Annotated in this window: 47 protein-coding genes and 2 riboswitches (2 of these 49 running past the window's edge); of the genes, 44 read left to right on the top strand and 3 right to left on the bottom strand. The window is 48.8% G+C overall.

Annotated elements, in window-relative coordinates; translation table 11 throughout:
- Positions 1-545 carry the 5' portion of an FIMAH domain-containing protein gene (locus tag BBD41_RS00980; protein ID WP_077566066.1) on the bottom strand. The gene continues 2,536 nt to the left of window position 1, outside the view, so 545 of the gene's 3,081 nt are visible here — the first part of the coding sequence; its start codon is at positions 543-545; its stop codon lies beyond the left edge, outside the window.
- 511 nt (positions 546-1,056) lie between these two features.
- Here BBD41_RS00980 and BBD41_RS00970 point away from each other — a divergent pair.
- Positions 1,057-2,460, top strand: coding sequence for an outer membrane protein assembly factor BamB family protein (locus BBD41_RS00970; RefSeq protein ID WP_099476415.1), 1,404 nt, complete (start codon positions 1,057-1,059; stop codon positions 2,458-2,460).
- Positions 2,461-2,549: 89 nt separating this feature from the next.
- Here BBD41_RS00970 and BBD41_RS29925 read toward each other — a convergent pair whose 3' ends face one another.
- Positions 2,550-2,720, bottom strand: coding sequence for a hypothetical protein (locus BBD41_RS29925; RefSeq protein ID WP_167392952.1), 171 nt, complete (start codon positions 2,718-2,720; stop codon positions 2,550-2,552).
- A 306-nt stretch (positions 2,721-3,026) separates the two neighbouring features.
- On the opposite strand from BBD41_RS29925, the gene BBD41_RS00965 reads away from it, so the two are divergent.
- The 43 genes from BBD41_RS00965 (at position 3,027) to BBD41_RS00755 (ending at position 56,937) form a co-directional block, all read left to right on the top strand.
- Positions 3,027-3,722, top strand: a complete 696-nt coding sequence (locus BBD41_RS00965) for a response regulator transcription factor (protein WP_077566070.1) — start codon at positions 3,027-3,029, stop codon at positions 3,720-3,722.
- 2 nt (positions 3,723-3,724) lie between these two features.
- Positions 3,725-4,660, top strand: coding sequence for a sensor histidine kinase (locus BBD41_RS00960; RefSeq protein WP_099476414.1), 936 nt, complete (start codon positions 3,725-3,727; stop codon positions 4,658-4,660).
- Between the two features lie 149 nt (positions 4,661-4,809).
- Positions 4,810-5,733: an ABC transporter ATP-binding protein gene (locus BBD41_RS00955; RefSeq protein WP_099476413.1), complete on the top strand. Its 924-nt coding sequence runs from the start codon at positions 4,810-4,812 to the stop codon at positions 5,731-5,733.
- Positions 5,726-6,424 (top strand): ABC transporter permease, encoded by a 699-nt coding sequence (locus tag BBD41_RS00950; RefSeq protein ID WP_077566076.1) that lies wholly within the window; start codon positions 5,726-5,728, stop codon positions 6,422-6,424. Before BBD41_RS00955 ends, BBD41_RS00950 begins: the two co-directional genes overlap by 8 nt.
- Positions 6,425-6,687: 263 nt before the next feature.
- Positions 6,688-7,260, top strand: a complete 573-nt coding sequence (locus BBD41_RS00945; protein ID WP_077566078.1) for an RNA polymerase sigma factor — start codon at positions 6,688-6,690, stop codon at positions 7,258-7,260.
- Positions 7,214-8,536 (top strand): DUF4179 domain-containing protein, encoded by a 1,323-nt coding sequence (locus BBD41_RS00940; RefSeq protein WP_077566080.1) that lies wholly within the window; start codon positions 7,214-7,216, stop codon positions 8,534-8,536. Before BBD41_RS00945 ends, BBD41_RS00940 begins: the two co-directional genes overlap by 47 nt.
- 350 nt (positions 8,537-8,886) lie before the next feature.
- Positions 8,887-9,975, top strand: a complete 1,089-nt coding sequence (locus BBD41_RS00935; RefSeq protein WP_099476412.1) for a peptidyl-prolyl cis-trans isomerase — start codon at positions 8,887-8,889, stop codon at positions 9,973-9,975.
- A 62-nt stretch (positions 9,976-10,037) separates the two neighbouring features.
- Entirely contained in the window at positions 10,038-13,232 is a 3,195-nt protein-coding gene (locus BBD41_RS00930) for a discoidin domain-containing protein (protein ID WP_099476411.1), read from the top strand.
- A 399-nt stretch (positions 13,233-13,631) separates the two neighbouring features.
- A complete protein-coding gene (locus tag BBD41_RS00925) occupies positions 13,632-16,838 on the top strand; it encodes a DUF4838 domain-containing protein (protein WP_099476410.1) in 3,207 nt (1,068 codons plus the stop codon).
- A gap of 123 nt (positions 16,839-16,961) precedes the next feature.
- Positions 16,962-17,726 (top strand): SDR family NAD(P)-dependent oxidoreductase, encoded by a 765-nt coding sequence (locus BBD41_RS00920; protein WP_099476409.1) that lies wholly within the window; start codon positions 16,962-16,964, stop codon positions 17,724-17,726.
- Positions 17,717-18,826 carry a hypothetical protein gene (locus BBD41_RS00915; RefSeq protein WP_206098280.1) on the top strand — a complete coding sequence of 370 codons (1,110 nt, stop codon included), beginning with the start codon at positions 17,717-17,719 and terminating at the stop codon, positions 18,824-18,826. Before BBD41_RS00920 ends, BBD41_RS00915 begins: the two co-directional genes overlap by 10 nt.
- Complete coding sequence (locus tag BBD41_RS00910) at positions 18,826-19,248, top strand: RidA family protein (RefSeq protein WP_099476408.1); 423 nt, start codon at positions 18,826-18,828, stop codon at positions 19,246-19,248. Before BBD41_RS00915 ends, BBD41_RS00910 begins: the two co-directional genes overlap by 1 nt.
- On the top strand, positions 19,224-20,039 hold the full coding sequence (locus BBD41_RS00905) for a creatininase family protein (RefSeq protein WP_099476407.1): 816 nt from the start codon (positions 19,224-19,226) through the stop codon (positions 20,037-20,039). Before BBD41_RS00910 ends, BBD41_RS00905 begins: the two co-directional genes overlap by 25 nt.
- 208 nt (positions 20,040-20,247) lie before the next feature.
- Positions 20,248-21,078 carry an SMP-30/gluconolactonase/LRE family protein gene (locus BBD41_RS00900; RefSeq protein WP_099476406.1) on the top strand — a complete coding sequence of 277 codons (831 nt, stop codon included), beginning with the start codon at positions 20,248-20,250 and terminating at the stop codon, positions 21,076-21,078.
- Positions 21,079-21,099: 21 nt separating this feature from the next.
- Positions 21,100-22,647 carry a response regulator gene (locus tag BBD41_RS00895; protein ID WP_077566091.1) on the top strand — a complete coding sequence of 516 codons (1,548 nt, stop codon included), beginning with the start codon at positions 21,100-21,102 and terminating at the stop codon, positions 22,645-22,647.
- 39 nt (positions 22,648-22,686) lie between these two features.
- Positions 22,687-24,483, top strand: coding sequence for a cache domain-containing sensor histidine kinase (locus tag BBD41_RS00890; RefSeq protein WP_237086986.1), 1,797 nt, complete (start codon positions 22,687-22,689; stop codon positions 24,481-24,483).
- Positions 24,484-24,518: 35 nt separating this feature from the next.
- The gene (locus tag BBD41_RS00885) at positions 24,519-25,529 is read left to right on the top strand and encodes a LacI family DNA-binding transcriptional regulator (RefSeq protein WP_077566093.1); all 1,011 of its coding nucleotides are present in this window, start codon (positions 24,519-24,521) and stop codon (positions 25,527-25,529) included.
- 347 nt (positions 25,530-25,876) lie between these two features.
- Positions 25,877-26,803: an ABC transporter permease gene (locus BBD41_RS00880; protein ID WP_099480392.1), complete on the top strand. Its 927-nt coding sequence runs from the start codon at positions 25,877-25,879 to the stop codon at positions 26,801-26,803.
- Positions 26,797-27,657, top strand: a complete 861-nt coding sequence (locus BBD41_RS00875; protein WP_099476405.1) for a carbohydrate ABC transporter permease — start codon at positions 26,797-26,799, stop codon at positions 27,655-27,657. The genes BBD41_RS00880 and BBD41_RS00875 overlap by 7 nt, the downstream gene beginning before the upstream one ends.
- 42 nt (positions 27,658-27,699) lie before the next feature.
- Positions 27,700-29,220 (top strand): extracellular solute-binding protein, encoded by a 1,521-nt coding sequence (locus BBD41_RS00870; protein ID WP_099476404.1) that lies wholly within the window; start codon positions 27,700-27,702, stop codon positions 29,218-29,220.
- A 90-nt stretch (positions 29,221-29,310) separates the two neighbouring features.
- Positions 29,311-30,141, top strand: coding sequence for a phytanoyl-CoA dioxygenase family protein (locus BBD41_RS00865; protein ID WP_099476403.1), 831 nt, complete (start codon positions 29,311-29,313; stop codon positions 30,139-30,141).
- Positions 30,142-30,313: 172 nt separating this feature from the next.
- Positions 30,314-31,678 carry an aspartate aminotransferase family protein gene (locus tag BBD41_RS00860; RefSeq protein WP_099476402.1) on the top strand — a complete coding sequence of 455 codons (1,365 nt, stop codon included), beginning with the start codon at positions 30,314-30,316 and terminating at the stop codon, positions 31,676-31,678.
- Positions 31,675-33,219, top strand: a complete 1,545-nt coding sequence (locus BBD41_RS00855) for a M81 family metallopeptidase (RefSeq protein ID WP_237086985.1) — start codon at positions 31,675-31,677, stop codon at positions 33,217-33,219. The genes BBD41_RS00860 and BBD41_RS00855 overlap by 4 nt, the downstream gene beginning before the upstream one ends.
- Before the next feature lie 91 nt (positions 33,220-33,310).
- Positions 33,311-34,195: a fumarylacetoacetate hydrolase family protein gene (locus BBD41_RS00850; RefSeq protein ID WP_099476401.1), complete on the top strand. Its 885-nt coding sequence runs from the start codon at positions 33,311-33,313 to the stop codon at positions 34,193-34,195.
- Between the two features lie 136 nt (positions 34,196-34,331).
- Entirely contained in the window at positions 34,332-34,568 is a 237-nt protein-coding gene (locus tag BBD41_RS00845; RefSeq protein WP_007131928.1) for a DUF896 domain-containing protein, read from the top strand.
- Positions 34,569-34,696: 128 nt separating this feature from the next.
- The gene (locus BBD41_RS00840) at positions 34,697-35,629 is read left to right on the top strand and encodes a helix-turn-helix transcriptional regulator (protein WP_099476400.1); all 933 of its coding nucleotides are present in this window, start codon (positions 34,697-34,699) and stop codon (positions 35,627-35,629) included.
- 64 nt (positions 35,630-35,693) lie between these two features.
- On the top strand, positions 35,694-36,230 hold the full coding sequence (locus tag BBD41_RS00835; protein WP_099476399.1) for a DinB family protein: 537 nt from the start codon (positions 35,694-35,696) through the stop codon (positions 36,228-36,230).
- Between the two features lie 150 nt (positions 36,231-36,380).
- A riboswitch (cyclic di-GMP riboswitch) is annotated at positions 36,381-36,467 on the top strand.
- A gap of 63 nt (positions 36,468-36,530) precedes the next feature.
- Positions 36,531-36,618: riboswitch (cyclic di-GMP riboswitch) on the top strand.
- Between the two features lie 13 nt (positions 36,619-36,631).
- On the top strand, positions 36,632-37,432 hold the full coding sequence (locus BBD41_RS00830) for a transglutaminase-like domain-containing protein (protein ID WP_077566106.1): 801 nt from the start codon (positions 36,632-36,634) through the stop codon (positions 37,430-37,432).
- A gap of 289 nt (positions 37,433-37,721) precedes the next feature.
- Positions 37,722-41,315 carry an LPXTG cell wall anchor domain-containing protein gene (locus tag BBD41_RS00825; RefSeq protein ID WP_162292783.1) on the top strand — a complete coding sequence of 1,198 codons (3,594 nt, stop codon included), beginning with the start codon at positions 37,722-37,724 and terminating at the stop codon, positions 41,313-41,315.
- Positions 41,316-41,634: 319 nt separating this feature from the next.
- Complete coding sequence (locus BBD41_RS00820) at positions 41,635-42,222, top strand: TetR/AcrR family transcriptional regulator (RefSeq protein WP_099476397.1); 588 nt, start codon at positions 41,635-41,637, stop codon at positions 42,220-42,222.
- Between the two features lie 202 nt (positions 42,223-42,424).
- On the top strand, positions 42,425-43,855 hold the full coding sequence (locus BBD41_RS00815; protein ID WP_077566109.1) for an MFS transporter: 1,431 nt from the start codon (positions 42,425-42,427) through the stop codon (positions 43,853-43,855).
- Between the two features lie 200 nt (positions 43,856-44,055).
- Positions 44,056-44,643 (top strand): helix-turn-helix domain-containing protein, encoded by a 588-nt coding sequence (locus tag BBD41_RS00810; RefSeq protein ID WP_167392951.1) that lies wholly within the window; start codon positions 44,056-44,058, stop codon positions 44,641-44,643.
- On the top strand, positions 44,640-45,377 hold the full coding sequence (locus tag BBD41_RS00805; protein WP_099476395.1) for an ABC transporter permease: 738 nt from the start codon (positions 44,640-44,642) through the stop codon (positions 45,375-45,377). Before BBD41_RS00810 ends, BBD41_RS00805 begins: the two co-directional genes overlap by 4 nt.
- Before the next feature lie 250 nt (positions 45,378-45,627).
- Entirely contained in the window at positions 45,628-45,849 is a 222-nt protein-coding gene (locus tag BBD41_RS00800) for a EutP/PduV family microcompartment system protein (RefSeq protein WP_099476394.1), read from the top strand.
- A gap of 314 nt (positions 45,850-46,163) precedes the next feature.
- Positions 46,164-47,180 carry a response regulator gene (locus BBD41_RS00795; RefSeq protein WP_162292782.1) on the top strand — a complete coding sequence of 339 codons (1,017 nt, stop codon included), beginning with the start codon at positions 46,164-46,166 and terminating at the stop codon, positions 47,178-47,180.
- Positions 47,177-49,012 carry a sensor histidine kinase gene (locus BBD41_RS00790; protein ID WP_099476392.1) on the top strand — a complete coding sequence of 612 codons (1,836 nt, stop codon included), beginning with the start codon at positions 47,177-47,179 and terminating at the stop codon, positions 49,010-49,012. The genes BBD41_RS00795 and BBD41_RS00790 overlap by 4 nt, the downstream gene beginning before the upstream one ends.
- A 121-nt stretch (positions 49,013-49,133) precedes the next feature.
- Complete coding sequence (locus BBD41_RS00785) at positions 49,134-50,657, top strand: extracellular solute-binding protein (protein WP_237087139.1); 1,524 nt, start codon at positions 49,134-49,136, stop codon at positions 50,655-50,657.
- Positions 50,658-50,737: 80 nt separating this feature from the next.
- The gene (locus BBD41_RS00780) at positions 50,738-51,634 is read left to right on the top strand and encodes an ABC transporter permease (RefSeq protein WP_099476390.1); all 897 of its coding nucleotides are present in this window, start codon (positions 50,738-50,740) and stop codon (positions 51,632-51,634) included.
- 1 nt (position 51,635) lies between these two features.
- Positions 51,636-52,502 carry a carbohydrate ABC transporter permease gene (locus BBD41_RS00775; RefSeq protein WP_099476389.1) on the top strand — a complete coding sequence of 289 codons (867 nt, stop codon included), beginning with the start codon at positions 51,636-51,638 and terminating at the stop codon, positions 52,500-52,502.
- A gap of 41 nt (positions 52,503-52,543) precedes the next feature.
- On the top strand, positions 52,544-53,278 hold the full coding sequence (locus BBD41_RS00770) for a glycerophosphodiester phosphodiesterase (RefSeq protein ID WP_099476388.1): 735 nt from the start codon (positions 52,544-52,546) through the stop codon (positions 53,276-53,278).
- A gap of 221 nt (positions 53,279-53,499) precedes the next feature.
- Positions 53,500-54,753 (top strand): MFS transporter, encoded by a 1,254-nt coding sequence (locus BBD41_RS00765; RefSeq protein WP_099476387.1) that lies wholly within the window; start codon positions 53,500-53,502, stop codon positions 54,751-54,753.
- A gap of 197 nt (positions 54,754-54,950) precedes the next feature.
- The gene (locus tag BBD41_RS00760) at positions 54,951-55,478 is read left to right on the top strand and encodes a sigma-70 family RNA polymerase sigma factor (RefSeq protein WP_099476386.1); all 528 of its coding nucleotides are present in this window, start codon (positions 54,951-54,953) and stop codon (positions 55,476-55,478) included.
- Complete coding sequence (locus tag BBD41_RS00755) at positions 55,465-56,937, top strand: DUF4179 domain-containing protein (protein ID WP_099476385.1); 1,473 nt, start codon at positions 55,465-55,467, stop codon at positions 56,935-56,937. Before BBD41_RS00760 ends, BBD41_RS00755 begins: the two co-directional genes overlap by 14 nt.
- An 86-nt stretch (positions 56,938-57,023) precedes the next feature.
- Here the strand turns inward: BBD41_RS00755 and BBD41_RS00750 are convergent, their stop codons facing one another.
- Positions 57,024-57,671: the 3' portion of a phytanoyl-CoA dioxygenase family protein gene (locus BBD41_RS00750; RefSeq protein ID WP_077566135.1), read on the bottom strand. 156 nt of this gene lie beyond the right edge of the window; only the last 648 of its 804 coding nucleotides appear in the window; its start codon lies beyond the right edge, outside the window; the stop codon is at positions 57,024-57,026.

The raw sequence follows: 57,671 nt of genomic DNA, 5'->3' as shown, positions 1-57,671 counted from the left end.
GTACTATGGCCGGCAGTTCCGGAATACAGCATAATCTTGGCCGTAACGGCTCCGGCCGGAGCGGTGCCTTCATGCGTAAGTTCCAACCAATCGCTGCTTACGGAGGATATGGAGGCGCGGCTATTGCTGATTTCCTTATGATTAGCATCATAGTAGTATACAATCATCGCCACCGAGCCCTGTTCCAGCCAGGTTTTCACGGAGGAGACATAGCTGGTGCCTTCGGTGACCGGAAAGGAAGAACTGATTAATCCCAGCGATTTTGGTCCGCCGTCGACCATCTTTAAAGCATAGCTGCCTTCATAGCTTTTGGAATCCGTGACCGAGATGGAATATTCGTCCGTCAGCGGGGACCAATAATAGGTCCAGCCCGGTATTTCGCTACCGCTTCCCAAGGTTTCAAAGCCCGCGTTGTTAATGACGGGTGAGGAATTGGATATCATCCAGGCGGAGCTCTGGGCGAATCCAGATGCGAGTGGCGCAAGCGAGCTTACACTCAAGGAATAAACGAACAGGACAGCCGTCTTTCTTATCCAGGAATTCATGAATTTCCTCCTTTTAGATGGACAATTTCAGAAGCTATTCGATATATTTGTTGATTGCTCTCTCCTTTCAAGTGCCATAGTGGGAAAAAATTTAAGTAGATTATAGGTGGGGGCATATATAAAGTCAACGTCTTTAAGTTTTCTATAAATATGTGGAGACAACACTGCCTCAAGGACTTGTTCATCCTTTTATAGACGGAGATATCATCAACTCCAAACCCCAGAACCATTGCCTTTTAAACCTGCCTGAACTAGACAGCAGGAGATATCGTCCCGTTATCGAAACAAGTGGTCAACGAGATAATGGAGGTAACCAAATGTCGGCTCAAAATATCTGTGGTAGATTGCCTCTCTTCTTTGAAGAAGGAACCTTCGAGATATCAGTTGTATGGGATGAAGATCGTAAGTGTTCGATAGAAGATAAAATCAAGGTACTCGGATGTAACTTTTCCCTTTGATGAAGCGTTTTATTGTCTAGTGACAAGAAAATGATACCTATGGGAGGACACGTATGCGTAAAATGAAGAACAACCGATTAACGAACAAAAAAAGCCATCAACGGCTCCGGCGACTAATCGCGGTTATTGCCGCTGGAGCCCTTACAATCCAAGGCGCAATGTCCATACTACCTTCGCAGGCGAACGCAGAAAGTGCAGATATTTCGATCCGTAATTGGCATCCTTCTTCCGTGCTCACTGTTCCCGAGCTGAAGCCTTCCTGGACGGCTCAGGTGGACAACTATCTCAAGATGGATGAGACCTACTCAGGACACCATGCCATTGCCGAAGAGGGCAAGGTGTTTACATTTGCCGGGAACAAGCTAATTGCAATCGATGCGAGGACAGGGAAACGGCTTTGGAGCTACGGTAAAGACGTGAAGCCTTATATTATGTATGATCAAGGCGTTATTTATGGTCTATCCGCAGATCAAAGACCCTTTGCCGTGAATGCCAAAACGGGAAAATTGAAATGGCAGTCGAAAACATCTATCTTGATTGATACAGATTACCGAACGCAGGCATTGGTTCCGACTTCTGACACGCTCTATGCGATCAATGGGAGCATGACCTTTGCCTTGGATAAGGAGACAGGAAAGCTGCGCTGGAAAATGAACGAGCCGGCGGGAGAAGGTAACGGAACAAAGTACTTGCACGAGGCGGATGGGGTGGTCCTGCGATCGTTCTTTGTACAAGGAGCACTTACGTCCATTCAACTGAATGCTTATGACAAGAAGACGGGCAAGAAGCTATGGGAGGATTTCGGTCAAGGAGAAGCGCTGCAAATCAAAGACGGTCTTGTCTATTCGGTTGATTATTACTCTCCGCTGTTGTTTGATTACCAGTCATTGCCGGACCGCAAATTGATCGTCAATGTGTTTAACCTGAAAACCGGTGAAAAGAAGGGTACTCGGGAATATAACTGGAAACTGTCGGGAGAACCGCCATATCAGTATGGTGGAGGCAGCTCGTTTATGGCCGGAGGGAAGTTATATATCGATCAGGGCGATAAAGTGGCCGAATACCATTTTGATACCTATAAATCAGGATTAGCTCCTCTACGGACATTTCAACGTCCCTATGGGGAAGAATGGGAATTGATCGGGCTCGTGCAGGAACGGCTGATTTTTCAGAACAGAAATACCGGCGGATTGGCCGGTTCCAAACTTGTGAATGGCAAAGTGATTGGATGGAACAGCGATGCACCAGCTGCCCAGATTGACGTGTATGGGAAAGGAATATATCGGGCTCAACGTAATGGTACTTTACTTGGCATCAATTTGTTGACGGCTAAGCCGGTTTTTAGAGTAAAGACGGGTGCGGATTTACACGAATCCACGCTAATGACAAACGGTATGATCATCATTCAAGCGGAGGGCAAGCTCCTCGGTGTAAAAGTACCAGCATCGCTAAAATAAACCATGTTTAGGAACAACAAAATCCCATCAGGAGATTTCCAGATGGGATTTTTTATTTCAATGAATAGGGTGGGAGATGCAGACTCTGTTTATTTCGAAACGTCTTCCAATGGATCCGAATCACGGCGAGCTACCTTATCGATTTCTCGGTCCAGCTTCGATTGTCCTTGGATTTCTTCAGCAGCTTCCATTTGATCATTTAACTGTTCTTCGATTTGTCCGATTCCATGTGCTTCTTGATGCTGTCTGCTTGTAGCCATTAGGATCCCTCCATGTTGTATCTTTAAAATCTCCGCATGACTACATTGCGCCAAATCGTGAGAACTTATACAGTCTGGAATAACAAAAAAGTATGGATTAAACCCAGCAATTATAGACTTACATTTTCCATTTTGATATCATTTGGAAAGACTTAGCTATTTATATTGATAATCGATTTATTATTTCATTCCAAGGCCATCCCTTCAGGATGGCTTTTGCCAAATCATGAGGCAGCAGCGAATCCTGGCTTAACAGCCGGGTTCGAAAACAGGAATTGATGTAAAGAGGTGCCGGGGGGATATAGCATGCCAAAGCGAATTTTACTTATCGAAGACGACAGGGAGATCAGCCAGCTGATTGAAAGTCATTTGAAGCAGGAAGGCTATGAGGTGTTTATCGCGCTGGACGGAGAGGAAGCGGAAGCTTACATTAACAAGGAAGAATTTGATCTAATACTGCTGGATTTGATGCTCCCTAAAGTTAATGGCATGGATGTTCTAAAGCGGATCCGGGAGAGAAGCGTCGTTCCCGTCGTGATTATTTCCGCAAAGGGCAGCGACCTCGACAAGGCGCTTGGACTTGGCTTTGGCGCGGATGATTATCTAAGCAAGCCGTTCTCGATGATCGAGCTTACCGCCAGAGTGCAGGCTGCCATCCGCAGGGCTACCCAATATATCCGGACCGAAAATCAGCCGGTTGAGGATCGGATACATTTTAAGGACCTCATCCTTGATTTAAATACTTTTTCTGCACAGGTCCGAGGGGAAAACATAACGCTCACCTCCAAGGAATTCCATATATTGAAGCTGTTCTTAACGAATCAGAGCAGGGTATTCACCAAGGAGCAAATCTATCAATTCGTCTGGCAAGATGATTATTATGGGAATGAAAACGTAATTAACGTTCATATCCGGAGACTTCGAGAAAAAATCGAGGACGATCCTTCAAATCCTCAATTTATTCGCACCATTTGGGGAATCGGATATAAATTGGGAGGATAGCCATGATTTTTTTTCTATGCGCAGCAATTGCTGTTCTGCTCCTGATGAATGTTTGGCAGTATGTTTCCCGCAGAACATGGAATCGGCATGTCGAGGAAATATCGAATTCAATGAAGGAGATCATCGAACATCAAACCGCCGAGAAGGTGCTTCTCCAAACCGACCAGCCAGCCGTTCAACATTTGCTGATCCAAATTAACCGTCTTCTGGATTACAACCAAAAAGTGATTGCGGATTACGCCAGGACCAAGGACAGCCTGAAGAAAATGATATCTAACATGTCCCACGATTTGAAAACGCCCCTGACGGTTATTCTGGGGTATGCCGAGAAGCTGAACCACGATGAATCGGTCACCGAAGAAGAGAGGAAGCAGATAATCCTGCGGCTTAACGGTAAAGTGAACAGTCTGGTCGAATTGCTAAATCAATTTTTTGATCTTGTTAAAATCGAGTCGGAAGACTACGAAATCCCGCTCAGCAAAATTTCCCTTAATGAGATATGCCGTCAAAGCGTGCTTGAATTTTATGAGCTTCTGACATCCCATGGCCTTCGGGTAGAGCTTGATATTCCGGAGCGTCCCCTCTACATCCTTGGTAATGAGCAGGCACTTCATCGGATATTAAGCAATTTAATATCCAATTCGATCCGGTATGGAAGCGACGGAGGCGTGTTTGGTTTAACCCTTCGGGAAGAAGGGGAATCGGTTGCAGTTGACGTATGGGATCGAGGAAAAGGAATTACGGAAATCCACCAGGACAGGGTGTTTGAAAGACTCTACACATTAGACGATGCCCGAAACCCGCAATTTCAGGGAAGCGGGCTGGGACTTAGCATCTCGAAGCGCTTAACCGAGGCCATGAAGGGCTCGATTCAGTTATCAAGCACACCGTTTGAGAAAACGACGTTTACGTGCATGTTTAAACAAGTGTCATATTAGGTCTTCCCAAAAGAGGTGTTCGGTCTGAACGCCTCTTTTTTTCACGAACTTAAGAAACATGTAAGGATTGAGTAAGAAAAATGATCCATTCCATCCTTTACGATAGAAGTAATTCAAAGAACGATTATAGACGGGAGGATCAAGCTCACATGAACGAAGTCATTCGAACCCATGAGCTCACCAAAACGGTCAAAGGCAAAACGATTACCTCGAAAGTTAATCTCACGGTAAAAAAGGGAGAAACCTACGGTTTACTCGGACCGAACGGCGCCGGTAAAACAACGATTATGAAAATGCTCACCGGGCTCATCATCCCCACTTCCGGAGAGATCATGCTATTTGGCAAGAAGCTTACGGAATCTGCAAAGGACGGGTTAAAGCGAGTAGGAAGCATTATCGAGTATCCGATTTTTTTCGAGCATTTAACGGCGATGGAGAACCTGCAGATCCACTGCGAATATCTGGGCTTTTATGATCGGAAGGCAATCTCTCAAGCGCTGGATATGGTCCAGTTACACGGGATAGATGACAAGAAAGTGAAGGATTTCTCGCTGGGCATGAAGCAGCGGCTCGGGATCGTCCGCGCCATGATTACGAAGCCAGAGCTGATTGTCCTGGATGAACCCACCAATGGGCTGGATCCCATCGGGATCAAAGATATGCGGGAATTGATCCGGATGTTAAACAAGGAATACGGCATCACGTTTCTACTGTCCAGTCACATCCTGGGCGAGATTGAGCAGATGGCTGACCGAATCGGGATGATCCAGCAAGGCAAACTGGTAAATGAAGTGGCACTGGCGGACATACAGAAGCTGCGGACCGATTATATCGAGCTGGTAACCTCGAATGTCCAGAAAACGGTCTATTTGCTTGAGCATGATCTTCAAATTTCCAATATCAAAATTGTAAAGGACACAAGGATCCGTATATATGATATGGCCCGATCCACAAGCGACATTTCAAAGACGTTGATCTCGAACGATATTGAAATCGAGGAGATCCAAAAGCATACGAGTACGCTGGAGGACTATTTTTACAATCAAATCCAGGGGGGCGGTAAGGTTGGCTAAACTGATTGAACTTGAGTGGAGAAAATTAGATCAAAAAAAAGTAATTGGTGAAGTGATTGTCTACTGGGTAATTATTATGTTTTTACCAACCTTCTTTTTAAAAGTTGTCTTTGCTGATATGGCTTTTGTGGATTTCTCAGAAAGCTACGCAAGTGCGTTAGAGCTGATGCTGCCGATTCAAATGGGACTTCTTCTGTTCGGCGCTTCCATGATTAATCATGTATTTATCGAAGAATATAAGAATAAAACGATGTCTTTATCTTTTGGATATCCGATCAGCCGCAAGAAGCTGGTTATGGCAAAAGTGTGCTTTATCTTCCTGGCGGTTTTCCTCTGCACGCTTGTATCCTTTGTCCTGTCCGGCATCACCACCTATGTGATTGATCAGATTTTTGACGTGATTCATGGACAGCCAACGATGGAAGACTTCATGGCGTTTACGGTCAGGTCGATCGTTCATTCCGCCGTTGTCGCCCTGATCAGCTTTGTTCCGCTGTTTTTGTTCGGAATATGGAAGCGGGCAGTGATTCCGACCGTGATTTGCGCTGTGTTTCTTGCGCAGTTCCCTAACTTCACCGGACTGCTCCATATTACGCTAAATACGGATATGCTATATGGCGTGCTGAGTCTTATCGGCGTGGCCAGTGTGTACTTGTCGGTTGCCAAGGTGAATCAAGTGGGGGATATCTAGACCTGAACGTTCTTGTATAGTGTGATTATAACATTTGAGTAACAAGCAAGTTTGAGCTCAAACGTTGACTGTTCATCATATTCTCACTTCAGGAGAGATGAAATAGGTAATTAAATAGAACTCCTCGTTGACGGATCTCATTCACCTCCGCAACCTTCTAGGGATGCGAGATCTTCCCTGTGACCTGGTTGTGGAGTTTTTTTTATACAAAAATGAACTTTTATTGCCTCTGCCATCTCTTATCTATGAAAAGGAGGGAGAACATGAAGGTAAGCCGTCTTGTCAAACAAGCCCAAAAAGGCAGCAAGGAAGCATTATTGCAACTCATCATGGCCGATCAGGACGCTTATTATCGTCTTGCTTATTCATATATGGGAAACGAGCATGATGCGATGGATGCCATGGAAGACATGATTGTATCCATTTATGAGAAGATCGATCAGCTGCAAAATGGCGAAGCCTTCTACAGCTGGAGCAAAACCATTCTCGTCAATCGTTGCAAATCATTACTTCGTAAAAAGAAGCGATATTTACCTATGGAAGAGGATCAAGAGCTATCACTTGCCGGATCAGACGATAATCCATTTCGTTATACAGAGTCTGCAATGGACATCCAGGAGCTGTTATCTCATCTTAATGCGAAGCAGCGGGAAGTAATCGAGCTTCGATATGTGCATGATTTGCCGTATCAGACGATTGCGGACATAACCGGCGTACCACTTGGCACAATCAAATCAAGATTGTCACAGGGAATCCAAAAGCTCAAAGTCTTGATTGGAGGTGATCGTTATGAGAACGATCGAGGAGAAATTACAAGAGCACAAGCAGAGCTATAATAGGGTGCAAGCCCCGCTGGAACTTGAGAGCAGGCTTCGAAATGCACTACAGAATGTTCCCGCCAAACCAAGATACAGAAAAAAGGCTCTGCCATGGGTTGCATCCGCTGCCGCAGCGCTTATTCTGATTGCCGGATTGTATCAGTATCCTGCATTCGCCTATTACGGAGCGAAGCTGCTGGATCGAAGCGAGTTGTCCTCGCTCAGCTTTTCGGAAGTGGCAGAGCAAGGCTACGGACAAACGGTAAACAAAAGCAAAACGTTTGATGACGGAACCGTTATTACAGTGAATGGTGTCATTGCGGACGATAATGCATTTTTATTGTATTACACCATTGATTTTCCTGCAGGATCTCGATATGATGCCGATGATCGTTTATCTCATTACATAAATAAATTGCAAGGATTCTTGACGGATTCAGATCCGAAAGAAGGAAATGGAAATTATAGTAATGACGGCTTGCAATACAAGGGAGTGTATAAGTTTGAGCCTGTTAGTCCATTCTCAAGAACATTAACTGCAACATTCATTATATGGCAAGATAATGGAGAACGGGCATCCTATCCGATCTCCTTCCAATTTGAAGCAAATAAAGCAATGAAGAGTATTGTAAAACAGAATATCTCACAATTTGTTGCTGTCGATCAGGGGACTGTTCACTATGACTCGATTACAGCTTCGCCATCTTCAACCATCGTAAGGGGCCATTATGAACTAGAGAAAGAGCGACACCCTAGGTTTTCGGGCAAAACAAAGCTATTGGTTAATGGAACCGAGGTAAAGAAGTGGGGAATGAGAGGATCAAACATTTACGCTGAAAAGGGTTTTCCGGGCTTTGAGCTTGAATTCGAAGTGCTTCCAACTGACAAGATTGAAACCATCGAGCTTGTCCTCGAAAATTTCGGCGCATATCAGCAAGTAGAGGAACCTATTTCGCTAGTCTCTCCATCTGATCAATCCATCCGAATAGGCCGCGAAAAGTTATGGATTCGGAGCGTAACAAAAACCGACAGTGGTTATGACATCGTGATTGCCAGAAAGCAATTTATCATTTTGGATACCGACAGTTTATCCGTACAAGCGGGGGGGAACCTTGTGCCCGTAGCATCCATATCCGCTTCGCGGCCATGGGATCTGAACAACGGTAACGTTCTGTGGGAGCAGACGTACTCATTTAATACAGCAGATAAGCCGGAACAACTGCTGTTAGATGGATTCCACTATATAAAAACCTATGATAAAAAGATAACTATTCCTGTTGATAGTAAAAAATAAGATAATACGTTAGTTATAACATCTTTGGTTTGAGGATAACGTTTGTAACCCTAGAGGGTAGTCACTTCCTAAAGAGAATGACTGCCCTTTAGGGTTATTCTATTTTTAATACAAAACCATCAAGAGGCATATTGGGCTCGAAAAGCTTCCGAAACACCAAATAAGTAAAGAAAGTGAAACAATTGTAAAAAAGGTGAAATTGATAGCGCTTTCTTTGAATGCCTATAATGAAACCACATCACGCATAATTAACAAATTTCGAGCTAAATCAATCGACTTGGAGGTACTTGGATGCTGCAATGGGTATGTTCGAGGAGGAAGTTCAAGATTGTGAATAGAGAGGGTTGCTTATGAACATTCAGACACCTAATAAAAGCAGTCTAATATGGCTGTTCACCGCCGTGATATTCATCTTGGTCTTCATGTCTATAACGATCAACGCGAAACCGAAACCTTCGAAGGCAAATCAAGAAGACGATTTTTTCGCAACAGTCGATGGTTTTCCGATTCATGCAAATGAATTTCAAAGAGCGATTCATGCCAATAAATCCGTGATCATTCGTTATTTCTACGAGAAATATGGTGCCGAGCAGTCGGCTGCGTTTTGGAACACTTCCTACGGAGGAGAATTTCCGCTCGAGCTGTTAAAAAAGAAGGCACTGGAAGATACCGTGAACCTAAAAATTCAACAAATCATTGCAATGGAGCAGGGAGTACTCACAGACATCAGTTACGGCAGCTTCGAGCAAAATTTCAATCAGGAAAACGAGAGAAGACAAAAAGCAATCAATAATAACCAAGTGGTTTTCGGCCCCGCTCAATATACCGAGGAGGCTTATTTGGAATATGTGATGGGAAATTCCATTTTATCCGTTAAGAACCGATTAATGGAGCGTGATTGGAAGCCCAATGATGAGCAGCTGAAAACATTTTATGAGACAAAAAAAGATCAGTTGTACAAAGCACCAGCGACTGTGAAGGTGCAGCAGTTATCCGCATCTTTTATTGATGGCAGCCGAAATGTCGATGAGAAGCTCAAAGATCAGATAATGAGAAAAATGGAAACGGCTCTGGCTAAAAGCGCATCGGGATTGTCATTTGAACAAGCTGCAAAAGAACTCGATCAAACAGGGAAAGTTACGGAGCAGTTATACAACCTGGACAGCTACAGGCATAACGCGAGAAGTCCGGTTGCTCAGGCAGCGGCAAAGCTTCGAATAGGCGAAATTAGCGGAATTATTGAAGAGAATGGCCATTTCCATTTGATTCAACGGATTGAGAATGAACGGGCTGGCTCGAAATATCTGTCACTTGAGGATATCAAGGAACAGGCATTAAGAGATTATATTGATCACAGTTATAAGGAGTATGTTCGCAAACGAATGGCAGATGCGCAGATTATTGTGAACGAGGAGTCATACCAGAACTTCAGGATGTAACGTCCTAGTTGACTTTACATAAATAAAAATTGAAGGGATGATATGCTTTGAGGCCAAGGTATATGAAAAAAGTGGTTTGCATGGTTTCGATTTTCTCCTTGTTCTGTACGTTCTTCACAGCTCTGCCTGAACCAGCGAATGCTGCCGGAACAACTTATTACGTGGACAGCACCGGAGGAGACGACAGCAATAGCGGCACAAGCCAAGACGCCGCATGGAAATCGCTGGACAAGGTCAATGGGACTACTTTTTCACCAGGGGACAGGATTCTGTTTAAAGCCGGGGAGAGCTGGAACGGCAGACTGTGGCCAAAAGGCTCTGGCGAAAATGGAAAGCCAATTACTATCGATATGTATGGAACCGGCAGTAAGCCGTTAATCGCCGGTGTGACGACCGAACTCGAAGCCATCTTTTTGAAGAATCAGCAGTATTGGGAAATCAATAACTTGGAAGTGACAAACAGCTCGCCGCTGCCTTTTGATCGGGATTGGGAGAATCCGCGGGGTCAGAGGCGAGGCGTCTATATCTTAAATGAGGAAGCAGGTATCCTGAATCACATTCATATTAAAAATATGAATATCCATGATGTCGATGGTTCATATACCACACGTTCCGGCGGAATTATTTTCGATTCAGTCGGGTCGAATACTCCAAGTGCGTTTAACGATATTCTTATCGACGGAAATACATTAACGGATGTGGATGCCTATGGGATTATCATAGGTTCTAACTGTATTTTGCGCTATGGGATGGGCGATTTATGGCCTTGGGTACCGAAGCCTTACGGGCCGTGGACGCCGTCTACCCAAGTGAAAATTTCCAACAACAGCGTCATAAGAGCTGCAACTGGCGGCATTGCCTGGAACGTGACCGATGGAGCGATTGTTGAGCATAACACGGTGCAGGAAGCCACTTATCTGGCCACGAATGCATCGATTTGGTGGGCATACGCAGACAATAATCTCGTTCAATTCAACGAATCTTTTGCAAGCGTTAACGGTGCAGAAGACGGTCATGGCTTCGACGTGGATGCAGGGAACATCAATTCGCTCGTCCAATATAATTACAGCCATGATAACGCCGGCGGATTTATGCTTTTTGTTAACGATACCTACTACACAATCAATACGATCGTCAGGTATAACATTAGCCAAAATGATCGGAAAAGTATCTTCAGGTACAGCGGTTCAATTGATCATGTCTACAACTACAACAATACCGTTTACGTAGGAGAATCATCAGGCAATCCGGTCATGAGCGATTATTTCACCAAGGCTTCAGGTGCTCCACGCAACATTCATAATTATAACAATGTGTATTACAGTGTCGGTGATAAAGGATGGGATTTAACGGGCCAAACGTTTGACTATAACGCTTATGACGGTGGGAACACGCTGGTTCAGGCCGATGCGCATGCGGTAACTGGCGATCCACGGTTCGTGGATCCTGGAAGCGGCGGCAATGGCATGGATACCGTAGATGGATATCAATTGCAACCGAATTCGCCTCTAATCGGCGCAGGCATTCGCATTCACGATAACGGGGGGCGGGATTATTACGGCAATCCATTATATAACGGAGCTCCCGATATCGGTGCTCACGAATACGGCGGTACCGTTCCTCCAGCCGGAGGTATGCCTGATCCGATCGTCATTGTTTCGAAACGTCCCGACAGCACGCCGGTTGACAATTTGGCTCCACTGTCTGCTGCAAGTACGACATTTGCAAGTTCACAACCCATCGAAGGGATCAACGACAATGATTACGACATTGCCTGGTCTACCGATCCTTCGCCTTCATTCCCGAACTATATTACACTGGATTTTGGAGATCAAACGATATCTGCCAACCAATTAAAGTTAAACACGAGATTTGGCACAGATTTGGGGATCACGAATTTTGACATTGAATACAGTAACGGTTCTACTTGGGTTTCAATTCGGAGAAATATTCCTTTGACTTGGGAGTTGAATGATGGCTCTGATGAAGTCGAAGCCGTGGTTTTCCCGCTCAGCAGATTTTCTAAAATAAGATTAAAAGTAAATGAGGGGAACAGCCAATCGGGACGTATTGCCTTGAATGAACTGGAACTGTATAACAATCCTGAATTATCCAAGGACATGGTGAGCACGACCTTCCCTACAGGAGCAGGCAACATTGCCAATATCATTGACAATAATTTGAACTCGGCATGGGGGAGCACGGGGAATGTGAGCTTTCCAGGTTATATCACGCTTGATTATGGCGAAAATGCTGTGTCCGTCAACGAAGTCACTTTGGTAACCTTCTTCGGCATCGGCCAAGGGATTACTCGTTTCGATGTTGAGTATTACGACGGCAGCAGCTGGAATACGGCTTTATCCAATGCAAGGATTGAATGGAGGCTGAACGACAGCACCAAAGAACGCCATACGGTTACTTTTCCAACGGTTAACGCCTATAAACTTCGATTGAAGGTTAACGATGCGAATCGGATATGGGGAAACATTGCGCTTAATGAGCTTATTGTTAACCATTCCTTTGAATCCGTTCCCGTCACAGGAATTTCGCTCGATAGACCAGCGTTGACCTTTAATTCTTTGTCTGAACGTACTACAAAATTACTCGCCACCATTGTGCCTGACAACGCGAGCAATAAAAAGATTTCATGGAGTACGGATCACTCTCAGGTCGCTACGGTTGACGATAACGGATTGATGACAGCAGTAGGGGAAGGGAAAGCAGTCATTACGGCAGCGACGGAGGATGGGAACTATAAGGCTGCCAGCACCGTCACCGTAGATTGGACGGCTCCTGAAATTACGATCCATCGCGTTGTCACATCTCAATACAACACAGGTATATTTCAACCGAAATTTGAGCTCTCAGACAGCCTGACCGGAATCGACAATATGAAAACAGAAGTAATGCTGGACGGAAATATACTAAACACTTTAAGTGATATTCCAATGTACGAGCTTGATCTTGGAACACATACCTTTACAGTAACGGCCTTTGATTTGGCAGGGAATATCGCAACAAAGTCTATTGAGTTTCAGGTAAAAACAAGCTATGAGACGCTTGAGGAACTGGTTCAACTTTACACAGATCGTGGTTGGATTGACAACAAAGGCACCGCCAACAGCTTGCTGAAGAAATTGCAAAAGCAACAGCTGAGCAGTTTCATTCAAGAAGTTCATGCACAGAAAGGAAAACATATAGCTGCCAAGGCTGCGGGTTATTTACTTCGCGATGCAAAGGCTCTTCACAATCAATAAAAGACAATCAATAGAAGACCACGTTCCATGGGAAATTGAAATAGGTAATCCACTTTGACGCAGGCAGGTTTTCCCTTCGAGCTCAATTAAAAAACACATCGAGTACACGAATTCGATGTGTTATTTTCTTCTTCCCGATGACGTGGTTGGTTACGAATGAATATTTTCCGCTGCTTGAGCTTGGAAACTGAACAACGACTGTTTTCGGAATAAACCCAATAATTAATCTATACACTGGAACAAAATTCATTATAATAAAAATAACCTTCAAATTTTTACTTCTTAGAATCTACACGTGTAAAATTTTACACGTGTAAATTATTGAAAGGAGGAGTAAAGGGCTGTATCAACAAGGAATCGCACTTCATTTCCACACTAAAGGAATAAAGGAGGAAACTAATGAAGGCTTTAAACGGAACAAGCGGGATTAAGCTGATCGTTACGATGTTTACGGCAGTGTTCATGATGCTCCTCGCCGCCTCAGCTACTGCAGCGGAGACAGGTGAGGAGGAGATAGGTCGACCGCCCCATCCTCATTCGATACTGATTAAGAATGGCGTCGCTCAGGCGGATATCCTAATCTCACCTGCAGCCGACGATATGGAAATGCACGCAGCCCAGGAGCTTCAGCAAACATTGAAGATGGTCAGCGGGGCAACGCTTCCTATCTACCGTGCGGATACGGAGCCCAATTCGGTGAGCGCTTATCTTCAGCAGGATCAACTCAACCTCCAAAGGAGCGGGGCTTATCCCGTTTCCTTCGACTTTTTGAACAATCATGGCAGGTCAACCGTGGTTGAAGTCGTCTATAGCGCAGGCAATGCATTTCCGATCAGTCTTAACGACCCCATCGAGCTGCAGAAGGATCAGGCGGGCAGTATCACAGGGACTCTATATGTTCCGCCGTCAACCGCCGACGGCACTTACCAGCTGAGCTTTGAAGCCCGAAGTGACGGCCAATCCATCGGCAGCATGGAGCTGGAGGTAACGCTAAATCGCAATACCCTGCTGAATGGTGGATTTGAGGAGTCGGTTAAGGAAGGCTGGTATTCCACAACCGCAGCTCAAGACAGTGAGGTCAGCTATACCGGCAGCAGTTCCTTGCGCCTCGCCTCCAACAATGTCCGGTCCAATCAGCCGCTTCGTCTCGAGCGGGGAAAGCAATACAAGCTGAAGGCATGGGTGAAGGGAGCCAAAAACGGGACGGCCAGAATGCAGGTCAATGAAATAGCCAACCCATACAATGTGAAGCATTCTGTCGTCAGCAGCTTTTCCGTTACAACCGATTGGACGGAAGTGGAGCTAATCTACCATGCGGATGAACACAGGCCCTACGATTATCACTGGCTTGTGTTCTCCTTCCTGCAGGGCAATGGCCCAGGCACCTTGTGGATTGACGATGTGACGCTTGCAGAGGTGGAGGAGGAAGGGCCTTCAGAGCCCCCGGGTCCCCCTTCGGTCGTGGATTACGGACCTGCTCATAACCGAATACAGCTTGTGCTGTCCACAACGGATCGCATCCCTTCCAATCAGGATACTGCTTATTTGGCGAACTCCGACGGTTTTGCCGTACGCCAAAAGGGCAGCAGAATTTATATTCTCGGGTCGGAGGCAAGAGGGATTTTGAACGGAGTGTATGATTTTTTGGAAGAGAATGCAGGCGTGCTATGGACCCGCTCGAAGGAGCTCGGCACTCTGTATGACCCCCTGCCTACGGTTACGGCAACCCGAACGAATTATGCCGAAAAATCCCCAATCCCTCTTCGCGGCTGGCTAACCCTGGGGATGGGGGAGAATGGGGACGGCGGATCGGACCAAGCCACCGATGTGATGCTGGCCCGGAACAAAAACAATATCAAAATGAGCGACAGCAGCAACCGGCTCTTATGGGACCGCTTCGCACGCACGGGCCTCACGCCCGTCATGCTGGGTCATAATCTGGCCTTTTGGCTGCCGAATGACGAGTATTTTGCGGAGCACCCGGATTATTACAACATGAAGGACGGCAAGTACATTCCGCTATCGGATTCAACCCAAATCAATTTTTATCATCCGGAGGTTCCCGGTGTCATTGCAGCCAAAGCCAAAAAGCTGATTGCTTCAAGGAATATCGACTATATCGGGATCGGGATTAACGATAACTCAAGCTTTGATCAAGGCGAACTCAGCCGACAGCCGTTTACGACGGAAGACGGCGTAGTAGTCCAGCCCGAGGACCCCGCTTACCGATCAACCGTCTTCTTCAGCTTCTTGAATAAAGTTGCCAGGGAGATCCGTGCGGATTATCCGGACGTAAAGATCGTCTCTTATGCATACACGTTCACGGATACCCCGCCGAAGGTCGATCTCGAGGACAACATTGTCCTCATATACGCCCCGTTGTACGAGGATGCCAGGGAACCGCTCAACACCTCTAATACAAGTAATCCAAACTACGCTTATAATGAGAAGCTTAGAGGATGGGCGGAAAAAACCAAAAATATTCTGGTCTACAATTATTACGGCAGCTTCCCTTCAGACGCTTACGAGCGGCCGATCGCCGCGAAGGTTCAGGCCGATCTGCAATATTACCGTGAACTCGGCATCCTGGGCGTGCTTCCGGAAGGAACGGTCGATGCGGGCAATGATGCTTGGGGGATCAACGCGCTACAGTATTGGCTGTTCAATAAGCTGTTCTGGAATCCGGATGAGGACATCGAAGCATTGAAAACACAATTTTTAAACAAAGCCTACGGAGCAGCGGCGGAACCGATGCGTCGTTACTACGATTTGATCGAGCAGGGATGGAATTATGACCGGTCCCAGCAAAGCTGGGCGACCAGCGGCGAAAGCCTGGTTCGACAGTATGTCATCGTAGCAGGCATTCGGGATCAGGCGCAGCAAGCGCTTGATGAGGCCTATGCGTTGGCTGACGGGAAGGCCAAAGCGAGAATAGAGCCGATCAAAACCACGTTTGAGAGAATGGTCGAAATCGCTGAGGATTCCGTGAATATTTCTGCTAACGCGGTAAGAACGACAGCCTCAAAGGATCAGATTTTGAACACGTTGGAGTTTGGAGCGGGACCATGGAGAGCCGTCGAATCTCCGGTTACCTATTTCAAGGATATGAGCTCCGGGAAGCTGCCTCCCGTCCTGACCAAGGTGTATCTGCTGTGGGATGAGGAATACATCTACATCGGTTACGAAAACTTTGATCCCGACCCGAGCAAGATGGTTATCAGCGATACCGCACCGAATGAGTGGTGGCTCAGCGGCAAAGACGACTCCGTTGAAACGTATTTGATGGATGGAACGCCGGGCAATTCTTCGTACTACGCGTTCATGACGAATGCATTGCCGCTCAATTTGGATTATAAAGGTCCTGAAAAAAGCCCCGATTGGACGCGGCCGTGGGAATCGAGAGCCGAAGTGAAATTCGATCGATGGAATGTCATTCAGGCCATACCATTCAGCAGTATTCAATTCGATCCGGATGAATCCCGAACGCTGACGGGGCTGTTCTTCCGAAATTATCACCGTACCGGTTCAGGCCTTGGTCTTTACGGCTGGGCCGGCGGTGCAGTATGGAATCCTGCGGATTTCAGGCCAATCCATCTGATCGATTAAAGTGATGCACGCAGCTGTCGTTTCCGGCAGAGTCTCGCCGGAAACGACTGCCTTCCTGCGCATGATTCAAGAATCCAGGATCCAGAATCACGATTCGGCTAATAAGGGAGATGGTGATGAACGATGATGTATTCCCAGCTTAATAATAAGGTGATTGTCATAACGGGTGCCCTAGGCGTTTTGGGCTCGGCAGCGACGCGTCTCTTTCTTGAGCGGGGCGCCAGAATTGCGGCATGCGATATCCGGACTTCCGATGAAGATGACGGTATGTCGGAGCTGCTTACGGAATATGGGGACCGGTGTCTGTTATACATAACGGGAGACATGACACGCGAGGCTGATGTCGATCTGCTGTTCAGACGAATCGAGGACCATTTCGGCAAATTAGACGGCTTGTATCATAACGTCTTTATTAACAAATCCGCAACGATTGCGAATCAAGCTGTGCAGGACTGGGAGGAGAGCATTCGCGGGACCCTCACCAGCACCTTTCTTGTCAATAAGCACTCGGCCCGCAGCATGCGTCAAAACGGGGGAGGCTCCATCGTAAATACATCCTCCATCCTGGGCTCCGTACCGGCAGTAGAGAATGCGGCATATGGCGCCGGAAAGGCGGCGGTCGAGCAGTTGACAAGGGTAGCCGCGGTCGAGTTAGCCCCATGGGGAATCCGCGTGAATGCGATTGCACCCGGCGATTTCAAATCGGAACAAGTATTGGCACAGGCTACGGATGCCCAGACGGAAACGATGCGGCGTCTGACATTGATAGGCCGAAGCGGCCGCCCGAATGAAATCAATGAGCTGGCAGCTTTTCTGCTGTCGGACGCTGGGTCGTACGCAACCGGCTCGATTTTTCCAGTAACCGGAGGTTTCGGACTATGCAGGTAGCTGCAATCGCAACGGTATATCGCCATAATTCGCATGCAGAAATGATGATCGGCCGCCTGTTGGGTGATTTCCCTCATTACACGCCATCCATAAAGGTTGCCTCGTTATATCTGGATCAAATCCCGGACAACGATGCGGGAGTCGATGCTGCCGGACGCCATGGCGCTGCCGTGTGCGGAACCATTCGGGAAACGATTCAGCATGCGGTTACCCACGGAGGACTGGATGGCGTCATTATCATTGGCGAGCATGGCAATTACCGTGTGGACGCTATGGGACGAAAACGCTATCCTCGAAAACGATTGCTGGAAGAGACGCTGCTGGCTTTGGATGAACTAGGGGTGCGTGTCCCTATTTTTTCCGACAAGTTCTTGTCATGGTGCGTTGAAGAATCCGTCTGGATGTATGAACAGCTGAAGCGAAGGAATATTCCTTTCTTCGGCGGCTCATCCATCCCGCACACAGCGGTGCGGCCGGAGTTTGACAGGCAGCTTCTCAAGGGTGCGCGTGAATGGCTTATCGTAAGCTTCTCGAATGAGCTCGAGGCCTATGGCTACCATGCCTTGGAGGTGCTGCAATCGCTAGCGGAGCGCCGCGATGGCGGGGAGACCGGTATCGCGAGCGTATCCTCGCTTTCTGGAGAAGCCGCTTGGAAGGCGCTGGCCAGGCGCGAATGGCCGGAGGATATGCTGCTTCAAACGCTGGAAAGGTCGGGGATAGCGGTTGAGCCGCATCCCAAGAACTCCGAGGAACAGGAACGAACAACGGTTATCGTTGTAGAATACCGGGATGGCTGCAAAGGTTATGTGGTGCAGCGGAAGGAATGGGCCGACCGATGGAGCTTTTCGTTCCGCGACGCAACCGGCGGGATCGTATCTGCTGTTTGTTTAAGCGACAACGCGCGCCCCTTCGGGCATTTCGATACGCTTACGGGACTGATCGAGCGCTTCATCTTAACCCGTGCCGAGCCAGTCTCCCCGGAGCGTATTTTGATCACCAGCTGCTTGATCAACCGTGTGATGGAGTCGCTTCATAAAGGAGTTAGGGTTATGACTCCGGAATTGCTCGTTCAATATAAATCGAAGGGGAGGTTACCGTAATGAAGGAACCAATCGAGACGAATAGGAGTGCGGATCTGCCGTTTTCCTCAGCTGTTGAAGCAGGCCAAATGATATTTGTATCCGGACAGGGCGGGCTGATATCTGAAACAGGCGCCATCGTCGGTCCGGATCTCGAAGCGCAAACGGTTCAGACGATCGAAAATATTCGGGAGATTCTGCATGCAGCAGGGCTGACACTGGATGACGTCGTAAAAACCAACGTGTATTTAAGCGACCGCAGGCTGTACGAGGAATTCAACCGCATTTACCGCCGCTTCTTTCATCCACCGTTTCCGAGCCGTACTGCGGTTTATTGCGAATTGAATTACGGTCTGCTTGTCGAGATCGATGCCATTGCCGTAAGGCGGCCACAGGAGACAGGAGGAGGGATTAGCCAATGTTTACCCGATTCGACAAGCTGACCCGTGAACAATTAAACGGGATGGCAAGCCAAGGGTATGCCGTCGTTGTTCCGTTGGGTGCTTGCGAGCAGCACGGCCCCCATTTGCCGACGGGAACGGATAATTTCATCTGTGATGAAATCAGCCGCAGAGCCGTTGCGGAAGCCGTGGATATGGGGGCAAAATTGATTCTGGCTCCTTTGCTTCCGGTAGGAAGCTCGGCCCATCATATTGCTTTTGGAGGAACCATCTCTTTCAGCTCTGCTACGTATTTAAGCATCCTGAAGGATATCGGGGCAAGTTTGGCCGACAGCGGCTTTAACCGGCTTATTTTCCTCAACGGGCATGGCGGCAATGAGCATCTGATGCATCAAGCAGCCTCGGATCTTGCGGTCACACATCTGGCCTGGACCGCTTCGGCCTCCTATTGGAATGTAGCGAGGGAGGCCCTTGCTGCCGCCTGTCCCGAGGGAAGCTTCCCCGTCCCCGGACACGCCGGAGGCTTCGAAACATCCTTGATCCTGTCCTTGGCGCCAGAGACGGTATGTGATGATCGAATCGGCTGCATGCATCCCCGCCGTCCTTGGATGGCGGCCGGCCCCTCAGGGGCATTCATCGGCAAACAGGGAGAACTGACGGGGGTAGATGGATATACCGACCCTTCAGGTCTTGCAACCGGAGAGCAAGGGGAGCGGTATCTTAACACCATCGCAGCGGCCGCGGCGAAATGGTTATTGGCGACGTGGGAGACGATGGATGGCGACATCCAAGCCGAAACAGATGGATCAGAAAATTTCGCACCAAACCGATAAGGGGAGGCTCACGATGGATGAATGCGTTGATTCCTTGGTCTCGCGGTTCCCAGAACCCCCCCAAGGATGAGCCGCTGTATGAATAGGATGTCTCGGCGGTTTTTTTCGATGAAGAAGGAAGTGGTAAGCGGTACATCGAATTGGAATTCAATCCGAACGTGCTCCTTCGGAACGATCGGTATCCGGGGAGCGCTGGAAGGAGGCCAGGATGACAAGTTTTATAAGTCGATCATTCACGCTGCAAGGAGGCTTCACCACAGGGATCGAAGGCCCGGCTTGTGACCGTGACGGGAATGTATATGCGGTGAATTACGGAAGACAAGGCACGATTGGCATCGTGACGCAGGATGGAGATGCGAGGATCTGGACCCAGCTTCCCGACGGGAGTGTCGGAAGCGGGATCCGCTTCGATGCAAACGGCGATATGCTGGTTGCCGATTACGCGCAGCATCATATCTTCAAGATCGATATGAGCACGAAGGAGCTGTCGGTGTGGGTGCACGAACCCGATATGCATCAGCCCAATGATATTGCGATCGCTCGGGACGGCACGCTCTTTGCCAGTGATCCCGACTGGAACTCGGGACGAGGGAGAGTGTGGAGAATCGACCAAAAGGGCCGTGCCGCTATTGTGGATGAGCACTGCGGTACGACCAACGGAATTGAGCTGTCGCCGGATGAGAGCCGGCTCTATGTCAGCGAAAGCGTACAGCGCACCATCTGGGTGTATGAGCTTGACGAGGACAAGAACATGGTGTCCAAGCGGATGCTCATCCAATTTTCCGACTGCCTGCTGGACGGCATGCGTTGTGACATGGAAGGAAACCTATACGCCACTCGATACGGAAGAGGCACGGTGGCCGTCATATCCCCAGAAGGCGAATTGCAGCATGAAGTCCGGCTTCTCGGAAAGAATCCGACGAATCTTACATTCGGAGGTCCGGACGGGACTTCCTGCTATGTTACTATATCGGATCAAGGTAATTTGGAGCGCTTCAAGGTTGATGTGCCTGGGCGGTGCTGGGGAATGTGGCGATAGAAAAGATCGGGAGGGATCAATATGGCCGAGGAGAGCATAAGGGTGTTGGTTGTAGACGATGAGCTGCCTTTGCGGGAAGAGCTTCGTTCCTTTGACTGGCATACGCATGGCTTCGAGCTTGCCGGAGAAGCGTCCAATGGTGCGGAAGCGTTAGCCTTCTGCCGGCGGCATCGCCCGGATGTCATTATCACCGATATTACGATGCCTGTCATGGACGGTCTTCAACTGATCCGCATCCTACGGACGGAGCTGCCGCACACACAGATCATTTTGCTTACCTGCCACTCGGAATTTGAATTTGCCAAAGAAGCGATTGCCATCGGTGCCATCGATTATTTATTAAAGGTGACCATGGAAGCAGCTGAACTCATAAGCGCGTTAAACCGGGCGAAAGCAGCCGCCTTGCGTGAGCGGTCCCACCGCCGGAACGAGAGGGAGGAGCTGCGGCTGCGCCTGTCCTGCGAGTTGCTGCACTTTACTCAAGGAGAGCCGGGGTATGGGGATAAAAAATTCGGCACATTTCTTAAAGAGGCCCTTCAATGCAGCTTACCGTTCCGTCTGATTTCACTGCATGCCGAGACCACCCCGCAGATCAGATTCATACTCAAGCGGGAGGTCGAGCAGCGCCTGGAGAGGCTGGAAGGGGAGCATTCTTTCACTTGGCTTCCAGTAAAAGAAGGTGTGTATCTTCTGTTCATCCCGCATGCAGAGCGGATGAATCCTAAGGAATTGGGCATCTGGCTGGAAAAGGTATTACGGGAGCTTAAACATGATACCATGGGTCAGCTCAGTTTTCTGTGCGGTGAAGCAGACCTCTATGCCGTTGTCGGACCTTTGATTCACCGTACCGACGACTTCACGGTCAGCTGCCGCTTTGCGTCCAGCCGTCATCCTCTGCGTTTTTACCTTCCGGAGAGCGATGTTCTGCTGGGGGAATCGGAGATCGTTCCGACCTCGGCAGAGACAGCGGCAGCGGAAATGGCAGCCCGGCTGCACATCATCAAGGATGATCCCGGCAAGCTGACGGAATGGATACGCAAGGATTTTCGAACGTGGGCGGAGGATGGAAGGTTCCACCCCGACTTGCTCAAGGGATGGGTTAACGAATGGCGCAGGGAGTGGCTCCGGGAGGAACGGAATTGGATCGACTATTCAAGAAGGACCCGGACCGTTGCAGAGCGCAGGACGCTGGATGAGCTTATCGCCGTGCTCATTCATGAGGTGGAGACGTCCCGAAACAATCAGCGCAGAATTCGTACGGAAGTCGAGGAGGCCATGCGTTACATGAATGATCATCTCGCCAGTCCCATCACGCTGGCCGTTGTGGCCGAACAGGTCGGGTTAAGTCCGCATCACTTATGCCGGATTTTTCCGGAGGAAACGGGTATATCCTTTCATGATTATTTGAAACATCAGCGAATGGAGCAGGCTGCGCATTTGCTACGGCATACATCCCTCCGCGTCTATGAGGTAGCTCATCGGGTCGGCATATCAAGCTACCGTTATTTCACTGCCATGTTTCGGGACTATGCCGGCGTATCACCAAGAGAGTTTAAGAAAAATGCCTAAGATCGATACGAGGCACGACGTGCTTTTAGGGGGCCGGCTATGATCGTGAATCGGATGCGCCGATGGAGCGTAGCGACAAAGCAATTTTTGCTGATGTTTGCCGTTACGCTCGCCATATTTGCCTTTTTAGCAGCAAGCAATTACGTTCAAGCGTCAAAGCTGTTCAAATCCCAAATGATGGACCATGCCCAAACGATGACAGTCCGCACGAATCAATTCCTTGATTCCTATCTGGACAACGGGCAAAATATTCTGCTTCTGCTGTCCACCCGTTCCAATTACCTTGAAGCTTCGCGCGAAGAGGAGTTGACCGAATTTCTTCGCTCGGTGGCCGAAACTAACAGCACGATCGTCAAGACGCTCTACATCGTCAGCTCTGACGGCAAAGTCTTCAGCAGCTCGCAAGTGAGGTATGAAGTATTAGGCAACCCGGCACTCCCAGCCATTTACCAACAAGCCAGCCAAAGCTATGCGGCGATGGTGAGTCAGCCATACGATTCTCCGCTGTCAGGGCACACCGTTGCCATTGCGAGACCCGTACAGAATAACCACGGGCGCCAAATCGGCGTGGCCGTCGTAGAGCTGGATCTGGACAAGCTTTACCGCCGGATGTCGGAGATTTCCATGGTCAACCAGACCTTTGCCATTCTGTCCGATCAGGGCAAGCTGGTCCTGTATGATCGAAGCTCGGACCTGCTACCGAGCGAGCCCCATTCGTATATGACCGTACTGCCGGAGGAATTCATAGGCAAGCTCACCGAGCTTTCATACGGCAGCGGCGAGCTAGCTGGCCCGAAGGGACAGCTGATCACGTTCAAGTCAGGGCAGAATCGTCTAGGCTGGAATCTGGTCCTGCTTTCCGAGGAAAGCTATTTTTTTCGGAATTTATCCGCTTTACTCGACACCTACGTAACGGCGGGAATATTCATGCTGCTGGTGCTCCTCGCCATCACCTTCATGCTGTCCCGGCTGCTGACAAGACCGATCCGTTTATTGGCGCTTCGCATGGATCAAGTACGCAACCTGGAGTCTGTTCCGCTTGCACCGGTTCGCCGCTATGATGAAATAGGAAGCCTGACCCGAAGCTTCAACTCCATGATGAAGCGGATTCAGAGCCTGCTGGCCAGGAACAAGGAGATGGAGGAACGCAAAAAATCCTTGGAATTAAAGGTGCTCCAGAGCCAAATCGCCCCTCATTTTCTGTACAATACGCTCACAACAATCGGCAGCCTTGCCAGGCAGCAGCGAATCACCGAGGTCAATAAGACGATCCGCGCTTTGGTCGGCGTACTGGAGTTTACGTTTGACCGGGTCTCAGAATATGTGTCCGTTCGGGAGGAGCTGAAGGGGCTGGAGCTGTATATGGAAATTCAAAAAATAAGGTATGGTGCCGGCTTCCGATTTATCTGCGAGGTGGAGGAAGAAGCGCTGGAGCTGCCCATCCTGAAGCTGACCCTTCAGCCGATCGTCGAAAACTCCGTTTTTCATGGGATATTGCCAAAAGGAGGAGCGGAAGGCGAGATTCGGGTACGGGGGGAAATCCGTAATGGCAAGCTTCGCTTTGTGGTTCGCGACAACGGAGCCGGTATGGAGCAGAGCCGTCTGCAAGGCCTCCTGTCCAGTCAAGGTCATGCGCCGTTGAAGGAACGGCTTACGGGTATCGGCGTATCGAATGTCCACGAGCGGATTCGGCTGTATTTCGGAGATGGCTTTGGTCTGCGCATTCGCAGTCGCAAGGAAATCGGAACAGTGATTGTAATCACGCTCCCGGCATCGCTTCCCGAGAGCTTCTGCCCTACCGGTAATAGACTTGACACGCCGGATGGCGAACGATAACGTGAGGTTTAAGAAGAAGAACAAGGAGTGTGTACATGGTTACAAGAGACGATGTCGCGAAGCATGCGGGGGTTTCCGTAGCCGTCGTATCCTATGTCATCAACAATAAATCGGTTGTAAAAGAGGAGACCCGCCAGAAGGTGCTGCGCTCCATCGAGGAGCTCGGCTACAATCCCAACCTGGCCGCACGAAGCCTGAAAACCAAGGAGACGCACCAATACGGCGTTTTGTTCAATAACCTCGGCAACCCTTTCGAAACCGGGATTTCACTGGGTCTGGAGGCGAAGGCCAGAGAATATGGGCGATCCCTGATCTTTCAGACGTATCTCGGGGAAGAGGAGGAGCAGCTGAAAACGATCTATATGGGGAGGACGGACGGGCTCATTCTCCTGGGACAGAGTCTGCAGGAGTCGACGATCCGCCACTTTGAAAAGCTCGGAGTCCCTCTGCTGTCCATTACCGCTCCCGCCGCTGCCCACCCGTCCGTACGCTGCATCGATATCGACTGGTATGGCGCTATGCACGACTTGCTGAAGCATCTGAAGGAAAACGGACACACGCGAATCGGGTTCATGGGCACCGAAAGCAAGGAGCATCACCATCAGGTGCGGCATTCCGAATTTTGTAAAGCCATAAGCGCTTTGGGGCTTCAGTATGATCCGGACGGGCTGCTGCAGGCCGACGGCCGGCTTGAATCCGCACAGGCCCGCATGCTTGAAAGGCTGAAATCACCAGAACCATTGGAATTCAGCGCGATTGTGTGTGCCAACGACCTGATGGCCATCGGTGTGCTGTCAGCCTGTAAGGATGCCGGCATTCGGGTGCCTGAGGATCTCTCCGTAGCCGGATGCGAGAACATCTTAATGTCCTCCCATACAAGCCCTGCATTGACTACGGTTCATTATCCGCGGCGCTTGAGCGGATTTATGGCCATTGACCAGATGATGAAGCTCAAGGAAGGTCAGGACCAGCCCGGCACATCCAGCACGATCCTGGAGCACAACCTAATCATCAGGGAATCAACAGGAGCAAGAAGCCCGGAATGAGGATCGACGGCTCCAACGTGGCGTAAATCGCTTGTTGGCGCTGTCGCTCTTATACCATAAGCGTTGTCTGCATTTAATAGGAGTCCGCCGGCTGCTATGATTCAGACAGCGTTCCCCTTTTGTTTTGTAATTCCCCTGAAATCACCCGGAACTGAATCCCCACGCCACCCGGGTTCCCCTCCAGGTCCTATTTTCACAATTTTACTGCATATTTGCGCCCGCAGATCGCTGCTATACTACAAGTGTGTTAAGGCTTTGTAAGTCGAATAAAGGCCGGTTTAGCAGCCCGGCAAAGTAAAGGAGGGGAATTCGTGAAGCAGGGAATTGCCGTTGAACAGCCCGTTCGCATGCCGGCGAAAGCAAGAACCTTCCAGCGACTGGGTCGAATATGGCAGTTCAAAACGCTGTATGTGATGCTCGTTCCGGGTGTTCTTTACTACTTCTTATTTAAATACTTACCGATGTACGGCGTCATTATCGCATTTAAAGATTTCAATATCATGGACGGAATTCTGGGGAGTCCGTTTGCGGATCCGTGGAACAAACATTTTCTCGCCTTTTTTGAATCCCCCTATTTTTCGCAGCTACTGACCAATACCATCTTGATCAGCGTGTACAAGCTCATATTCGGCATAGGCCCGCCGATTCTGATGGCGATATTGCTTAACGAGTGCCGGGTGCGATGGTTCAGGTCGCTCATTCAAACCCTGACGTACATGCCTCATTTTCTGTCATGGGTCATTATTTACGGCATTCTGATTGCGCTTCTGTCCCAGTCGTCGGGGCTTGTCAATCACTGGATCAAAGATTTAGGCGGAGAGTCGATTCCGTTCCTGACCTCCACGACCTACTTCCGTTCCATCCTTGTCGGTTCGGAAATATGGCAAAATCTCGGGTGGGGAGCGATTATTTACTTGGCTGCCATGTCCAGCATCGATCCGACGCGATACGAAGCTGCGCGCATCGATGGCGCAAGCCGGGTTCGGATGGTATGGCATATCACTTTGCCAGGGATTCGGAACGTGATCATCATGCTGTTCATCCTGAATTTGGGACATATATTGGACGCCGGCTTCGGTCAAATCTACATCCTTTACAACCTGCAGGTCTATCCGGTGGCCGATATTATCGATACTTGGGTATTCCGGACAGGACTCCACCAATTGAATTTCAGTCTGGCGGCAGCAGTCGGATTGTTTAAATCAGCCATCGGGTTCGTGCTTGTATTGACGACCAATCAGATCGCCAAACGATGGGGGGAAGGAATATGGTAAAAGGAATCGAGGACCGTATCGTCAACACGATTGTGGCCGTCATCTTAGCCCTTTGCGGAGCCATCGCCGTATTCCCTCTCTTGTATGTCGTATCCGTATCGCTCACGCCGATCGGCGAGGTCCTCCGTCAAGGCTCATTCCCGATCATTCCGAGGGAGATCACGTTCGCGGCATATCAGACGCTGCTCGCGGAATCCGGCATGGTTCGCGCGCTGGGGGTTACGGTCGTCGTTACGATCGTCGGAACGGTGTTTAATATGGCCATAACCCTGCTCATGGCGTATCCGCTAAGTCGTAAGCGCTTGCCGGGACGCAGCGTGTTTCTAATGATGATATTGTTTACGATGTTATTTTCAGGCGGGATCGTGCCGACCTATTTGATCGTCAAATCATTCGGTTTGCTGGATTCGATCTGGGCCTTGATTCTGCCGACGCTGGTGGGAAGCTTTAATGTGTTTATCGTGAAAAGCTTTTTCGAGCAGCTGCCTGAGGAAGTGTTCGAGTCCGCGAAGGTTGACGGCGCTGGGGAGTTCAGGATCCTTCTGCAAATCGCAGTTCCGTTATCGACCTCCGTCATTGCGACGATCGCGTTATTTTACGGCGTGGGTCACTGGAACGAATACTTTCAAGCCATCATGTATATCACCGATCGAACCCTGTTTCCGCTCCAGGTCATCGTCAGGGAGATTCTGATGCAATCCCAGCAGCCTATGGAGAACGTGGAAAATATGACACCGACCCAAACGCTGCAAATGGCGGCAGTCGTGCTGGCCGCGCTCCCGATCCTGATCGTGTACCCGTTCCTGCAAAAATACTTCACCAAGGGCATGCTCCTTGGTTCTATAAAAGGCTGAAGCCAAAGAACCAATATATTTTCATATATGAGGGGGAGTCAAATGAATAAGCTGCGTAGAGCTTCATTAATGGCTGCAGTCCTGCTGCTGGCAGGTGCTGTTGCGGCAGGTTGTGCCAAATCCGATACAGAAGGGGGGACATCGGCGAGCGGGGGAGAGGCCGCCGGGAAACGAATCCAGCTGGAGATCATGGAAAGCGCAAGCGGACTGCCGTCGCCTGACAAGGATTTTGTTAAGCAGGAGCTGGATAAGGCGCTGAACGCCGATATTGTGCTCAGCGCTTACGGCAGCCCGGATGATTATCAGAACCAGCTGAATGTGCGTATGGCCTCTGGGAATCTGCCGGATTTATTCGGCGTGAACAAAGCTCAAATGCAGCAGTATCAGAGCCAGCAGCTCCTGCTTGATCTGACGCCATATTTGGACAACGAGCTGAAGCAGGTCAAGGATTTCATCGGGGGGGAGGAAGCCGTAAAAAAAGCAATGGTCGACGGCAAAGTATATGCCATCCCTAAAGCTCCGGGAATACCCAGCATGACGATGTGGATCCGCAAAGATTGGCTGGATGCGTTGAAGCTGGAAGTGCCGCAGACGCTGGAGGAATTTAAGGCTGTGGCCAAAGCGTTTGCGGAACAAGACCCGGACGGAAACGGCGCTAAGGATACCGTCGGACTCACCGGCGGCTCGCTGAGCACCTTCGCTCCGCTGTACGGCGCATTCGGGACGGTTAACCCCGGCGAATTTTTCGTGAAGGACGGGAAGGTGGTGAATTCGCTGTATGATCCGGCGATGCGCGAGGCTCTTGCCTATTTCAAATCACTGGTTGATGAAGGCGCAGTCGATCCGGAGATCATGGCCAACACAGGGATGCAGCACCAGGAAAAGGCCATCAAGGGGCAGGCTGGCATCATTTTCATAGACTGGGCGAATATCGTCAAGAACGAATACGTGGAGCAAATCAAAACCGTCAATCCGAAGGCCGAGTGGATTCAACTGGCATCCCCGAAAGGACCGGGCGGTCAGTATGAGAATGCATGGGCCGTCGGCAACGCCAATTCCATGTTTGCGATCCCCAAATCGCTGGAGAACGACAAGGAGAAGCTGCAGAAGGTTTTTGAATTGCTTAATTACGTTTCCGGTGACGAGGGTTCGCGTCTCGTTCAATTCGGGATTGAAGGCAAGCACTACAACGTGGAGAACGGCAAGGTCGTTGCGACCGAGCTGATGGCCAAGGAAGCCGGTTATACATGGCTGTACCAATTTACAGGTAGACCGGAGAAAGAATATTTAAAGGTTAAATTTGCCGAGCAGACGGAATACATTGATTTTGCGAGCTCACAGCCCCGCCTGGAGACACTCAATGGATTTGTTAATTATCCTGAAGGCTTTAATGTGGCCGATGCCAACCGGTACCTGGAAGAGGAATTCACAAAATTCGTTTATGGAAAACGTCCGTTGACCGAGTATGACGACTTTCTGATAACGATCGGCACCACGATGAATTATGATCGATATGTTGAATCCGCAATTCAACAGCTGAACGCGCTGGGTTATGGCAACTAAAACAGCATTATTATGAATGAGGAGGGGAAGCCGATGTTTCCCCTTTGATTCGCCAATAAATCTACACGAGTAAAAAGGAGGAGAAGGATTATGAATCAATTGAAAATGGATATTTCCGCGATGGTGAAGCAGTTTGAGAAGGACGGGTACCTGATCATTCCGAATGCGCTGTCCCAAGGACAGGTGGAAGCGTTAAATGCTGCAGTTGACCGGATCCTTGCCGAAGAACCCGAATCCCTGGCGTACAATATCTACAACAGCGTTGAGCGGGACCCTGCAATCTTATCCCTGATTGATCATCCGGAGCTGCTGCCGCTTATGGTGAATCTTCTCGGGTATAACATCCAGCTTCATATTTCCCACCTAACCGTCCGCAAACCTAATCCAAACGATGTCAAGACGGCCACCAACAGCTTTATCCATTGGCACCAAGACGGCCCGCATCCCGAGTTTCCTCAAATCGGGGGGTTAACATCCGCCTATTATATTAAAATTTGTTACATTCTCAGCGATATGTCGGAGCCTGATCGAGGCAACACCAAGATTATTCCGGGCAGTCACCTGATTCCCCATTTTCAGCCGGGCCAAACCGATGTGAACATTCCAGTGGAGAATGAATTGCAGGTGTGCGGAAAACCGGGAGATGCATTTATTTTCGCACAAAATCTGTGGCATGCCGGATCGCCAAACCGCTCCACATTTGAACGCCGTCAGCTGTTTATCGGGTACAGTCCAATATGGATGCGCCCGATCGACTATCATAAGGCATCGCCGCAGCTTCTCCAGCATGCCGATCCGATTCGCCGCCAGCTGCTTGGAGATATCAGCGACAATTGCTTTAAATATTATGTCCCCGATGAAGCGCTTGTTCCGCTCAAGCGGTATTGGTTAGGGGCAGGAGCGGGAACAAGCAACCAGTAAGCCTGATCATCCAAACTCAGACTGTCCTGCCCGATAGCACTGTAACGTTAAAACGGTGCGGGACAGTCTTTTTTTTCATACCAAGGCGATTTCTGCGGAGAGGTCTTGTTTCAGTACGACTCCCGTAAAACGGCTGAGGTACGTCAGATAATCATTGAGGAGGGAACACCACTTGAACAGATACCGACAGTCGGAGGAGCTATTAAACCGTAGCAGGCGTGTTTTGGCAGGGGGCGTATCGAGCACGCTACGGGCCGCTATGAAGCCGATCCCCTTGTATGCGGTCGCGGGCCGCGGTGCCCGGATTCAGGATGCAGACGGACATACCTACATCGACTACTTGCTTGCGTACGGTCCGCTTATTCTTGGTCATGGCCATGAACCTACGGTTGAACGGCTATTGTCCAGTATGAGAAACGGTCTGGCGTACGGTCTCCAGCACCAAGGCGAGATCGAGCTCGCCGAGCTTCTGACCGAGGTGCTTCCATGCGCCGATCAAGTGGCCTTCAGCGGTTCCGGAACGGAGGCTGTCATGCTCGCGCTGCGATTGGCACGTGCCTATACGAACCGCAGGCGGATCATCCGCTTCCATGGGCATTATCACGGCTGGTCCGACACCATCTTCACTTCGTTTCCCAGCACGGATATGAAGGCCTCACGGAAACGGAATGTGCTGTCCCAAGTTATCAGGTATGATAACGATACTCATCCAACAGAAGCCCGTGTCATTCCCGGGACAGGCGGACAGAGTGAGGCGGCGCTTCAGGATATCATTCTGCTGCCTTGGAACGATGCGGAGGCGCTAAAGGATGCCGTTGCTTTATATGGCAGCACCGTTGCGGCGATCATTAGCGAGCCGGTGATGTGCAATTCCGGCTGCATTATGCCGAAGCCGGGTTATCTGGAGCTTATGCGCGAGCTCACAGCTGCGAACGGAATTGTTATGATCCTGGATGAAGTCATCACAGGCTTTCGTTTTGGACTTGGCGGGGCGCACGGCGTATTCCGCATCATGCCCGATCTCGTTACGATCGGGAAAGCGATGGGAGGGGGCATCGCCATTAGCGGCGTAGCCGGACGCGCGGATATTATGGAGCTCATCGCGGACGGTACGGTCAGCCATCTCGGAACGCTGAACGGTAACTGCGTGGCCACCACTGCTGCGGTCGCCACGATCAACGAGCTGTCCCGTGACGGCGGCGCCGTATTTGCAAGGATGGAGAAGTCCGCAGCGGATCTGTCGGAAGGACTGCGTCAAGCCATGAAGGATCACGACATTCAAGGTATCGTCAATCAAGCCGGGCCTGTCTTCCACCTGATGTTCACAACCGAAAGGCAGGTGGACAGCTTCGAAGCATTTCAGAAACGGGATGCCGATCTATACATTACTTTTGCCCAAGAAATGCTGGAGGAAGGCGTGCTTTTGCGCCCGAATGGACTATGGTATGTTTCGGCCGCTCATGGTGAAGCCGAGATCCGGGAAACGCTTGCGGCGGCTAACCGCGTGTTTGCACGCTGGGGGGAAGACAAGTCATGAATGGCAGTCCAAATGCACAGCGAATGCGCCTTGCCGTAGCAGGCATGTACCATGAGACCAACACCTTTGCCCCGTTCAAGACCGGACTTGACGCGTTTCGGGGCGAGTGGACGGAAGGGATCGAGGATTTCCAAGCCAGATACAAGGGCACCCTTACCACCATGGGCGGCCTCATTGATGCGGCTGAGCAGGACGGCATCGAACTGGTTCCCGGCATCTATACTTCGGCAACACCCGGTGGGCTTGTAACCGAAGACGCTATAACCACCCTGTTAAAGGAGGTTTCCGATTCCGTAAGTCGGCATGCCGACGGATTAATTCTGATCCTGCACGGCGCTATGGTTGCGGAAGAGCAGACAGACCCCGAGGGTGAGCTGCTGCGACTTCTTCGGCTCCGCCTTGGCCGTAGCTTTCCGATCGCCGTGACCATCGACATGCACGGAAATATCAGCCCGGGTATGCTCGAAGCCGCGGACATTGTGATCGGTTACGACACCTATCCGCATGTGGACATGTACGAGCGTGCGATCGAAGCGTTCAGCTTGCTGAAGCAATTCATCATGGGGACGATTCGTCCTGCACGAGCCTGCGCTTTTACCGGCATGCTGGTCGTTCCCCAGGCTATGACGACGGATCAGGGACCGATGAGAGACCTGCTGGACTGCGCGCATGCGATTGAACAGGATTCCCGGGTACTTAACGTGTCCGTTGTCGGAGGATTCCCTTATGCAGACACGCCCTGTACGGGGATGTGCTGTGTTGTAACGACCGACGGAGACGTGGAGCTTGCAAAACGTTATGCAGTCGAGTTGGGACAACGGGCCGTCGAGTGGAAGGAGCGCTTTTGGATCAAGGCCAAGCCGCCTTCGGAAGCAATCGCGGAAGCCTTGATCCAGCCGCCCGGATCAATCGTATTGGCTGAAGGCTCCGACAACGTAGGGGGAGGAGCGCCGGGCGACGCAACCCATCTTCTCCGCTGCCTGATCGAGCTCAGAGAGCCGGGGCTTATGGTGATCGCGGATAAGGCTGCAGTGGAAGCAGCTTTCCGAGCCGGCATCGGAGGGATCTTCGAATCCTTCGTCGGCGGCAGGCATGACCGGCTGCATGGGGATCCCGTTAGGGTTACGGGAAAGGTTCGGCTGTTGTTTGACGGCGACTTTCAGCATGCAGGTCCTTATATGAAGGGGCATTTTGCATCGATGGGCCGGACGGCGTTGATTCAGTGCGGAAGCCTGACGCTGATTCTGACAGAACACCGAATTCCGCCATGGGATATCGGCCATGTGCGATCGGTGGGCGTTTGGCCGGGAGATTATCGGATCATTGCCGTAAAGTCAGCCGTTGCATGGGAAGCTTCGTTCGGAGAAGCGGCGACGAGCGTCATTCATGTGGATTCTCCCGGCTGCTGCAGCGTGAATCTGAAGCATTTTGATTATCGGCATGTCCTTCGACCGGTTTACCCGCTGGATGAGGAGTTAGCACCGGTTGTGCGCTGCCTGCAATTTGTTTCTGAACCGCAAAATATTCGAACTAAAAAATGATAGGATTGAACGATGAGTTCGAATTATATGCGCGCGATAGAATGTTATACTATGGGTTAAGTCATCCTTTAAAAGAAAGGAACATGGACCGATGAAATTGCTGACGTTTGTGCGAAAAGGAGACTATAGACTTGGAGTCAAATTGGACGGAGGGGTACTGGATGTCGCCGGGGCATCGCTGCATCAACCCGATATGCCCAGCACGATCGAGCAGCTCCTCAAAGGCGGAGCGGCTGCAAGGGCAGCGCTTCAAGACTTGGTGGAGAGATCACGCGATGCGGAAACGGAGCTTCTTGATGAAGCTGAGCTTACGTTAGCTCCGTGCGTGAACCATCCGGGGAAAATCATCTGTGTGGGACTGAATTACCTTCGGCACGCAAGGGAGACCAACTCCGAAATACCCGAATATCCGATTTTGTTCAATAAATTCACCAATTCGCTGGCCGGACACGGGGAGGCAGTCCCACTCCCCCGCGAAAGCGATCAAGTCGATTATGAAGCTGAGCTAGCGATTGTCATTGGATCGACGGCCAAACACGTCGATAAGAGCAGCGCGCTTGATTATGTTTTTGGCTACTGCAATGCCAATGATCTTTCGGCAAGGGATTTGCAGATGCGAACCTCTCAATGGCTGCTCGGGAAGTCGTGCGACAAATTTCTGCCGCTCGGCCCGTATGTGGTAACCTCCGATGAGGTGGGCGACCCGAATCGACTCGCCATCCGCTGCGAAGTAAACGGCGAGGTGCGACAGCAGTCCAATACAGCGGATATGATTTTTCCGTGTGATGAAATCGTGAGTTATGTTTCGAGGTTTATGACATTGGAGCCGGGGGATCTTATTTTGACAGGAACACCTGAAGGGGTTATGCTTGGGCGTTCTGCCGATCAACGAGCCTACCTGAAGGACGGTGACATGGTTACCGTCGAGATTGAAAAGCTAGGCACACTGACCAACCGGATGGTGCTGGAGCGGTAGCGATACAGGTGCAATCCACTTTGAAGCATCCACATTAGCAGATCAGCAGGGCCGGGGCTGGTTCTATTGCAAGTTCAATCCTTTTACAGTAAACTAACAATTACATCTTAATTATATGGAAGGATGAACGATGACGATGACCATTCCTTCATTGCATAGAATCAATGAACTGAGCCGCAAGCAGAAATCCGAAGGCTTGACCCAAGAAGAATATACCGAACAGCAAAAGCTTCGCCAGGAATACTTGAAAGACATCCGGGGCCAGGTACTCTCCACGATGTCTACCCTGAAGGTTGTAGACCCGAATGGTGACGATGTTACCCCTGAGAAATTGAGAATTACCCAGCAGCAGAATCGGTCAAAGCTGAATTAAGCTTCATCACATAAAGCAATGGTCCGTAATATGGATAGTTGACCAGGTCCCATTTATGATCCCGGAAGACAGACAATGTTGGTTGTCCGTTTTCCGGGTTTTTATGTATTAGCAGAGGGGAGAAAACGATGAACAAAACCGAGCGCCAGTTCGCAATCATGCTTGAGCTGCAGCGGAGCAAGGTGCTGCGGGCGGAAGATTTGGCTGCCCATTTCGAGACAAGCGTGCGGACAATATATCGAGACATGCAAGCGCTCAGCGAAGCAGGGGTTCCGATCCTTGGGTCTCCAGGACACGGGTATTCCCTAATGGAAGGTTACTTTTTGCCGCCGATAGGTTTTTCAGCAGAAGAGGCCGTGGCATTGCTCATGGGTACGGATATGATTGAGCAACGGCTGGATGGCGACTACAAATCAGCTGCGAGGGCAGCTCGAAGCAAGATTGAAGCGATTCTTCCGGAACCCATTCGTGAGGCCTCAGCGATTGTCCGGGAAACGATGCAAATTCTTCATCCCGGCGGGCAGGGGGAGAACGAGCTCGGACAGGTTCGCGGTGCCATTTTGGAGCGGCGGAAAATAAGGATGCTCTACCTGAAAAAAATACCGGATTCGGATGGGAAACGGATGAATGAGCGGATAGTCGCTCCATATGGCCTTGTGCTCGTTCAAGGGAATTGGATCATGATCGCACGCTGCGATCTGCGACAAGAGGTTCGCCATTTCCGATTATCGCGCATGAGGGATGTTACGGTGCTTGAGGAAAGGTACAGCCTTCCCCATGGATTTAAGCTGAGTCAATATCGCCCGCCGGACGATCGTAAGCTACATGTGATGATCCGGGCAAACCCGGAAATGACCGATAAAATCGCCGAGACCGCAGGCTTCTATATCGAAGCAGCTGAGCAAAGGGAGCGCAGTCTTCTGGTCCAGTTTCGGGTCAGGCAGCCGGAGGAGCTTCTGCCCCATGTTCTCAGCTGGGGAGGGGACGTCGAGGTGCTGGAGCCTGAGTCCTTCCGTAACCGGATTCGTGAAGAAGCCGAAAAAATGCTAAAACGCTACTGACACGCTGTTGTCAGTAGCGTTTTTTTATATTGGGTATATACCAGATGGAAGAGGAGATATCATGATGAGAAATACAGCAGAAGCTTTGCAGGCGTTTGAATCAACAGTAGCGGTCTATTTGAATGAGCTGGAGCACCTGAAGCTGGAGCAATTGCATATCAAACCGAACGAAGAAGACTGGTCCATTGGGCAAATGTACATGCATTTGATTCAATCGGCTCAATATATGCATCTGCGCAATGTCGACCAATGTTTGGCCGGAAACGAAACGCCCGTCGAATCCCCTGGGGAAAAAACGGAGAGAGGCAAGGCGGTGTTCGAGCTAGGAAGTTTTCCGCCTGTCAGGATTCGAATACCGGCGTCTCCGCAGTACACGCCGCCGCAGCCGGCGAGCAAAGAGCAGTTAGTTGAAGGTCTTCACGGAGTAGTGGAACGGATGAAGCGTACGGAAGCGGATTTGCACCAAGCAAACAGCAGCAGTACGATTCCTCATCCCGGATTCGGAGCCTTAAACGCCAAAGAGTGGTTTCTGCTGGTGGAGATGCATTACAGGCACCACCTGCTGCAGCTCGATCGGTTAAAAAAGGAGCTGTCCCTCTAAGGATTCCCCTAACGGTTTGATGATCAAGCGGGATTGACAAAAAAGCGTCTCTTTGGAGACGTTTTTTGTTGTCGATCGTCGTCTATCAATCTCAAAATTTGCTTGATAGAATTAGAGATATTTGGTATGATGAACTCACATAAAGCTACTCACGATAAACGGCAAACTTGTCGAAAGGCAAGGACGCAAAGCTACAGGGCCTTCTTGATGAACCATCAATGGCAGCCAGCTACCGAACGAATACGCTTTTTTTGTTTTTTTATAGGAGATTTTGATTTGTTTCATTCTTTGAAAACTCTATCACGATAATGGCAAACTTGTCGAAAGATAAGGACGCAAAGCCACAGGGCCTTCTTGATGAACCGTCAATGGCAGCCTGGCTACCGAAGGGAGTTTACAGTATGCGCAACATGGTGTTGGCTATTGTAGGGTTTATTGCGTTTTTCGTATTGGCTCCGGTTGTACAAGCTTCCCAAACGGGAGATTGGCTGGATCTGGAGCAGCTTGATCGCGGAGTCATCGCCGTTCGCTATGACGTGAAAGCGGATGTGAAGACGAAGCTCATGATTGCAAAAGGGCAAAACAAGTATACATATACGCTTTTACCGGACAAGCAGCAGGAGTCCTTTCCGCTGCAGATGGGAAACGGCCGTTATACCATAACAGTGCTGGAGCAGGTCAACGGTACCAAGTATAAGATCGTGCAGGAAGCAGAAGTTACGCTTCAACTGACGAATAGCAGCAGGGTGTTCTTGAACTCGGTACAAAACATCGATTGGCGTTCAAGCGACAAGGCGGCTCAGCTTGCAAAGAAGCTAACCCGGTCTGCTAACACCGACGAGGAAAAAGTAAAGCTGATCCACGAGTATATCGTCGATACGATCCGGTATGATAAAGCGCTTGCCGCCAGCGAGCTGACGGACTATCTTCCCGATATTGACCGCACGCTGTCCGGAAAAAAAGGCATGTGTTATGATTACGCCTCCTTGTTCGCATCCATGCTGCGGAGCATGGACATTCCGACCAAGCTTGTAATGGGGACAACGGATTATGTTGACGTTTACCACGCTTGGAATGAGGTTTACCTGAACGGGCGGTGGGTCACGATCGACACGACCGTCGATGCGGGATGGAAGAGCAAGGGTGCCGGTTTCAAAATGATTAAAGAGGCATCCCGATATTCTGCAGCTAAGTATTATTAAAATAATTTTATAGCTAAAACCTTAAGCTTTGGACCATTGTCCAAGGCTTATTCGGGTTTATATTCAGAAAATATTCAGAACAGGGCGTTACAATGCTAGAAGCTCAATTGGTTCTTAAGGAAAATACAGGCACCAATGAATCGTGCGCCAAAAAAAGTAAGCGGAGGTGATGGACGAACAAATCTCTTATCGGCATATGATCCGAGAGATGGTTGGCTCGATTTGCGCACGCAAAAGCAACATCGGAACCAAATATATTGAGGGTAATGGAGAGGCTGAGGGAGAGATCATGAAGAAAAAAGTAAGTGGAATCGTATTGGCTCTGCTGCTTATGATTCAAACATTGTTTGGAATGTCGGGCTGGACGGTCAATGCATCGACCAATGTCCCGGAACCGGTAAGCGTGCAGGATTCAGTGTATGGAGTGACGGATGATGTTTATGGCCCGTCCGAATCAGAAATCAATAATGATAGCATTATAACCAAAGTTGTGTTAACCGACATCGACGGCACTGTCATTGATGCCGTTTATAATCCGGGCAGCAGCCTGGACATCGGCGCAGCCGTGAATCTAAGCTATGAATGGGAGCTGCCGAACGGTCACAACTATAAGAACGGGGACACCTTTACCTTCGATCTGCCGCAGCAGTTTGAAATCTTCACGGACATTGACTCGCCGCTCGTTGCCGGTCAGGGTGAAGTCGGCCGTTTTACGGTGGACCGCAGCGGCAAGGTTGTGATGACCTTCAACGATTACGTGGAGAGCCATTCCAACATCAGCGGCAAGCTGGAAATTCGTACAGAGTTCAAGAAGGAAGTTCTTAAAGGAAGCACGGAAATCATTATTGCTATTCCGATAAAGGGCGGGGTTCAGACCGTCGTCGTGAATCTGAAGCCGCAAGGCGGAAAGCTGATCGAGAAGCAAGGAAAAGCGATTGGCAAAGACCGGATCGATTGGACGGTACAGATCAACAAGTCGCTCAATAAGGTCAAGCACGCGGTCATCACCGATGAAATGCCTGAAGGCTTGGAGCTCATCGGGGATTCCGTTGAGGTATACAATCTGCAGGTTAACGGTGACGGCTCGGCGGTTCTTGGCGAACGGCTGGATGCCGGCAAGTACACCGTCCAAACAGGCGGTGGCGGCAAGCTGGAGCTTGCATTCCAGGATGAAACAATCAGCAAAGCCTACGAAATTCGCTTCTCGACGAAGCTTATCGGCGATCAGTCCCGTTTTGAGAACACCGCTGTTCTGTCTGGCGACGGGATGGAAAATGCCCAATCGACGGCTACAGTAACAGTAGATCGCGGCAGTTTCTTGGATAAGACATATAGCCAGGACAAGGACACGGGGATCATCACTTGGACGGTGAAATACAATTTCAACGAGAAGAAGATTCCGAGCGCTCAAGCCATCATTACGGATGAATTTAGTGAGAACCATACCTGGATTTCCGATTCGCTGAAGGTGTATAACGGGAATTCAACGAATGACCAAAACCTGGTTCCAGAAGATGAGTACACCGCTGTAGCGAAAGGTAAGCACGGATTCGAGCTTCGATTCAACAAGGATATCGATTCGCCTTATACGATTGTTTACCGGACGGAGCCTGTCGATCGCTTGAGCTCCGAGGGGAACGCAGTCAAGAACAAAGTCGTATCGGGTGAAGCGTCTAAGGAAGTAACGGCTCCGGGCTACGGAAGCCGTGCCCTAGTAAAAGGATCCTCGAACGTCAATTTTGACACAAAAACCGCGAAGTGGAAAATTACAGTCAATGGCGATAAAAAGCCGGACGGCACCAAATACATCATGGAGAATGTAATTATCACGGATACGTTCCCGCAAGGCGGACTTGAATTCATTCGGGATTCAGTGAGCGTGAAAGCGGACGGGAAAGCCGTTCCAGCGAGCGAGTACACGGTGAAGTACAATGATTTACGCGAAGGCTTTATCATCGAGTTCTCCAAGATTGACACCACCTATACGATCGAATATGAAACGAAGTTTAACATCAACTGGCTGAAGGATCGCAAATTGGACTTTTTAAACAGAGCCTCGATGACATGGGTTGAGGAAGGCAAGGAGAAAGGCCCGATTGTGCGGGATGCAAGCTTCTCCGCCGATGGTTATACGAAAAATAACGGCGGTAAAGACGGCAGCTACAATCCGATCAGCAAACAAATTACGTGGAACGTCAAGATGAACTATAATCTTGATTCGCTTCAGGAAGCGATCGTTACCGATGTTCTGAAGCAGAATCAGAAGCTTGTTTCGAATTCGGTCAAGGTATATGAGATGAAGCTGACTGGAGGACGGAATGGCGTCCAGAAGGGCTCGCTAGTTCCTGCTTCGCAATACGAAGTGACAGAACCCTCAGAAGCTAACGGCAACAAATTGTCCATTCGATTTGTCGCCCCAATCTCATCCGCATACTGGATTGAATTCAACACATCGCTCGAAGGTACATTGATTGTCAACAAAATCGATAATACGGCGGAGCTGTCCGATGGCAGCACGAAAAAGGCAACATGGAACGCCAGCGTAACGATTCCTCACGGCGGCGAATATGTGAAGAAGAGCGGCTCCCAGAACGGAAACAAAATCGACTGGGAAATTCGCATCAATGAAGGTCAGTCGCATATTTCCAACGCAAAAATTATCGATAATCCAAGTCCGAACCAGATCTTGATCGAGGATTCCTTCCGCTTGTATGCGACCAAGATCAATGCAAACGGAAAAGCGGAAAAAGCCCAAGAGCTGACTAAAGGGAAGGATTATACCTTAACCATCCATAGGCTTGACGGTGATAAAGAGACATTCGAGTTGAAATTCACAAATGACATCTCGACGGCTTATATTTTGGAATATCAGTCGTTCATTATTGCTGAAGATAAAGAGGCTGTGCAGAATAAGGTGGCTCTCGAAGGAGATCAGCTGAAGACGGAGATTCGGGAAACGACGGAAGAGGTTATTGTCCGTACTTCCTCGGGTTCAGGCTCCGGAGGCGGCGTAACGGGCAGCCTGGAAGTAACGAAGGTAGATCAGGACGATCAGACGAAGCCGCTGGCAGGAGCCAAGTTTGCGCTCTATGATAAGGCAGGCAAACGGACGCCGATCGTTAAAACCACGGATGATGAAGGCAAGATCCTGTTTACAAAGCTGCTGTACGACGACTATGTTTTGGAGGAGCTGGCCGCTCCAGAAGGATATAAGATCGAGCAGGCGAAGTGGGACGTAACGATTGATTCCAGCATCAAGAATCAAGACAATGTTAAGAAAATGATCGTTACGAATCGAAAGGAAGAGCCTGTAATTCCTGGCGAGCCGACGGATCCGACAGATCCAACAGATCCAACAGATCCAACAGATCCTGAAAACCCAACGGATCCTGGCAATCCGACCGATCCAGGCAACCCGGGGAACCCAACAGATCCTGGCAATCCGACGGATCCAGGCAACCCGGGGAACCCAACGAATCCTGGTAATCCGACGGATCCAGGTAATCCAGGGAACCCAACGAATCCTGGCAATCCGACCGGTGAGGTAGAGGTGCCGGACGAGGATGTTCCAAGAGGTGAACCAACAACGCCTGAGACGCCTCAAGAACCTCAGACACCTCAAACACCTGAGACACCTCCAGCAGAGCCGGAAACACCTGCCATCGATATTGACGAAGAGGATATTCCGCGAGGAGGAGTCGATCCTGAGCCTCAAAAGCCGGATGCACCAACTCCGTCTGAGAACGCTTCGACACCGCAACCGACGGTTCCGATGCTTCCAAAAACGGGAGAATCGAGTCCTTATCCGTTCTATTTGGCGGGTCTCGGGCTGATCGCTTTCGGTGTATGGTTAGGTCGCAAACGGATGAAAATGAAACAATAGCACATTATACTTCGGCTCTTCTTGTCCAGTAACCTGGGCAGGGAGAGCCTTATTTCTTGAAGCATCCCGTCATATGCTTAAGCACTGAACGGCAAAGTTCGAGAAAAAAATTTTTGGTTTATTATTGACTGAACGATCTATAATTGATATGATGAAGCCATCAAAAGGAGGTGCTAATAAGACTATGCAGTTGAAGCACTGATATTTTTTTGATCAATACAGACCAAATGGTCTGAAAAGACGATTTCATGAACCCTCATTCTTGACTGGAATAATCCGATAACGATAGTATTATGGGAGTGAAGGAGGCAGACTAAAATTGGCAAGGAACAAAGAATTTGACACGACACTGGTCCTACATAAGGCTATGGAAGTATTCGGTCATTACGGTTATGAGGGCACGTCACTGCAGCTTTTGCTTGAAGGATTGGGTATAGCCAGACAAAGCTTGTATGACACCTACGGAACGAAGCGAGATCTCTTTATCAAAGCGGTTAAGTATTACCTGGACGAGAAATCGTCTGCCGTCATCACCCATTTAGCTCACCCAGGCCCAATCAAGGATACTATTGCCGAAATCTTTGCGATTATCGTCGATACATTGAAGGATGAGCAGCGCCGCAAGGAGTGCCTAATTCTGCACAGCGCAATTGATCAGGTACCTCATGATCCCGAGATTGCACAAATTTTCGAGCAAGATAAGATTCGTTTGGAGCAAGCACTATACGAGGCGCTAGCCCGCGCAGAGCAGGCGGGAGAGTTAGGATTGAATCAGGATCTTCGCTCGCTGGCACGATATTTATATCATTCGCGGTATGCACTGACACAAGTAGCAAAATTAACGGACGACCCTTTGGTCATCGAACAAGTTGCTGCAGTTACTCTATCTGTACTTGATCATAAATGAAGCGTTCGATTTCGCGCTTCATTTATTCATGCGAATAATAGAATGATCAGTCCGTAATGACGATTATTTTGTTCATTCCAGTCTATAATCGCGCATATATTAGATCGATTGGTCTATAATCTTGCACGCATTAGATCGATTGGTTCGTATTTATGGTTATATTAGATCGTTTAGTCTATAAAATTGGAAGGGGAAATTGTATATGAGCTCAAGTAAATTCAAAGGCTTGGCACTTTTCATTCTGGCCATCTCCCAGCTCGTTATGGCACTCGATTACACCATAATTTTTGTAGCAATGCCGTCTTTAGGCAACGAGCTCGGGTTTTCAGCCAATCATCTGCAGTGGGTCGTCAGTGCGTTTTCACTAGCTTACGGCGGTTTCTTGCTGCTTGGCGGGCGCTTATCAGATCTTCTTGGCAGACGGCGGATGTTTATAATCGCCATGGCGCTCTTTGGTCTAGGTTCGCTGCTTGGAGGATTGTCTGAATCGCAGCTGATGCTTATTATCGCCAGAGGGGTGCAGGGTCTTGGCGGAGCTCTGCTCTCACCCGCAACGTTGTCATTGATTGTCTCTAACTTTAACGAGGGAGCCGAACGTAACCGGGCCATGGGCATATGGGCTTCGATGGGCGGTGTCGGCTTGTCGCTTGGACTTCTTCTTGGCGGCGTGCTCACCAGCTATATCGGATGGGAAGCAACCTTCTTCGTCAACGTACCGATCGCGCTCGTCGTTATTCTTCTTGCACCTATTGTACTTGCCGAGAGCAAGGTATCCACGGCAACCAGGCATTATGATGCTGCCGGCACGATCTCCGTCACTGCGGGGTTGTTACTGATCGTTTACTATCTTATCCAGTCACCGGTGGAAGGCTGGTTCAGTGCATCGACACTTCCTTCTGTGCTGCTCGGAGCGGTTCTGTTTCTCGCTTTTATTATGATTGAACAACGTACGAAAGAACCATTGATTGCCTTCGGACTGTTCCGTAATCGTAATTTGACCGGCGCAGCGCTAACTGCATTTCTGTTGTCGGCTTCGTTCGGATCACTATACTACTTCCTTACGCTTTATACGCAAGGTGTGCTGCACTATTCGGCTATTCAATCCGGTCTCAGCTTCCTGCCGCTTACGCTGAGTGCTTTGCTTGGTGCCCGGTTCATTAACAGAATACTAACTAAGATCGGCGTAGCAGGTACAATCGCTGCCGGCATGGGTCTGGGAACGATCGGTTTTTTACTTCTGACAAGACTGTCGGAAACAGGGACAACGTGGGGGATCATACCAGGCACGGTTATTATCGGCCTCGGTCAAGCGCTGGTGTTTACAACGATGTTTATCGCCGGAAGCACGGGAGTGGATCCTAAAGTACAGGGCGTTGCTTCCGCGCTCATTTCGACCGGCCAGCAAATTGGAGGTGCAGTAGGCTTGGCCGTGATCATGGCCATGATTTCGGCTGGTATGGGTACGAACGAAAGCCTCGAAACCATGATGGCGACAGAGCTTAACCAAGCGATCCGGACCGCCTTTCAAATTGCGGCTGTCACTACGCTGCTCGGCATCGCAGTAGCTTTCTTGGTGCTTAAACAGCCTAAGGCATCGGAGAATACAGATACGAAAGTGACCATTTCCCATTAAAAAACGCATCAATATTGAGAATAAGCAAGAGGGCCGCGGATAACGCGGCTTCTTTTTTACGGCCGAACAAGGCTGTTATGGCATAAAGCACTCTTTTAACAGCACCGTAAAAGGCAACCGAAAGCAACATTTAATGTTAATGAGCATTGGTGGTGCGTTCCGTATAGATCGATATAATGAAGGCAAGGGATGTGAAAAATATGATTAGTATGAATTTAAAAAGCATGCGAAAGCTGCACCGACTGACTCAAGAAGAAGTTGCCGAAAAGATCGGCGTGTCCAGGCAGGCCGTAGCTAAATGGGAAAATGGAGAGACCGTGCCGGATATTCAAAACTGCTTAGCTTTGGCCGAACTTTATGATGTTGTATTGGATGACTTGGTCAAAAGTTCCGATCAGCATGTCAAAATAGGTATTCGGCCGAAGGGAAAGCACATGTATGGAATGGTAAAGGTTGGAGATCGGGGTCAAATCGTGATTCCTAAAAAGGCCAGAGACATTTTCGATATCCGTCCTGGGGACAGGCTGGTGGTTTTGGGGGATGAAGCGCAGGGAATCGCCATTTTCAAATTGTGGTCAGCCATTGAAAAGCTAAAGGGCGATATTACCATCATTTTAACCACGCATTATATGGAGGAAGCGGAAGCGCTCTCCGATCACATCGGAGTCATGTCGAAAGGTAAACTGAGGGCTGCAGGTACCACTGCTGAATTGACGGCAAAGACCAGCACGGGATCGCTAGAGGATGCATTTGTATCATTGGCAACACTAGAGGAGGCAGTTGGATGAAGACAGCAGCATTTTCCGCACGAAACCGGAAAGAAATGATTCGGGATCCGTTGAATATGGCTTTCGGTATTGGCTTTCCGTTAGTCATTTTGCTGCTCTTAACGACGCTGCAATCGAATATACAAGTTGAATTATTCGCTATCGATCAGCTGGTTCCGGGAGTCGCCGTATTCGGATTATCGTTCATCTCGCTTTTTTCGGGAATGCTCATAGCTAAGGACAGGAGCACTTCATTTTTAATGAGATTATTTACGGCTCCATTAACGGCTCCGGATTATATCTTGGGGTACACCTTACCTTTAATCCCGATGGCGATTCTTAAAATAACGATAACCTTTATCGCGGCAGCCTTCTTGGGACTGGTGATCCATTTCAATGTTCTGCTGACCATAGTGGTGCTTATTCCGGTAGCCATATTATTTATCGGCATTGGGCTGCTGGCTGGAAGCCTGTTTAACGATAAGCTCGTCGGGGGCGTGTGCGGAGCTTTATTGACGAATCTCAGCGCATGGCTGAGCGGGACATGGTTTGATCTTCATCTGGTGGGCGGTTGGTTTAAGGCGATTGCCTACATGCTTCCTTTTGCCCATGCGGTTGACGCGGGAAGGGCAGCCATTTCGGGAGATTATGCATTGATTTTGCCTCATCTTTGGTGGGTGATCGGGTATGCGGTTGCCGTGCTGATTGTAGCGATCTTTGTATTCAGGAAGCAAATGAGCAGTGATAACGATTAGACATTGGTCGAAACTCGATGATATATTTTGCGAATCGTGTAACAAGATGTCCATACGGCCTGTTGGAGGTCAAACACTTTTCCGCATGAAAGTCGCCGAACTGGCGGCTTTTCTTGCTGTAACGATGCAGACTCATGTCTAGAACCGAGGACACGATCTTATCGTATACCGGAAAGATAAAGAGGATTTTCAGCTTTTGTAACGAAACCAATAGTAACATTTGCAAAAGAGGGAGTGATATGCTTCCGTTATGAACAAAATCCTCATTATGGGTAGCGTTGCCAGCGGTAAGACAACATTGGCAAGACGTTTATCCGAACAGCTGCATATTCCTTGGTTTGAACTCGATGCCATTGTCCATCACCAAACATCGACTGGACGATATAAACGAACAGAGGAAGAGCAAATTGAAGTTCGACACAGTGAAAAACTCATCAGGTTAAGAGATAATGACAGCCTGAACATTTGGTAGCCCTATAAATCAATCTATGCATGTTCTGTGCTCCTTCCAATACGGATGGGGCTTATTTGTGTTGTGCTGAGCATCAATTTATGTGTTTACCATATTGGGATTTCTAAAAATCTTTGATCAAAATTAACATAGATCTTATATGATTGGACTGGGGAAGTAGGTATACAATGAATAGAATTTTTTTATAACAAAATGATTAAAAGGCGTATTTTTACGCAATGAAAGAAGCAGGAAAACCCTATTAATTAACGAAATGCTTGTTCAATAATCGGAGCATCTTGAATCAAAGCATATCAATGGAGGTATATCGCAAAATGTACACCGTTCTGATCGCCGAGAATGAACCATGGGTGTTGAAAGGAATCGTCCAGATGGTGAAAGCTGCCGGGGCGGAATTCCAGGTTGTTGGGGAATGCAGCAATGGCAATGAAGCGTGGAGTTTGATTCAAGAAGTGTGGCCCATGCTCCTGATCACGGATATCATGATGCCGGAGCTGGACGGGTTATCATTGATTAAAAGAATCGCCGAGCATCGGATTCCCATGGTATCCGTCATAATCAGCGGTTATGACAATTTTCAATATGCACAAAAAGCCATGAGCTATGGTGTTTCGGAATATTTACTGAAGCCGCTCGAATTTGAAATGCTGACTGAAGCGTTAAATCGATCCAAGGATAAGCTGGAGTCGTTAAAGGATCTGAACAACTATATCGTCAAGTTCCAGTGTCTATTGGAAAACAGTCAGGGCTTGCCGCTCGATACGATCATGCAGAAGCAGAGGCAATTGATTCAATCGATCTTAAGGTTGCAAGCTCTGAACAACAATGCCCGGGTCGGGCTGCTGAATATAATGGACAATAGAATGAAGAACCTGCTTAATGAGTTTGGCATTGAATTCAGGAATGTCCCAAAAACCAAGTACGGGGATGACGCCTCCATCTTGAAATACTATATGGCTATGCTGGAAAAATGGTATCTTGAGTATCCAGGCAAGATAAAATCGAGTATGCCCGACGCTATCGCCCGGTCATGTCGGTATATCGAGGAAAATTTCAAAAAGAACCTGTCGCTCACGGAAATGGCGAATCTAACCAATTTCAGCGTCTCCCATTTCAGTATGTTGTTTAAAGAACATACGGGCAGTTCATTTGTCAGCTATGTGAACCGATTGCGTGTTGATGAAGCCAAGCAACTTCTGAGGACAAGCACCTACGCTGTATCTGACATTGCGGACATTGTCGGGTACGCTTCCGGTCCGTATTTTACGCGAGTGTTCAAAGCACATACCGGCGTGTCGCCCTTGGAATACAGAAGGAGGATGGGGTCATGAAATGGCGCAACTGGCATTATCGATTCTCATTCAAAACGAAAATCCTCGGGCTGGTATTGTCCGTTAGCATAATATCCATTTCACTGATGGCGATGTTCACATCCTATTATTATACCGAATCAGCTAAAAATGATTTCTACATGATTGCCCAGGATTCTACGGCGAGAATGAACCATCAGCTTGACCGGTATTTCACGCAAATGGCCCAATCGACATATGCATCCATTGCCGGTCCACTACCTTCGAATTCGATGCTTGGCGACAATCCGGAAAGCGGGCTGCTGCAGAAATGGCTGATTAGCGGTCACATGTTCAGTCGGGAGCAGGAGGCACTGGTCGAAGGGATCATGTCAAAGTATATTGCGATTAATTACTCAAATGTACTGGGGATTGTCCTCCGTTCGATAGACAACCGCCTGATCTATTCAAAGGACCATTCGTTAAGTCATCCCATGATCGACTACTCACCTTGGCTAAGCAGTCCGTTGGCCGATAGATTAACCATCGTTCCCTCTCATTATCGTCCTCAAGATACGCTCATGGCTGCGTACCCTTTTATTACACTGAGCGTCCCCGTCTTTAATCCCAATTCACTTAAGCTCATCGGTAATTTGAATATCGCCTTATCCATGACTGAAATCGAGGACATTCTTGGACAGACGAGACTCGGTAAAACCGGATTCTTTTTTATTGTCGATTCCAATGGGAAGATCGTTTATCATCCGGACGTTGCCTTGGCAGGACGCCGTGTTGAGGACACCGTGATTAGAGCCCTCCCGGTTGGAGGACATGGAACCGTCGTCAAACGTAACGGGGAGAAAATTCTGATGTCTAGCAACCGTTCGGATCTGACAGGCTGGATTCTGGTTGCTTCTGTACCTGTGCGCGAGATGGCGAGCGGTCTGGACTTTGCGCGCAAGGCAACGATGTATGTGATGAGCGGCATAATTGTTATTTCCCTGTTCTTAATACCTCGAATGGTCGACCAAGTAGTGCGTCCCATTCTTCGGCTGCGGAATCTGATGAAACAGGTGGAGAACGGTGACACAAGCGTCAGAGCTGAGGTGATTACCGGCAAGGACGAGATTCAGCAGCTCAACGGAAGCTTTAATCAGATGACGTCCAGGCTTAACGAACTCATCCACACGGTCCATCGTCTGGAGATCAACGAGATGCAGCTTCAGCTCAGGCAAAGGGATGCGCATATTCGGGCGTTGCAGAATCAAATCAACCCTCATTTACTCTACAATACCCTGGAAATTATCAAGAGCATTGCTTTTATAGAAAAGGTGCCCACGATTGAGAAAATGGTGACCAGTCTCGCAGCGGTATACCGATATTCATCAAAAATGCCCGGGGCCGAAGTGCTGCTAAGGGATGAGCTGAAAAACCTGCAGCATTATTTGGAAATCATACATATTCGATTTGATCATTTTCATAGCAGCATATCGGTGGATGAGGCTTGTATGGATTGCCGCGTGATCAAGCTATCCCTGCAGCCGATCGTCGAGAACAGCGTAAAGTATGCCGTAGAACCCAAAAACGGAAATGCTCGAATCACGATTACGGCATATGAGCATAATGGAGACCTTATCATTGATATTTCGGATAACGGGAACGGGTTTCCTGAAGAAGACCTTGCTCGGATTACTCATGGAATGAAGCTTGTGGAGCAGCACTCTGAGCCTGCCGAAGAGGAATCGGTTGGTATCATCAACGTCCATTCCAGAATGGCATTAAAATATGGCTCACCCTATGGCGTGAGTGTGCACTCATTCCCGGGAAAAGGGAGCAAAGTGTCGCTTCGATTCCCAAAAAAGATAAATTCATGATCAGAAAATCGGATAAAAAGATCATCCATTTGTGAAAAAATGACCCCCGGCAACAAGCTATATTAAATGGCATAAGGACAAATCAAAAATTGAGTAATGGAGGTCACCCGAAGTGAAAAGAATGCTATCCATGATCATGATTGTGAGCGTCGTATTAGGGTTGATAGTTGGATGTACACCGACGGGGCAACAGGATGCCGGCACGGCTTCCGGAGATAACGGAGACAAGGACAAGAAGATCAAAATTGATATGATGATCGCTTCTTGGAAAGGCGGGGGCTGGCCGGATAACAACCATCCGATTATTAAGCATATCAATGAAAAATTTAATGTGGATTTGCAAATTCAGTGGGTACCGAATGCAAATTTTGCCGAGAAGTTGAACGTGATCGCTGCATCCGGCAAGCTGCCGGACGTCATACGGATGGATAGTCCAAGCCTGTACTTGAAGTGGGTAGAACAGGGAGTATTCCTGGATTTAAAGCCCCATTTAGCCGAGTATTCAAATTTGCAAAGCATCGCTAAACCAGAGGAATGGGCTTTGCTGAACCCGAAGGATCAGATTTTCGGCATTCCGATATACGCCACAGCTCAGAATACCATTTACGTAAGGGAGGACTGGCTTGCTAAACTGGACATCCCTATACCGACCGCAGAAGAATTTACGATCGATAAATTTTATGAAATCGCCAAGGCGTTCACCACTCAAGATCCGGACGGCAACGGAAAGAATGATACCTATGGGTTTTCAGCGCTCGGTAATTCGAGTCTTCTTGGCATTCCGGAGTTGTTCGCGGCATTCGGACTGGCGAATGGCTGGAAGGAAGAGGGCGGCCGGCTGATTCCAATGCAAATACAGTCGGATGAATGGAAGGCGTTCCTGTCCTTTATGAGTCGTGCATATAAGGAAGGCGTACTTGACAAGGACTTCATTACCAACACAAATTTCAACGAAAAATATGCGCAAGGTAAAGTAGGTTTTGCCGACATGCATTATCAGTTCAGCCAGCAAACGAACCAACAGCTGCAGACCATTGCCCCTGGTGCCAAATTTGTGGAGCTTGCCCCGCCGATGGGAAATGACGGGTCAAGGGGCAATTCAACGCCAACGAGCGGAACGATAAAGGTCGTGTTAAGCAAGGACGTGGATAACGAGAAGCGGGATCGCATCCTGCAGCTGTTTGATTGGTGGGTATCTCCAGAAGGTGAAGACATCCTAAAGAACGGGATTGAAAATATTCATTACAAGAAAAACAGCAGCGGAGCCTATGAGATGACCGATGAGTTGAAGGCTGAAGGCGAAGGGCGCCAAAGCCTCTTATGGAACTGGGTATTGCGGAACAACAATAATACGTTTAACACGTATAAATGGAGTGATCCTACTTGGGCAAAGGAAATGGAGCAGTCCATTCATAATGCCGGCAAATATCCATATAAGAACGCGTCGGATGCCTACATATTCTCGTCAAAAACCTATCTGGAGAAGGGGGCGTCATTGAATGAAAGCTTCCACAAAACCGTGATCGAAATCATCGCAGGGAAGAAGCCGATCGAGAGCATCGATCATGCGATTGCGGAGTGGAAGAGTAACGGCGGAGATAAGATCGTAGAAGAAGTGAATGCCGCGTTTACGGCGAGCAAATAACGTTCGTCTGAACATCCCGGGCGGCAGCAGCCGTTCGGGAGTATTATTTTCCAGACAGGCTTAAATGGAGGAATGCATGAATGAATGCGTACTGGAAGAGAGCATTTCCGATCTATTTCATGATCTTGCCGGGCCTTCTCTTTTTTATCATATTTAAGTATATCCCGATGATCGGGATTTCTATTGCATTTATTGATTATAGCCCGTTCAAAGGGATAACGGGAAGCGAGTGGGTAGGACTTCATTATTTTCGCAGATTATTTGCTGAAGGCGATTTCCTGGTGCTGCTCAAAAATACGCTTCTGCTCAATCTGCTCGATGTCTTGTTCTTTTTTCCAGCTCCCATTCTAGTTGCCTTGCTGCTTAATGAGGTTAGAGTGAAGCGCTTCAAGACGGTTGTTCAAACCATTCTGTATGCCCCTAATTTTATTTCCTGGGTCGTGATCGTCGGTATTACCATTCTGCTATTTGCCACCGGCTCCGGAGGGGTCAATCAGATTCTGGAACATTGGGGGCTCGGTCCGATAGAACTGATGACGGATCCCCAATACTTTCGGTGGGTCTGGCTGCTGCAGAATATTTGGCAAGGTGCGGGCTGGGGCGCGATTATTTTTCTCGCTGCTTTGTCGGCCATTGACCCGACCTTGTATGAGGCGTCAATGATGGATGGGGCAAACCGCTGGCGCCAGGTCTGGCATATTACGCTCCCCGGCTTGCGAAATGTTATCGTCATCATGTTCATCTTACGGTTCGGCCATATTATGGATCTCGGTTTCGAGCATATTTTCTTACTTCAGAATCCATTGAATCAAGACGTATCCGAAGTGTTTGAGACGTTTATATACAAAACGGGCCTGATCCAAGGCGACTACAGTTACTCTACAGCAGTCGGATTATTTAAATCGGTCATCGGATTGATGATGGTATGGTTCGTCAACCGGCTGGCCAAGCGGATGGGGCAGGAGGGAGTTTTTTGAGATGAGGCACGAAAAAGGCCTTGATCGATTATTTACGATTCTTGTGTATAGCATGCTTTTACTTGCGTCAGCATTGGCTATTTTTCCCTTGTTTTACGTGCTCTCCGTTTCCTTCTCAACAGAATTCGAGTATTTAACGCGCGGGTTCTTCGTGATCCCGAAGCAGTTCACCTTGGATGGGTACATGTATTTATTGGCACATCCCGGGTTTACTTCCGCATTTCGCAATGCGGTTATCATTAGCGCTGTTGGAACCTTGCTGAATATTGTGCTGACCTCTCTCATGGCTTACGGCTTGTCCAAGCGGTGGCTGAAATTTCGGGATTCATTGAATTTTATGGTGTTCTTCACATTGTTATTCTCGGGCGGAATGATCCCAACCTATCTGGTCGTCCGTTCTCTCCATCTTTTAGACAGCTTCTGGGCGATTTGGTTAAGCACCGCAATTGCGCCGTTCAATGTCATTGTGATGAGAAGCTTCTTTCAGTCCATGCCTTCCGAAATTGATGAATCGGCGAGAATTGACGGAAGCGGGGAATGGCGTTTGTTTTTGTCGATTATCGTCCCGCTTTCCAAACCCGTGATAGCTACCTTTACCTTGTTTTATTTGGTAACCAATTGGAATACATATTTTAGTGCGATTCTTTATTTAAACGATGCCGACCTGATGCCGCTTCAAGTATTTCTAAGACAGATGCTGGTCGAGGATGACCCGACTATATCCAATGCGTCGAACGTCATGTATAAATATACGCCTGCGGCCAAGATGGCGGCGATTATTTTAACGGCCTTGCCGCTGCTGGTGATCTTTCCGTTTTTGCAAAAGCACTTCAATAAAGGGGTCATGCTGGGTTCGGTTAAAGGATAAATTGCAGATTAAATTAAAATCGCTACGAGGTGATCAATTACATGAATAGTAGACCGAAATATGTGGCACATCGAGGATTAAGCATGTTCGCACCTGAGAACACCATTGCTGCATTTGAATTGGCGGGAAAGTCGGGCTTTTGGGGGATTGAATGCGATACCTACTGCACGACGGATGGTCGCTGGATTGTCCATCATGATCGGACCGTCGACCGAATGACGAACGGGATGGGGAGGACTAAGGATTTCTCATTCAAGGACATTCGCAAATTGGATATCGTTGCAGGCAACGGAATTGGCGACTACACCGGCTTGTACATTCCAACGCTTGAGGAAGTGCTGTCTGTCTGTGTATCCTATGGTATGCACGCTTTTATCGAAATCGAGGAATATCATCAAGACGGTGATCTGGATGTGCTGGTAGAGCTTGTGCGCAGCACGGGCATGGCGGGACAAAGCAGTTTCATATGTTTCAATGCCGATGATCTGATGAAGGTGCGTGCGATTGATGAAACGGTGCCTCTTGGCTATTTGTCAGCCAAACCACCTACTGCTGAAGACCTGCAGCTTATTAGCCGGCTGCAGCCGGCTTTTCTAGATTACGATTATCGGACAACGACACCCGAAGACGTACAAAACTGCGCCAGGGCTGGATTTGACGTCTCGATTTGGACGGTTAACGAACAGGAAATATCAAAGCCGTTTGAAGAAGCGGGAGCCGCCTATATTACAACGGACACGATTTTGTGGAACACGAGGGAGCCTGGTAATCTTTAGAAATGACGAAAACAATAACATGCTTAAACAGCTAGAAGCCGTGGATCCGCGGCTTCTTCTGATTAAGGAGCAGCCAACTTAGTCTCAGGGCGCTTTATCACGCATTATGTTGGATATGGGTCGCTGGTGATAATGAGCAATCAAGAAGAAATATCGCCAAGCGATACACGGTATAATAAAGCATATTTCGCATGAAAGAATACATACGAAAGGGTGGGACGATGTCAGAAACCGAAGATGCTCAGAAAATCCATTGGAAAAGAAATATCATTCTCTTTTTAAGCAGCCAGACGCTCTCGCTGTTCGGTTCTGCCTTGGTGCAGTACGCTATTATGTGGCACATTACGCTGACGACACAGTCAGGCATCATGATGACGCTGTTCATCATCTGCGGTTTTATACCGACGTTTCTACTATCGCCGTTCGCAGGGGTTTGGGCCGATCGCTTCAATCGGAAGTCGCTTATCATCATTGCGGATGCCATGATCGCGGTGGTTACGCTCATCTTGGCCATCACGTTTTTGCTCGGTTACCAAGCCGTATGGCTGCTGTTTGTCATCGCCGCGGTACGCGCACTTGGTGGAGGTATTCAGACACCCGCTGTCGGAGCGATATTGCCTCAAATCGTACCTCAGGATAAGCTAACCAAGGTGAACGGCATTAACGGAAGCTTGCAAGCACTCATGATGTTTGTAGCGCCTATTGTCAGCGCTGCTTTGCTAACGATGGCTACGATCGAAATGATTTTTTTCATCGATGTCGTTACAGCGGCGATCGCGATCTTTATCTTGTTCTTTTTCCTTAAAATCCCGTTGCATAAAAAGGCAGCTGACACGCAAAACACAGGCTATCTCGACGACTTCAAACAGGGTTTGGTGTATATTGGACAACATGCCTTTTTAAAGTCATTCTTCATCTTTTTTGCCATCTTTTTCGTGCTTATGGCACCTGCGGCATTTTTGACTCCGCTGCAAGTCACGCGCACTTTCGGAGATGATGTATGGCGCTTAACCGCGATCGAAATCGCGTTTTCGGTAGGCATGATGGCAGGAGGGGGGATCATTGCGTCTTGGGGCGGCTTCAAAAATAAAGTCTACACGATGGCGATTGCCAGCCTCGTGATGGCATTGTCCACATTCGCGCTTGGCATCGTCCCCGTCTTCTGGTTGTATCTAGCCATTATGGCTGTATTCGGGATAGCCATGCCAGTCTTCAATACGCCGACGACCGTCATGCTGCAGGAGAAGGTGGATGAAAATTATTTAGGCCGGATCTTCGGCGTCTTCGGGATGATCTCGACTTCCATGATGCCGATCGGAATGTTGATCTTCGGACCGCTTGCCGATGTGGTCAAAGTCGAATGGCTGTTGATCGGTACCGGATTGCTTATGCTCGTGCTGACTGTATTCTTCGCTCGCAACAAGCGATTGCTCGAAGCCGGGAAGCCGCTGGTGGTCGAGGCATCAACGGATTAGAGGCTTCAGCATTATGGTGAGCTTCGTGTTGAGGCTTTATCGAGATTTAGGAGACGCAAGGTTTTGATCAAGTATTTAGCCAGCTATTAAGAGTCGCGGATAATCGCGGCTTTTTTATTTTGGTTTTTTTGTGAACCAAACATATCCCCAGATGATCTAATTAATAGAGGACTTGAGAGGAAAGGGGGAAGCCATGCGTGGATTTATCAGAGAATGCAAAGCTTGCAAAGCTAGGAGACAAGGAAGCTTTCGTGCTATTAATACGAACAGTCCAACATAGCCTATTTGTTATAGCGAGAACAATGCTTAAAAACGACGAGGATTGTGCAGATGCAATACAGGAGACCATTGCCAAAGCTTTTTCTAATGTACATACACTGAAAGAGCCCTCTTATTTCAAAACATGGATCATTCGGATTTTGATACACGAGTGTAATCGGATAATTAGGAAAAAGAAGCGAGTGTATCCTGTCCCTTATGATATGAGAAAGACATCTTATCAGGGCGATTTTGAACAAATCGAGCTGTTTGAAGTGATCGACGAACTGGATGAACAGCTTCAACCCATTGTGATGCTTTTTTATATTGAGGATTTATCTATCAAGGATATATCAAAAGTGCTGGGCGTTTCTGAAGGAACTGTAAAATCACGTTTATTCAGGGCAAGACAGCAATTATCCGAGCTCGCCCTATGGGAAGGAGAAGCAAAGTATGAATTATCATGATCCGATCGATCGGGAGCTTCGACAATTCTTTAAGTCCAAAACACAAGATTTGGTCATTCCTGATACTGTGCAACTCGCTGTGGAGAACACTCTTTCCTCACTTCCTAAGCGGAAAAAGATGAATGGCAATCCTCTCAAACGATGGAGATGGGTAGCAGTAGTCATCGCCCTCCTATTCGTTCTTGGTACTGTTTCAATTTTTACAGTGCCGACATTTGCCGAAATGTTAAGATCTCTTTTTGCCAAAGACAACCCTGATATCGGACTCCTGCGAGCCCAGGAATTGGGACTGGTACATAATCCTCATGTTAAAGTGAAGGACGGAGGCTATACGTTGGTGATTGATGAAGCTGTTGCCGATCCAACCCGAGTGACTCTCGCTCTTCAACTGTTTGATCGAAAAGGGAATCATGATCGGGACAAGCTGGTTCTTATTGAACCGAACAATATTATGATCAAAGATGATAATGGAAACGCAGTAGGCAGCATGTACGATATGGGGCGCACGAATGATTTTTACTATATGGTTGCATTCTTTAGTGAACCGCTGCAAACCGACAAAATAACGATCGAGGGGAATATTAAGGTGCTAGGACATCAGGACGAACCATCAATAGAAGGAAACTGGGATTTTAGCTTTCACATAGATATGAAAGAGGCAAACAAACAGACCCAAATAGAGGAATTATCAGGCAGCTACACAACTCCGAACGGTATGACAGTTACATTAAAAAGGCTCACGAAAATGGTGCAAGGAGTACGTTTCGAAATGGAAACTGAACTTGATGATACGGCCATGGCGAGATCACCCGGCGATTTATGGGAAAAGCAGATGCTGAGCTTTCATTTCGAAACCTTAGAAGGAGAAGAACTTCATTCGGTGAATCCGAGAAAATGGGGTTATATGGATAGTTTAATGACATCCGATCATAGAGTGATCGGTAAAGGGAGAATGCGTTGGAGCTATACTTTCAAGTACTTGCCTGAGGATGAACCGTACCTTTTTATTCTGGATGGTTACTCGGTCGCGGAAAGGGACGGAAGCAGAATTTCCTTTAAGCCATCGGAGCTGAGGAGGCCGGAAGTTTTTAAGATATTGAATGATAGATACGAGTTGGTTAGGGCTTCGCTTGAGAAATCGCTAAGCGGTGATGACACATATGAAACTACCGTCTCATTCTACGGAGAATTGGAAAATGAAATGAGACATGAGAATTGGAGAGCATACGATTCAGGAGGAAAGCAATATGATATAACTATCAGGGGATCGTACTCAAACATTAATACCTCGGCTGATAATTGGAGAGAAGGACGGATCGGTATGGGGGATCGTATCACACATCAGCCCAATGAATTTCGGATTACGGGGTTATATCAGATTCCGGAGGAGCTTACCCTGGTAAGGGAAGTGGTGGATAAACGATATATAGATACTGACTGGTCCGTACGTCTAAAATAGCAGAAAAAACGAACTTTTCCTGTTAGGGGAGAAGTTCGTTTTTTTCTTCCGCCTATGTCCCAATGAAAGCGGGCTTCATTACGTTCTCAGTGATAGGCTGGCGTTTCGATGCCGCAGGGACCTCCGTCAGGATTGCCTTCGAGCTCAAGCGCGGTCCCGTCGGCACGGTAAAGCGGGTTATACCAGCGCGAAATTTTGTCGGCACTGGAGTTGGCGTAGTGACAAATGAACGCCCGGCGGAATCGGTCCTTTGATTTGTTGCGGTATGAGCCATGAATCAGGTTTCCGTTAAAGAACAGCACATCACCTGGATCCATGACGGCCGGCACCGGCTTCTCGTCTTTTGGCGGCTTGACATAGTGCGTTGTGAACGACTCCTTAGAATCCGACACATCCGGGCAGACGATCTCGTACGTATTCGTTTTCGGCACAAGCAGCATACAGCCGTTCTCCTCGTCGCACCGGTCGATCGCCGTCCAAGCGGCGATGCAGTTGCCCGGCTCGACCTTCAAGTAGAAGTTGTCCTGATGCAGCGCCTGTCCTCTGGATCCCGGGGGTTTGTAATAGAACATGCTCTGTGCTGCGTAGGCTTCCTCACCGTACAAGTCCTCTAGAATCGTCATGACGCCGGGATGAAGCATGTACTTCATGGCAACCGGATTGAACCGATGCGGATGCATGACACGGGGGAACCGCTTCAGCGGGTCGGACCGGTCCGTGCTTAGATCCGGTTC

The sequence above is a fragment of the Paenibacillus ihbetae genome, from assembly GCF_002741055.1.
GTDB lineage: Bacteria > Bacillota > Bacilli > Paenibacillales > Paenibacillaceae > Paenibacillus_AQ > Paenibacillus_AQ ihbetae.
The sequence above is the reverse complement of the archived record's forward strand: the minus strand, read 5'-3'. Positions and strand labels throughout refer to the sequence as shown.

Coding starts and splice junctions, on each gene's coding strand:
- BBD41_RS00970 (WP_099476415.1), top strand. CDS start 1,057: ATGCGTAAAATGAAGAACAACCGATTAACGAACAAAAAAAGCCATCAA.
- BBD41_RS29925 (WP_167392952.1), bottom strand. CDS start 2,720: ATGGCTACAAGCAGACAGCATCAAGAAGCACATGGAATCGGACAAATC.
- BBD41_RS00965 (WP_077566070.1), top strand. CDS start 3,027: ATGCCAAAGCGAATTTTACTTATCGAAGACGACAGGGAGATCAGCCAG.
- BBD41_RS00960 (WP_099476414.1), top strand. CDS start 3,725: ATGATTTTTTTTCTATGCGCAGCAATTGCTGTTCTGCTCCTGATGAAT.
- BBD41_RS00955 (WP_099476413.1), top strand. CDS start 4,810: ATGAACGAAGTCATTCGAACCCATGAGCTCACCAAAACGGTCAAAGGC.
- BBD41_RS00945 (WP_077566078.1), top strand. CDS start 6,688: ATGAAGGTAAGCCGTCTTGTCAAACAAGCCCAAAAAGGCAGCAAGGAA.
- BBD41_RS00940 (WP_077566080.1), top strand. CDS start 7,214: ATGAGAACGATCGAGGAGAAATTACAAGAGCACAAGCAGAGCTATAAT.
- BBD41_RS00935 (WP_099476412.1), top strand. CDS start 8,887: ATGAACATTCAGACACCTAATAAAAGCAGTCTAATATGGCTGTTCACC.
- BBD41_RS00930 (WP_099476411.1), top strand. CDS start 10,038: ATGAAAAAAGTGGTTTGCATGGTTTCGATTTTCTCCTTGTTCTGTACG.
- BBD41_RS00925 (WP_099476410.1), top strand. CDS start 13,632: ATGAAGGCTTTAAACGGAACAAGCGGGATTAAGCTGATCGTTACGATG.
- BBD41_RS00920 (WP_099476409.1), top strand. CDS start 16,962: ATGATGTATTCCCAGCTTAATAATAAGGTGATTGTCATAACGGGTGCC.
- BBD41_RS00915 (WP_206098280.1), top strand. CDS start 17,717: ATGCAGGTAGCTGCAATCGCAACGGTATATCGCCATAATTCGCATGCA.
- BBD41_RS00910 (WP_099476408.1), top strand. CDS start 18,826: ATGAAGGAACCAATCGAGACGAATAGGAGTGCGGATCTGCCGTTTTCC.
- BBD41_RS00905 (WP_099476407.1), top strand. CDS start 19,224: ATGTTTACCCGATTCGACAAGCTGACCCGTGAACAATTAAACGGGATG.
- BBD41_RS00900 (WP_099476406.1), top strand. CDS start 20,248: ATGACAAGTTTTATAAGTCGATCATTCACGCTGCAAGGAGGCTTCACC.
- BBD41_RS00895 (WP_077566091.1), top strand. CDS start 21,100: ATGGCCGAGGAGAGCATAAGGGTGTTGGTTGTAGACGATGAGCTGCCT.
- BBD41_RS00890 (WP_237086986.1), top strand. CDS start 22,687: ATGATCGTGAATCGGATGCGCCGATGGAGCGTAGCGACAAAGCAATTT.
- BBD41_RS00885 (WP_077566093.1), top strand. CDS start 24,519: ATGGTTACAAGAGACGATGTCGCGAAGCATGCGGGGGTTTCCGTAGCC.
- BBD41_RS00880 (WP_099480392.1), top strand. CDS start 25,877: ATGCCGGCGAAAGCAAGAACCTTCCAGCGACTGGGTCGAATATGGCAG.
- BBD41_RS00875 (WP_099476405.1), top strand. CDS start 26,797: ATGGTAAAAGGAATCGAGGACCGTATCGTCAACACGATTGTGGCCGTC.
- BBD41_RS00870 (WP_099476404.1), top strand. CDS start 27,700: ATGAATAAGCTGCGTAGAGCTTCATTAATGGCTGCAGTCCTGCTGCTG.
- BBD41_RS00865 (WP_099476403.1), top strand. CDS start 29,311: ATGAATCAATTGAAAATGGATATTTCCGCGATGGTGAAGCAGTTTGAG.
- BBD41_RS00855 (WP_237086985.1), top strand. CDS start 31,675: ATGAATGGCAGTCCAAATGCACAGCGAATGCGCCTTGCCGTAGCAGGC.
- BBD41_RS00850 (WP_099476401.1), top strand. CDS start 33,311: ATGAAATTGCTGACGTTTGTGCGAAAAGGAGACTATAGACTTGGAGTC.
- BBD41_RS00845 (WP_007131928.1), top strand. CDS start 34,332: ATGACCATTCCTTCATTGCATAGAATCAATGAACTGAGCCGCAAGCAG.
- BBD41_RS00840 (WP_099476400.1), top strand. CDS start 34,697: ATGAACAAAACCGAGCGCCAGTTCGCAATCATGCTTGAGCTGCAGCGG.
- BBD41_RS00835 (WP_099476399.1), top strand. CDS start 35,694: ATGAGAAATACAGCAGAAGCTTTGCAGGCGTTTGAATCAACAGTAGCG.
- BBD41_RS00830 (WP_077566106.1), top strand. CDS start 36,632: ATGCGCAACATGGTGTTGGCTATTGTAGGGTTTATTGCGTTTTTCGTA.
- BBD41_RS00825 (WP_162292783.1), top strand. CDS start 37,722: ATGAAGAAAAAAGTAAGTGGAATCGTATTGGCTCTGCTGCTTATGATT.
- BBD41_RS00815 (WP_077566109.1), top strand. CDS start 42,425: ATGAGCTCAAGTAAATTCAAAGGCTTGGCACTTTTCATTCTGGCCATC.
- BBD41_RS00810 (WP_167392951.1), top strand. CDS start 44,056: ATGATTAGTATGAATTTAAAAAGCATGCGAAAGCTGCACCGACTGACT.
- BBD41_RS00805 (WP_099476395.1), top strand. CDS start 44,640: ATGAAGACAGCAGCATTTTCCGCACGAAACCGGAAAGAAATGATTCGG.
- BBD41_RS00800 (WP_099476394.1), top strand. CDS start 45,628: ATGAACAAAATCCTCATTATGGGTAGCGTTGCCAGCGGTAAGACAACA.
- BBD41_RS00795 (WP_162292782.1), top strand. CDS start 46,164: ATGTACACCGTTCTGATCGCCGAGAATGAACCATGGGTGTTGAAAGGA.
- BBD41_RS00790 (WP_099476392.1), top strand. CDS start 47,177: ATGAAATGGCGCAACTGGCATTATCGATTCTCATTCAAAACGAAAATC.
- BBD41_RS00785 (WP_237087139.1), top strand. CDS start 49,134: ATGCTATCCATGATCATGATTGTGAGCGTCGTATTAGGGTTGATAGTT.
- BBD41_RS00780 (WP_099476390.1), top strand. CDS start 50,738: ATGAATGCGTACTGGAAGAGAGCATTTCCGATCTATTTCATGATCTTG.
- BBD41_RS00775 (WP_099476389.1), top strand. CDS start 51,636: ATGAGGCACGAAAAAGGCCTTGATCGATTATTTACGATTCTTGTGTAT.
- BBD41_RS00770 (WP_099476388.1), top strand. CDS start 52,544: ATGAATAGTAGACCGAAATATGTGGCACATCGAGGATTAAGCATGTTC.
- BBD41_RS00765 (WP_099476387.1), top strand. CDS start 53,500: ATGTCAGAAACCGAAGATGCTCAGAAAATCCATTGGAAAAGAAATATC.
- BBD41_RS00755 (WP_099476385.1), top strand. CDS start 55,465: ATGAATTATCATGATCCGATCGATCGGGAGCTTCGACAATTCTTTAAG.